Source organism: Campylobacter curvus (genome assembly GCF_013372125.1).
Classification (GTDB): domain Bacteria; phylum Campylobacterota; class Campylobacteria; order Campylobacterales; family Campylobacteraceae; genus Campylobacter_A; species Campylobacter_A curvus.
Genome location: NZ_CP053826.1, coordinates 1,551,428 through 1,609,098, shown reverse-complemented (window position 1 = coordinate 1,609,098; position 57,671 = coordinate 1,551,428). Strand labels below are relative to the sequence as shown.

Sequence of the window (57,671 nt, the reverse complement as noted above, 5' to 3'; positions counted from 1 at the left end):
CGTATAATCTCGTGAAATATGACGGAGAGCCTTATGTTTAAAATTTTTAAAATTTTGCTTTTTTGTGCGGTCGTTTTTTGTGGCTGCAACGACGAGAAAAGCACGATGAACTACGATAAAAACGCTATCCCGCTTGACATCACGAGCGTGGATATGAAATACATAAAATCTAAAAAAATGCCCGCTATCTTGGACTTTGGCGCTGATGATTGCGAGTATTGCGTAAAAATGAGACCTACTTTAGAGCGGCTGAACAAAGCGCTTCAGGGCAAGGCTATACTGCATTTTGCGGACATCGGCAAGAGGCCGGAGCTCGCGAAAAATTTGCCCGTTAAATTTATCCCGACGCAAATTTTTATAAATGCCGACGGCTCGGCGTTTGAGCCTAGTGAAATTTTAGAGCGTTCTTTAAATTTACAAAAGATCTACGCTAAAAACGACCCCTCAAAGCATCTTTACACCATCCACGAGGGCGAGCTAAAGCAAGAGGATCTGCTCGATATCCTCGCTCAAATGGGTGTCAAGGTGAGCTTGTGAGAGCGAGCGTTTCGGGCTCAAACGAGGATCTTTAATGAGAAAAATTTTAGTTTGCGCCCTTGAGCCCTCGGCAAATTTACACCTCAAAGAGATACTTGCAAATTTTGACGAGCCTTACGAGCTAGTCGGTATCTTCAGCGAAAATTTAGGCTCGCCATATATGAAAAGCAGCGAGTTTTCGGCGATGGGCTTTGTCGAGATTTTGCCTCTCATCTTTAAAGCCAAACGCGCGATGAAGCAAATGAAAGAGTTTGCCAAAGAGGTCGATGCGGTGCTGCTGATAGACAGCCCGGCCTTTAACCTGCCTCTAGCGCGCGCGATAAAGGAAGCCTGCATAAAAACGCCGATCACATATTACATCTTGCCGCAGGTTTGGGCGTGGAAGCCTAAACGCGTAGTGATCGTGCAGAGGTATTGCGATCATTTGGCTTCGATCTTGCCGTTTGACGCGAAATTTTACGACCGCGCGACATACGTGGGCCATCCGCTGCTTGATGAGATAAAGGTGAGAAAAACGGCGCTTGAGCGAAGCGGCAAGGTCGCGTTTTTGCCCGGCTCAAGAAAGTCCGAGATCACGCGGCTGATGCCTATTTACAAAGAGCTGGCAAGAGATATCGACGCTAAAAAACTACTCGTCGTGCCGCCTTTTTTGTTAGGAAAGATAGACGAGCTTTATGGCGATGTGAGCGGGTTTGAGATCGTTACCGACACGCCAAGCGCACTTATTGAAAGCGAATTTGCCTTTATCTGCTCCGGGACCGCCACGCTTGAGGCCGCGCTTATCGGCACACCTTTTGTTTTGGCCTATAAAGCCAAGGCTATCGACGTTTTTATCGCGAGGAGATTTGTAAAGGTAAAGCATGCCGGGCTTGCCAACATCATGTTTGACTTTATGCAAAAGCCCGCCTTGCACGAGGAATTTATTCAAGAGGACGCGACCGCACGGAATCTACTGAGTGCCTATGAGCGTTGCGACAGGGCGAAATTTTTAAGCGGCTGCGAGGAGCTACGGGCGTATCTAGGCCATGGCAGTGCCAAAAACGTGGTCAAAATTTTAAAAAATCAAAATTTGGAGTGAAAAATGAACGAACCGATGACGATTTACGGATATGAAAAGATAGAAGCCGAGCTAAAGGACCTGCGCCAAGTGCAGCGCCCGCAGATCGTGATAGAGATAGATATCGCCAGAAGCCACGGCGATCTGAAAGAAAACGCCGAGTATCACGCGGCAAAAGAAAAACAAGCCTTCATAGATACGCGTATCGCCGAGCTTAGCACTCTGCTAGCAAATGCCGAAGTCATCGACCCGAGTAGCTACGAGCATGATCGCGTGCGCTTTGGCTCGAGCGTGACGATAATGGACGTAGAGACCGAGATAGAGCATACTTACACGATCGTGGGCATCTCTGAAAGCAACCTTGATCGCGGACTGATCTCGATAAAATCGCCCCTTGCCAGACAGCTTTTAGGCAAAGCCGAGGGCGATGAGGTCGCGCTAAATTTACCAAACGGCAGGAGCGATGTAGAGGTCGTGGAAGTTTGCTACAAGCCTATAAATTTCGGAGACTAAGATGCGAGCTATCAACGTCGGTATAATCGGAGTCAGCGGCTATACGGGCTTTGAGCTTATCAGGCTACTTTTAGCCCATCCAAATTTCAAGATGAGCTATCTAGCTGCCAGCAGCGAAGCTAAAATAGATGAAATTTTCCCGTCGTTAAGGGGCGTTTTGGACCTTGACGTGCATAGAGCCGACGCAAAAGAGGCCGCCAAGCGCTGCGAGGTGGTGTTTTTAGCTCTGCCTCATCAAGAGGCGATGAGATACGCCAAGCAGCTTTTGAGCCTTGGCGTGAAGGTGGTCGATTTGTCGGCGGATTATCGTCTTAGCCGCGAGCTTTACGAGAAAAACTACTGCGAGCATTTGGACGTGCAGAATTTAGCCCGCGCCGTTTACGGGCTGGTGGAGCTAAACCGCGAGCGTATAAAGGGCGCAAACCTGGTCGCAAACCCGGGCTGCTACCCGACCGCTTCGATACTGGCGGTGTTGCCGTTTTTAAAATTCATAGATCTTGATTTTGGCGTCGTGATAGACGCAAAAAGCGGCGTGAGCGGAGCCGGCAAAAAGCTAAGCGCGAGCAGCCATTTTGTGAGCGTCAATGAAAACGCGAACGCTTATAATCCGATAAACCACAGGCACACCGACGAGATAAAATTTCATCTCTCAAACGCCGCTGGAAGCGATATCAGCACGCTTTTCGTGCCACATCTCTTGCCTATCACCAGAGGCATGCTAGTAAGCGCGTATGCAAGGCTAGTTGAAGATATAAAGCCGCTTGAGGTGCTCGGAGAATTTTACAAAAACGAGCGATTTATCCGCGTAAGAGATGAAGTCGTGCAGATAAAAAACGTGGCGGGAACGCATTTTTGCGATATCACGGCCTTTACTCACGAGGGCAAAATTTTCATAAATTCAGCCATCGATAATCTGCTAAGAGGCGCCAGCTCGCAAGCGATCGCAAATGCAAATTTGATGTGCGGGCTTGATGAAAATTTGGCGCTTCCTATGATCAGCCAGTTTTGTTAGGAGCGTATTTGGACGCGAAAAGGCAAAATTCGCAAGGCGAGCGTTGCATAAAAGAGGGTGCGGTATTCATCGCGGACGCTCATGAAAATTTAGCCGCAGGGCGGGACGGCTTTTTAGAGTTTTTGCACGCCCTCGATGAGGGGCGCATCATCGCTTCGCAGCTTTTTTTGATGGGCGATATGTTTGACTTTCTTTGCGGCTACGCGGACAATACGGTCAAAATTTACGCCGAGCATATCGCGCTTATAAATAAGATCGCGCAAAAGATACGGGTATTTTACATCGAGGGCAATCACGACTTTGGCCTCGCGCCTATCTTTAAAAACGTGGAAATTTTCCCTATCCAAAAGCAGCCGGCAAATTTCAAGACACAAGATGAAAATAGCGTCGCTATCGCGCATGGAGATATCTTTTTGCCGCCCATAACCAAATATGCACTGCTTTTTTTGAGGTTGAAATGGTTTTTGAAGATCATGAATTTCATGGATAGGATATTGAATTTTAAGATTTCAAATGCGATTTTAACCAAGCTTAAATCCAAAAAGCTTGACTATGAAATTTCAAATTTTTCGGCCTTTATAGCACCAAAGATGCGCCATTACGAGGCTCGTATCGTGATAGAAGGACACTATCACCAAGGCAAAATTTTTAGCATTAACAATAAATTTTATATAAATTTACCTGTTTTTGCATGCGACCGAAGTTTTTTTGTAGTAGAATACGCCAATGAAAAAATTCAATTTGCTCGAAAGAGTTTGAAAGGACATTGATGTTTGGAGACAGCGTATTAAAAACGGGCTCAAACGAGATGGAACTTGTCGATTTTCGTATCTTTAAAAAGACTGATAACAAAGTATATGAGGGAATATACGGCGTCAATGTCGCAAAGGTGCGCGAGATCATTAAGATGCCAAATCTCACTGAGCTTCCGGGCGTTCCGGAGTATATCGAGGGGATCTTCGATCTGCGCGGAGTCGTGATACCGGTTATAAACCTGGCTAGATGGATGAATATAACCGAGCCTACCGAGGGCGTCGTGATAAAACCTCGCGTGATAATCGCGGAATTCAGCGGAATTTTGATCGGCTTTATCGTGCACGAGGCAAAAAGGATCCGCAGGATCAACTGGGGTGATATCGAGCCTGCAAATTTCGCAGCTGGAGCCGGTGCACTCGATAAAGGCAAGATAACAGGCGTAACGCGTATAGAAAACGACGAAGTACTGTTGATACTCGATCTTGAAAGCATCGTCGAGGAGCTTGGAATTTACTCTCCACAGATCGATGTCGAGATAGACGAGGACAAAAAGATAAAAGGCATAGCGCTCGTGCTAGATGACAGCTCAACAGCCAGAAAACTCGTAAAAGACGCGCTTGAAAAGATGGGACTAACAGTAGTCGAAGCTAAAAACGGAGTCGAGGGCTTGGAGCGCTTGGACGAGCTTTATCAAAGATTTGGCGAAAATATCTCGCAAGAGCTTCGCGTCATACTAAGCGATATCGAGATGCCGCAAATGGACGGATATCGCTTTGCCGCAAACGTTAAAGACGATGAGAGGTTCAAAGATATCCCGATTGTCTTTAACTCGTCGCTAAGTAACGAATTTAGCGAGATGAAGAGCAAAGAGGCCGGCGGTGCGGCATATCTTACTAAATTTGATGCAAGCGTATTTTATCAAGAGGTGCTCAAAGTCATAGAAGCACACTCCAAATCTGCGAAATAGAGGTGAAACATGGATGATATGAAAGAAATAATGGAAGACTTCTTGATAGAAGCTTTCGAACTTATTGAGCAGATAGATCACGATCTCGTCGAGCTTGAGGCCAACCCTGAAGACCTTGAGCTTTTAAATAGAATTTTCCGCGTGGCTCACACGGTAAAAGGTAGCTCATCGTTTTTAAATTTCGACGTTTTGACCGAGCTTACGCACCATATGGAGGACGTGCTCAACAAAGCTAGAAAAGAAGAGCTCAAGATGACGCCTGATGTCATGGACGTGGTACTCGAGTCTGTGGATATGATGAAGGGATTATTGCATAGTATCCGCGATCATGGCAACGACACTGATGCCGGCATAGATATCAAAAATATATGCGCCCGTTTGACGCAAATTTCAGAGGGCGAAGCGCCGTCTGCTGCCGAGCCTAGCGCTCCTGCCGCGCCGTCCGAGCCAGCGCCGACACCAGAAGAGCCAGCCCAAGCGACGACTGAAGAGCATCACGATATCGACGATGCCGATCTTTCAAAGCTTAGCGACGATGAGGTCGAGGCTGAGATAGAGCGTCTTTTAAAAGTTAGAAAGGCCGAGGATCAAGCACGCCGCGCATCTAAAGCAGGAGGCACAAAACCTGCGGCAGCTGCAGAAAGCGCAGCGCCAAAACCGACTCCTGCGCCTGCGCCTAAGGCCGCACCTGCGTCAAAAGAAAAAGACGCCGATAAAAAGGTGCCTGCAGTTAGCGGCGGTGCGATAGCTCAAGAGCAAACCATCCGCGTCGAGGTCAAACGCCTAGACCACTTGATGAATCTCATCGGCGAGCTGGTCCTTGGTAAAAACAGGCTGCTTAAAATTTATGATGATGTCGAGGAGCGCTACGAGGGCGAGAAATTCTTAGAGGAGCTAAACCAAGTGGTCTCCAGCCTAAGCCTCGTGACTACCGACATCCAGCTTGCGGTCATGAAGACCAGGATGCTTCCGATCGCCAAAGTGTTTAATAAATTCCCGCGTATGATAAGGGATCTTAGCCGCGAGCTTGGCAAACAGATCGACCTTGAAATTTCAGGTGAGGAGACCGAGCTTGACAAGTCTATCGTCGAAGAGATCGGCGATCCGCTGGTGCATATCATCAGAAATTCATGCGATCACGGCATCGAAGATCCTGAGACCAGAAAGGCTGCCGGAAAGAGTGAGAAAGGTACCGTTCAGCTAAAAGCCTATAACGAGGGCAACCATATCGTTGTCGAGATCGTCGATGACGGTAAGGGGCTTGACGCTGATATGCTCAAGGCAAAATCTATCGAAAAAGGCATCATCACGGAGCGTGAGGCCGATGCGATGAGCGAGAAAGAGGCGTTTGGTCTCATCTTCAAGCCGGGCTTTTCTACGGCTGCCAAGGTCACGAACGTTTCCGGACGTGGCGTAGGCATGGATGTCGTCAAGACCAATATCGAAAAACTAAACGGTATCATCGATATCGAGAGCGAGGTCGGTAAAGGCACCGTGATGAAGCTTAAAATTCCTCTCACGCTCGCGATCATCCAATCATTGCTCGTGGGAACTCAGGAAGAATTTTACGCTATCCCGCTTGCGAGTGTTCTTGAAACGGTTCGTGTGCCGATCGATGATATCTATACGATCGACGGTAAAAACGTCCTTCGCTTGCGAGACGAGGTGCTTTCGCTCGTGCGCCTTTCGGATGTATTTGGCGTTAGCAAGGTCTTTGACGGTGGAGATCAAACCTATGTCGTCATCATCGGTGTCGCCGAGGCTAAACTTGGTATCATCGTAGATACGCTCGTAGGACAAGAAGAGATCGTCATCAAGTCAATGGGCGATTATCTACAAAACATACCTGGCATAGCAGGAGCTACGATCAGAGGCGACGGACGAGTCACTCTCATCATCGACGTTGGCGCTATGATGGAAATGGCTAAGGATATCAAAGTAAATATCAGAGCCGAGATGGACGAGGCGTCAAAGGTCAAAGAAAAACCGAGCGATTACAAAGTGCTCATCGTAGATGACTCAAAAATGGATAGAAGTATCATGCAAAAGGCTCTAGAGCCGACTGGAGTGACCGTAGTCGAGGCGACAAACGGCGTCGAAGCGCTTAACATCATAAAATCCGGCGAGCATGCTTTCGATGCGGTGCTCATAGATATCGAGATGCCAAGGATGGACGGCTACACGCTAGCAGGTGAAATTCGCAAGTATTCAAAATACCGCACGTTGCCGCTAATAGCCGTTACTTCAAGGACGTCAAAGACGGACAGACTTCGCGGCGTAGAGGTAGGCATGACCGAGTATATAACCAAACCTTATTCGGCCGAGTATCTTGAAAATGTCGTTAGAAAAAATATAAAATTAGGTTAGAGGTGAGCTATGAATGATAAATTAAGCCAAGTTCTAAGTAAGCAAAAGGAGCAAATAAGCGGCCCCGAGACGAAAAACAGCGATGATATAGTTCAGCTCGTAGGCTTTGTCGTAGGCGAAGAGGAGTATGCTATACCGATCTTAAATATCCAAGAGATAATAAAACCCATAGAATTTACACGCGTTCCTAGCGTGCCCGATTATGTCCTTGGCGTATTCAACTTGCGTGGAAACGTCATCCCTCTTATAGATCTGCGTAAGCGCTTTTCTCTAAATGTCACGAAGCAAAGTGCCAGCACGCGATATATCGTGATGAAAGACGAGGACAACATTGCGGGCTTCGTGATAGACCGCCTAACGGAGGCCATCAGGATAAACAGAAACAGGATTGATCCGCCACCAGAAACTTTAGTAAAAGATAAAGGCATGATATACGGCATCGGTAAGCGCGATCAAAATATCCTTACTATCTTGAAAGTAGAAAGCCTTTTAAAGCGTGATTTTTAGGGCTAAATTTTGATAAAGCTTTGCGTCTTTGACTTTGACTCGACGATAATGGACGGCGAGACGATAGATAGTCTCGCCGGCGCTTACGGTGTGGGTGATGAGGTATCAAAGATAACCAAAAGAGCGATGGCGGGCGAGCTTGATTTTTTCGAGAGCTTGAGTAAACGAGTCTCTTTTTTAAAAGGCATGCCCCTTGCCATGGCACGTGAAATTTGTGAAAATTTACCGCCGATGAACGGAGCGGCGCAGCTTATAGCCGAGCTAAAAAGCAAAAATATCAGAGTCGTTATTTTTAGCGGCGGTTTTCATTTGGCTACAGATGCGATGCAAAAAAAGCTAGGCTTTGACGAGAGCTTTGCAAATATCTTGCACCATAAAGATGGCGTCCTAAGCGGCCTTGTCGGGGGCGAGATGATGTTTGGCAGCTCAAAGGGCGATATGCTAAAACGCGTGCAAAATTTACTAAATTTTAGCCCGAGTGAGACGATGTGTATCGGAGACGGTGCGAACGATATCTCTATGTTTGAGCGCTCAGACCTGAAAATAGCCTTTTGCGCGAAAGAAATTTTAAAAAGAGCCGCGACTCACTGCGTCGATGTAAAAGATTTACGAGAAATTTTAAAATTTGTAAGGTAAAGATATGTATGACAAAGATGTGAAATTTTCACTTTGGTGTGATTTTATCGAACGAGAATTTATTGACGGCGAGTTTTTGAGGCTACTTGCAAACGGTGTCATAAACGGCGCGACCAGCAATCCGGCTATATTTAAAGCGGCCTTTTCGACCTCTAAAGCGTATAAAGACGTCATCCTTGCAAGTGGCAAACGACATCCGAAGGATATGTATGAAATTTTAGCTACGCAAGATATAAAAATGGCAGCTTGCAGGCTACTTAAAAATTTCGCCGACGATGACGACGGCTTTGTCAGTATCGAGGTCGATCCAAATTTAAGCGGCGATACGGCAGGCACGATAGAAGAGGGCGTGAGGCTTTATAGTCTGATAAACATGCCAAATGTGATGATAAAAATCCCTGCCACGAAAGAGGGCTTTGAGGCGATGAGTACGCTGATGGCTAGAGGCATAAGCATGAATGCGACGCTTGTTTTCTCGCCAGAGCAGGCTAAATCTTGCCTTGACGCCTTTGAAGCGGGTACTAAAATTTATGAAAAACGCTTTATGAACACGACCTTACCAAAAGGCGTGATAAGCGTGTTCGTTAGCCGCTTTGATAGGCTCCTTGATGAAAAAATGGCTCAAAACAGCCTTCCCACAGCACAAATAGGCATAATGAACGCGGCAAATATCTATCATATCATCGAGGATAGAGCCCTAAATAACGTAAGGACGCTTTTTGCAAGCACCGGAGTAAAGGGCGGTGCGCTAAGAGCCGATCACTACGTAAGAGAGCTGATGTATAAAAACTGCATAAATACCGCTCCGATCGATACTATAAGAGAATTTATAAAAGAAAAAGCCGCTCCTAAAGAAGCCCCTGGCAAAGAAAATATCGCAAGCTTTTTTGAAGTGGTAAAAAATACCGGTATCGATATGAACGGGGTCTATAAAGAGCTTTTAAACGACGGACTAAAGCAGTTTGTCGTAGCATTTGACGATATCATGAAAACACTGCAATGAACGCGCAATCTGCTGAGATCAATATAAACGAGCTTGACTTCAAGCTTCGTGATAAGCTAAATGTATATTTGCAGCGCCTCATAGACAATGGAGGTAGCGATCTGCATGTTAAGTCCGGTAGCTTCATACGCGGGCGATTTAACGGTGAGATCGTCACGATGAGCGATGAAATTTTGAGTAAAGACGATGGCCTGACGCTTGCAAAGGAGCTGCTTAGGACAAATTTTAAAGACCTGGTGGCAAACAGGAACGTCGATTTTACCTACAAGCTAAATGAAGACTACCGTTTTCGTGCGAATATGTTTTTTCAGATGGACGGAGTCTCGGCGGTTTTTAGGGTCATCCCGGCTAGAATCCCACAGATTAAAGAGCTACACCTTCCAAGGGTGATAGAAAAAATTTGCGATAACGCAAACAGAGGCATCATCTTAGTCACAGGGCCTACCGGAAGCGGCAAGACAACGACGCTTGCCAGCATGATAAACCGCATAAACAAGACCAAAAAGCGTCACATAATCACGATAGAAGATCCGATAGAATACGTCTATAACGACGAGCAAAGCATAATCAATCAGCGCTCCATCGGGCAAGACGCGCTAAATTTCTCAGACGCCCTGCGCGCCTCGTTAAGGGAGGATCCTGATATCATATTAGTAGGCGAGATGCGTGATCTTGAGACGATAGAGACTGCGATGCATGCGGCTGAGACCGGACACCTCGTGCTCTCTACGTTACATACGCTAGATGCTAAAGAGAGCGTGAATAGGATAGTTAGCATGTTTGGTAAGAGCGATCAGCACCGTGTAAAGGTGATGCTGGCTTCTGTTTTGGACGCTATCATCTCCCAGCGTTTGGTGCGAACCATAAACAATACTAGACGCCCTGCAGTCGAGGTGCTCATAAATAACGCCCGCATAAAAGAGATCATCACCGAAGGCAAGAGCGATGATATCTATACAGCGATCGCAGAGAGCAAGAACACTTACGGCATGCAAACTTTCGATCAGCATTTATTAGAGCTTTACGAAAGCGACACTATCAGTGCTGCGGAGGCTTTGGAAAAGGCTACGAAACGAAGCGACCTTGAGATCAAGATCAAAAATGTGAATTTAGCCAAAGAAGAGAGCGCTCAGGCTCAAAACAGCAAAAATCCGTTTGCCAAAAGCATACAAAGAGACGTGATCGCGCTAAAAGAGATAGATTGAAGCTTTATCTGAAATTTATAAAGTTTTAGCTACAATCAGCCTCTATTTTTTACGAAAGGACAACGATGTTAGAAGGTATCGTTAGAGAGAGTATCGGTAAGAAGTCTGCAAAGGCTTTGAGAAGAGATGGTTATCTAATCGCGAACATTTACGGTAAGGGATTAGAGAATGTTGCGGCGGCTTTTAAAGTCAACGACTTTATAAAAGAGGCTCGCAAGAAAGAGACCCTTGCGTTTGACGTAAAGGTTGGCGGCAAAGTTTATAACGTCGTCATCGTTGATTATCAAAGAGACGTCGTCACAAATGACCTTAAACACGTCGATCTAAAAGTAGCGCTTCCTGGCGTTTTATCAAAATATATGATCCCTGTAAATCCTATCGGTACGCCTGTCGGCCTTAAAAATAAGGGTGTTTTGATCCAGTCAAAAAGAAGGCTTTGCGTAAAATGCACTGCTGAAAATTTACCAAATTCATTCGACATAGATGTCAGCAAGCTTGATGTCGACGATACTATTTTGGTTCGCGATATAACAGCACCTGCCGGCGTCAGCATAGTAGATGCCGATCGTGTCGCCGTTCTTGGGGTCATAAAAGCTAAGTAAAAAGGGCTTAGATGACGCTTATAGTGGGATTGGGAAATCCCACCTCAAAATACGAAAACACACGCCATAATATAGGCTTCATGCTTATAGATGCGCTTAAAAATTCAAATTTCACCGATGTTAGCTCCTCTAAATTTCAAGGCGAGCTTTTTAAATATTCAAATTTACTCCTGCTAAAGCCGACTACTTTTATGAATTTAAGCGGCAATAGCGTCAAAGCCGTCAATGATTTTTATAAACCGCAGCGTATCATCGTTATACATGACGATATCGATCTGCCTTTTGGCGCGATGAAATTTAAAAAAGGCGGTAGTAGCGGCGGCCACAACGGCATAAGATCCATCGATGCTTTGATAGGAAACGACTACGAGCGCGTTCGTATCGGCATCGGACGAAGTGGCAACGCGGCAAATTTCGTGCTTGGCGAATTTAGCCCCGAGGAAAAAGAGCATTTAGCTGAAATTTTAGAATATGGTGCACAAGCCGTAAATGAGCTCATAAAAAGCGACATCGAAAGCGTAGCTCAAAAATTTACTATCAAAAAGGGCGTTTTGTGAAGCTAAACCTCTACGCAAGATACGTCGGCTGGGTATATCTAAAGTCGTTTTTGATAGTATTTTTCGCGCTCGAGCTCTTTTACGTAGGTATCGATCTGCTGACAAATTTAAAAGACCTGCCAAATTCCGCCAACCTTCAGCTACTTTACGTAGGCCTCACATCGCTTTCTGCGGTATCTTACGTCATGCCTATCTCGCTCGTGTTCGCCCTCATCATCTCGCACATAAACATGGTGCGATCAAACGAGCTCGTGAGCTTTTATGCGCTAGGGGTCAGCAAAAACAGGCTCATCTTGCCACCATTTTTCATCGCCCTTGCCGTCACGTTTTTGTATGTCGGGCTAAACTGCACGCCGTTTGCATACGCTTATGATTATCAAAAAAGTATCGCCAAGAATATGAGCTTTTCAAAGAGTACGACGGACTCTTTTTTGAAATTTGAGGGCAAATTCATATACATAAAAGAGCTCAGCGCCTCGCAAAAAAATGCAAAAGACGTCAGGATATTTGACATAAACGGCATCGATCTTTTATCGACCACTTTTGCGGACGGGGCTAAATTTAAAAATAACCACTGGCAGCTACAAGATGTGAATCAAACCTTACTCCCAAACGATCTACGCCTCGGACAAAAAGGGCTTAGCGTGCAAAATTTTGACGAGCTCGACGCGCTTAGCGGCTTTAAGCCAAAAAGCATCGAAAGTGCGAACGCCGCTGACGGCGCAAGATTTAGCATACCAGATACGCTTGATTTTATCTTTACGTTTAAAAACGAGGGCGTCGAGCTTGATAGCGTAAAATCAGCCTTTTACAGCCTTGCTATCGCGCCGTTTTTCGCGCCGTTTTTGATACTCGTACTTTACTATCATCTGCCTGTGACCGGACGATTTTTCAACCTCGCGTTCGCTAGCTTCATCTTTGTCGTCATCACGCTCGTGATCTGGGGGGTCTTGTTCGTTTTGACCAGATTTGCGCAAAGCTCGGTCATCTTACCTGAATTTGGCATCGTTTTGCCTGTGATTTTGCTTTTTGCATACGGCATATATCTCTTAAAAACCCATCGTTAAGCCAAATTTTGGCATTTTTTTTGTAAAATCAAGCCATTTTAACAAAGGCTGTTTTTATGGATTTTAATGAACTAGCTCGCGAATACGGCACTCCGCTTTACGTTTATGATTTTGACTACATAACAAACCGCTACAATATGCTAAAAAACGCATTTTCAGCTAGAAAATCCCTAATCTGCTATGCCGTTAAGGCAAATTCGAATTTAAGCGTTTTAAAGCTTTTGGCATCTCTTGGGGCGGGATTTGATTGTGTCAGTATCGGCGAGGTCAGGCGAGCGCTCTTAGCCGGGGCTAAAAAATATCAGATTATCCTAAGCGGCGTAGGTAAACGCGATGATGAGCTAGAAGAAGCGCTAAAAAGCGATATCTTGATGATAAATTTAGAGAGCGAGGCCGAGATGTATCGCCTCGAAGATATCGCAAAAAAGCTAAATTTAAAGGCTCGTATAAGTATCCGCGTAAATCCTGACGTAGACGCCAAAACTCATCCTTATATCTCGACAGGGCTAAATGAAAATAAATTTGGCGTCGATATAAACACTGCAAAAAAAATGTATATCCATGCAAAAAATTCCGCCGCTCTCGAGCCCGTGGGAGTGCATTTTCATATCGGCTCGCAGCTAACGAATATTGAGCCTATCATCGAGGCTGCAGGCATCGTGAGCGAGCTGATGCGCGAGCTAAAAGCACTTGAGATAGATATAAAATTCTTTGATGTGGGTGGCGGCATAGGCATTATCTATCAAAACGAGACCGACATCAGTCTATACGACTACGCACAAGGGATCTTAGCTAAGCTTGGCGGTCAGGACGTTACGATAGTCTGCGAGCCAGGACGCTTCATCGTGGGAAACGCCGGATATTTTCTAACCAGCGTTTTATACGAGAAATTCAACAAACAAAAGCGCTTCATCATCGTAGACGGAGCGATGAACGATCTCATACGTCCAAGCCTATATGGCGCCTATCACGGTATAAGCGTCGTGGGTAAAAACACTAGTGCGGGGGCTTGCGACGTGGTCGGACCTATCTGTGAGAGCGGCGATTTTTTCGCTAAAAATTTAAATTTGCCCGCTTGCGAGAGCGGCGATATCATCGTTATAAAAAGTGCCGGAGCTTATGGGTTTAGTATGAGTTCAAACTACAACTCTCGTGCGCGTGCAGCCGAAGTCGCGGTGCAGGACAAAGCTCACAGGCTGATTAGAAAGCGCGAAAATTTCGAGGATATAATCGCGCTTGAAAAAGAATTCATATAAGGGCGAAAATGCAAGAGCTTAACGACTTGCGAAAGCAAATTGACGTGATCGACGATCTTATCTTGACGAAGCTCAACGAGAGGATGGAATTCGTCAAAAAGATAGGCAAACTAAAACAAACCAGCGGCGCGCCCATTTATAGGCCAGAACGCGAGCGAGCCATCATAAGCCGCCTCATAAACGAGAGCAAGGACGGCTCACTTAATAAAGCCGCCATCGAGGCCATCTATCTTGAAATTTTTGCCGTCAGCAGAAACCTCGAATCGCCTCAAAAGATAGCTTACTTGGGGCCGGAGGGCACATATACGCATCAGGCCGCGGAGAGTAGATTTGGTGCGATGAGCTCGTATCTGCCGCTAGCTACTATCGAGGCTGTATTTACGAAGCTCGTGCAAAAAGAAGCCAAATACGGCGTCGTGCCGATCGAGAACAACACCGAAGGCGCAGTAGGCACTACGCTTGATTGTCTGAGGAAATTTGAAGGCATCAAGATAGTCGCCGAGCTTTATCTCGATATCCACCATAGCTTCGTTAGCATCAGTGAAAATTTAAAGGATATAAAGCGTATATATTCGCATCCCCAAGGCTACAATCAATGCCGTAAATTTTTAGACGATCATATGCTTTCTGATATAGAATTCGTCCCTGCCAGATCTACCGCCGAGGCTGCACATTTAGCGTATATGCAGGCTGATTCGGCTGCGATTTGCTCCAAGATAGCGGCTAAAATTCACAACGTGCCTATCCTTTACGAGACGATCGAGGACAATATGGCCAACAGGACGCGGTTTTTCATCTTAAGCGACTTTAAAAATGCAAGGAGCGAAAACTCAAAGACCTCGATCCTGGCAAAGACCGATCATAAGCCGGGCAGTCTCGTGGATCTGCTGCAAATTTTCAAAAACGAAAACATAAACATAACAAAGCTTGAGTCGCGCCCTATCAAGCAGCGAGAGTTCAAGTCTGTGTTTTATCTGGATTTTGAGGGACATATCGATGACGAGAGAGTGCGAAACGCCTTTGAGGCGATAAAAGAGTGTGGTGCTGAAGTGACTTGGCTTGGAAGTTATCTAAACGGAGATGAGTGATGAAATTTAATGAAAATTTAGCCGGACTTGTAAATTACGAGGCGGGCAAGCCTATCGAGCTTGTCGTTAGAGAATTTGGCATAGAGGCCAAAGACGTGATCAAGCTTGCCAGCAACGAAAACCCTTTTGGCACCAGCCCGCACGTAGTAGAGGCGATAAAAAGCGCAGCCTCAAATGCGTTTTTGTATCCTGATGACAGCTATTTCGAGCTAAAAGAGGCGCTTGGGGCTAAATTTGGCGTGGGCGCTAAAAATATAATAATCGGCTCGGGAAGCGACCAGATAATAGAATTTTGCCTGCACGCAAAGGCAAATCCTAAAAGTGCCGTCTTGATGGCTGGCGTGACCTTTGCGATGTATGAAATTTACGCCAAGCAAGTGGGCTCTAAAATTTACCGCACGAGGTTGCAAGAGCACGATCTGGCTGAATTCTTAGAAATTTACGAGGCGCATAAAGATGAAATTTCGGTGATATTTTTATGCCTGCCAAACAACCCTCTTGGTGAGTGTCTGGATACAAAAGAGGTGTATGAGTTTTTAAAGCGTATCGATGAGGACGTGCTTGTCGTGCTTGACTGCGCGTATAATGAATTCGCAAAATTCAAAGACGCTAAAAAAGGCATCGAACCAAGTGAAATTTTGAAATTTGAAAACGTGATCTACCTCGGGACGTTTTCAAAGGCTTACGGGCTTGGCGGCATGCGCGTAGGATACGGCATCGCCAAGGAGAGCATCATAAGCGAGCTTGGCAAGCTTAGAGCGCCTTTTAACATCACGACCCTTAGCCTAAAAGCTGCGATCGAAGCGCTAAAAGATGAGGAATTCGTCACTAAAACGCTTGAGAATAATCTCAAACAAATGGCGCGCTACGAGGCCTTTGCACGCGAAGCAGATATAGAGTTCATCCCCAGCTACACGAATTTCATAACGTTTAAATTTGACAAACAAAGCGCGAGCGAAATTTCTCAAAACATGCTAAAAAAGGGTATAATTTTGAGGGATTTAAAAAGCTATAAACTAAATGCGTTTCGTATCACGATCGGCCAGTCGTGGCAAAACGATAGGGTTTTTGAAGAATTAAAGCAAAATTTAAAGTGAAGATATGGATTTTAAGGCATTACTTCATCAAATCAGTCAGGTTTATCAAAAGCTTTCGCTAAGGCAAAAGATAGTCGCGGCGGGCTCTATCGTCGTTGTCGTCGGATTTTTGGTATTTTTGAGCATTTATAAGGATATGAAAGGCGACACATACGCCGGCTATAGTGTTTTGTTTGAAAATATCAGCCCTAACGACTCGGCGCTCATCATCGATCAACTAAACAAAGACAGCGTGAGCTACAAGCTTGCCAACGAAGGCACGATATTAGTACCAACAGGCGATGTTTATAAAGAGCGTATCGCCGTTGCCACGCTAGGTATCCCAAAAGAGAGCAAGATCGGCTTTGAAATTTTCGATAAACAAGAATTTGGCTCGACAGACGCCGAGCAGCGCGTGAAATTTCAGCGTGCGCTCGAAGGCGAGCTGGCACGCACTATCGAGAGCTTATCCTCCATACAAAAAGCTACCGTTCGTATCGCTATACCAAAAGAGAGCGTATTTACCGAGCGTCAGTCGCCTCCGACCGCTTCTATCGTGGTCGAGCTAAAGCCTGGTGTGAGTCTTAGCGCCAAGCAAATTTTTGGTATCAAAAACCTCGTAGCCGCCGCAGTCACTAACCTAAACACCGAAAATGTCAAGATCGTCAATCAAGACGGCGTCGCACTTGGCGAGGAAGACGGTGAATTTGACAGCGATATGATAGCTCAGCAGATCCGCTATAAAAGAGAATTCGAAACGAACTACGAGCAAAAGATCATAAACGTCCTAGCCCCTATCGTGGGTGGGACTGATCGCGTCGTGGCCAAGGTGAATATCGACTTTGATTTTGACAAAAAAGATAGCCAAAGCGAGACATACGATCCTAACAACGTCGTAAGAAGCGAGAGCAATATCGAAGAAAAGCGCCAAGGCAGCGCACCAAACGAGATCCAAGGCGTACCTGGTGCAGTAAGCAACATCGGCCCGGTGCAAGGGCTGAGCGACAGCAATATAAAAGAGCAATACAACAAAAGCTCGCAGCAGACTAATTATGAAATTTCAAAGAAGATAACCAACATCAAAGGCCAGTTTGCAAGCATCGTTAGAGTAAGTGCGGCCGTAGTCGTGGACGGACTTTATCAGCCTAAAAAAGACGAAGCTGGCAACCCGACCGGCGATATCGAATACGTCGCTCTCACGCAAGCGCAAAAAGACTCCATCACAAACCTCATCAAGCAAGCCATCGGCTATAGCGCGCAGCGCGGCGATGAGGTCACGCTTGATAATTTCGAGTTCAAGCTGGCCAAGGATATAAGCACCAGCCAGAGGATGGACGGCTTTATGCATAACTATATCCTGCCGTTCGTGCCGTTACTAAAATACATTTTTGCTGCCTTGCTACTTTATATCTTTTACAAAAAGGTCATCGTGCCGTTCATGCAAAAAATGCTTGAAGAGGCCAAGGATGAGGACGAGCCGCTACCACAAGACGAGCTTGAAGATATCGAGATCGACGCCGAGGATACGCTCGAGAAATTTAAGGCCGCTCGCAAGAAAGTCGAGGAGCAGCTTGGCATTAGCGGCGATTTTAATGAGGACGAGCTGCGATACGACGTGCTGCTTGAAAAGATGAAAACGGTCATACTTGAACGTAGCGAGGAGATAGCCAATTTGCTCCAAGAGATGGTCAAGAACGACAACGATTTTAACCTGCGTAAGGAAATTTGATGTCTATAAAACTAACCGATCAGCAAAAAATCGTATATGACGATCTTTCGATGCCAGAAAAGATCGCTATTTTGCTCATACAGCTCGGCGAGGAGGCCACGAGCCTTATCTTTTCGCATATGGATGTCGATGTCATCACTGAAATTTCAGGCTACATAGCGACCGCCAGAAATATAGATAAGCAAGTAGCCGCTGCCGTTTTAGAGGAATTTTACGCCCTCATGCAGTCAAATCAATACATGAGAAGCGGCGGTTTGGAGTATGCAAAGGAAATTTTATACCGCACGTTTGGTCCGGAGGCTGCACAGAAAATTTTAGACAAGCTTGCCAAAAGCATGGAAAATACCAAAAGCTTTGGCTATCTTGGCAAGATAAAGCCTCAGCAACTAGCCGATTTCATCGTCAAAGAGCACCCGCAGACGATCGCGCTCATCCTAGCCCACATGGACGCGACTAGTGCGGCCGAGACGCTTAGCTATTTTTCAGACGAGCTTAGAGGCGAGGTGATCATCAGGATGGCAAATCTAGGCGACATCAGCCCTTCAGTCATCAAGCGCGTCTCTACCGTGCTCGAAGGCAAGCTCGAGAGCCTCACCTCCTACAAGGTCGAGGTCGGCGGTCCAAGAGCGGTGGCGGAAGTGCTCAACCGACTCGGTCAAAAGGCCAGTAAAACGACTATCGAGCGCATCGAAGCGGCTGATGATAAGCTCGCTACGACGATCAAAGAGCTTATGTTTACATTTGAAGATATCATCAACCTCAACGCGACTGCTATCAGAGAGATACTCAAAAATGTCGACAAAAAGGATCTCATGGTCGCATTTAAGGGCTCAAGCGACGCTATAAAAGAGAAATTTTTAAGCAATATGTCTCAGCGCGCCGCCGAAGCCTTCAACGAGGAGATGCAATACCTCGGCGCCGTTCGTGTAAAAGATGTCGAGGAGGCGCAGCGCCGCATTGTCGAGACCGTCCAAACTCTAGCCGATCAAGGAGTCTTCCAAGTCGGCGAAGCAGATGAGATGATAGAATGAAAAGCAGCGTCATAAACGGCGAAAATTCGTCGGCACATTTTATAGAAAACTATAGGTTCAAGGTGCTTGGAAGCGATCAAAGAGCCGAGCAAATTTCAACGCAAAAAAGCGATGAAAATGGCGAAGATATCCAGCATGAAAACATCAAGCAAGAGCCTAAAATTTCACCGAATTTACAAAATCAAATGCCAAGCTCGCAGCCCCAAAGCCAAAATCACGGCGGATTTGACTCGAATTTCGTAGAGGAGCTGCTAAAAAAGACCGACGAGCTAAGCGGCAACATCATCAAACTTCAAATGCAGATCGAAAATCAAGAGAGTGAATTCAATAAACGCCTCGAAGCCGAAGTCGCACGCGCGAAAGAGGACGGTAAAAACGAGGGCCTGGCACAGGCCAATGAAGCTTACGAAGCGCAGGTAAAAGAGCTGGAGGCTCGTTTTAGCTCGTCCGTGCAAAAGCTCAGCGATCAATACGATAAATTTGACGAATTTTTAAAAAAGAGCGAGGATGAGCTTGGCGGGGCTGCGATAAATATCGCAAAAGAGGTCATATCAAAGGAAATTTCGGCAAATTCAAGCGTGATAGCTCACACCTTGGCAAGCTCGCTCGTGCGCGATCTAGGCGATGCGAAAAATATCCAGATCAAGGTAAATCCCAGCGATAGCGAGTATCTCACGGCTCAGTTTGCAAAAAACGATCACATAAAAATAAGTCCGGACGATGCTATAAGCAAAGGCGGCGTAGTCATCATCAGCGAAGGCGGAAATATCGACGCTACGATAGAGACGAGGTTGGAAAAGCTCAAGAGTTTAGTTGGTGAGTGATGACGGACTTGAACGTTAAAAATTTGGATTTAAGCGGCCTTGAGGAGCTTTGTCATAAGCTCAGGGATAAAATTTTGACCACTGTGAGCAAAAACGGCGGGCATCTTAGCTCAAACATCGGTGCAGTCGAGATCATCGTGGCTATGCACTATGTTTTTGACGCGAAAAACGATCCCTTTATATTTGACGTGAGCCACCAAAGCTACGCGCATAAACTCTTAACGGACCGCTGGGAAAGCTTTGAAAGTCTTCGTAAATTTGGCGGTATAAGCGGCTACACGAAGCCAAGCGAGAGCAAATTTGACTATTTCATCGCAGGGCATAGCTCGACCTCGATCTCTCTGGCTGTCGGAGCTGCAAAGGCTATAAATTTAAAGCACGAGCAGCGCCTGCCGGTAGCTGTCATAGGAGACGGCTCTCTTAGCGGGGGCATGGCTTACGAGGCGCTAAACGAGCTTGGAGACCGTAAATATCCGTGCGTGATAATCCTAAACGACAACGAGATGAGTATCTCAAAGCCTATCGGAGCGCTCAGTAAATACCTAAGCCAAATGATGGCGGGACAGTTTTATCAAAAATTTAAAGGCCGTGTCGAGAAATTTTTAAGCTATATGCCAGACTCCGCCGCATATATGGCGCGCAGGATGGAGGAGGGCATACGCCTCATCACGCCTGGTATGTTTTTTGAGGAGCTGGGGCTTGAGTATATAGGCCCGGTGGACGGGCATGATCTTGGCTCGCTTATCAGCACGTTTGAGACCGCAAGATCGATGAAAAAGCCGGTCATCGTGCATGTGCAGACCTTAAAGGGCAAGGGATATGAATTTGCCGAAGGGTATTATGCCAATTGGCACGGGGTCGGGCCGTTTGATCTAAAAAGCGGCGAATTTATCAAAAAGCAAAGCAACAAATCAGCCACCGCCATCTTTAGCGAGCATTTGCTTAAAATGGCAGGCGAGCACGAGGATATCGTCGGAGTGACGGCGGCGATGCCCACGGGCACGGGCATGGACGCGCTTATAGAAAGATTTCCCGATCGCTTTTGGGATGTGGCTATCGCCGAGCAGCACGCCGTGACATCGATGGCTGCGATGGCTAAGGAGGGTTTTAAGCCCTTTGTAGCGATCTACTCGACATTTATGCAGCGCGCTTACGACCAGCTCATACATGATGCTTGTATAATGAACTCAAATATGACCTTTGCGATGGACCGCGCAGGCATCGTAGGCGAGGACGGCGAGACGCACCAAGGAGCTTTTGACATAAGTTTTTTTAACGCCATACCAAATGTTGTGATGTTTGCACCAAGGTGCGAGCGGAGCATGAAAATGGCGATGGAATTCGCCTACGCTTACAAGGGCGTCAGCGCGTTTAGATATCCTAGAGGGGCGTTTATTTTAGCAAACGAGTTCGAGGCTAAAGACCTAAGGCTTGGCAAAGGCGAAATTTTAGTCAAGGGTCGCGGCGAAGTGGCGCTTATAGGCTATGGAAACGGCGTAGGTAAGGCAAATGCGGTGCGAAATTTAATAAGCCCCGGCATCGATGCGACGCTTATTGATCTTGTATTTGCAAAGCCGCTTGACAGTGAGCTTTTGTTAGAGCTGGCGGATAAATGCAAAAAATGGTATGTCATAAGTGACAGCGCTAAAAAAGGTGGTATCGGTGAAATTTTAAGTGCATTTTTGCAAGAGAATAAAATTTTAGACGTCAGCGTGAAAAGCTTTGAATATGACGACGCTTTCATCCCGCATGGCAGCACCGCCGATGTCGAGCGAAATTTAGGCATAAGCGCCGAACAAATAGCCCAAAAATTACTAGACGATAATTAATATTAATTAATAAAGTAACGTTTAAAGTTAAATTTGCTAATATTTGCCTAAAAAAAGGAAAATTGATGCAATACGTATCATTATTGAAGCAGTCCGGGCTAAAAGTCACACCGCAGCGTCTAAGCGTCCTTAGGATCTTAGATCGTCACATGCATCCCACGATCGACGAGCTTTATGACGAAATTTTAAAAGAAAATCCGTCCGTTTCCTTGGCGACCGTTTATAAAAATTTAAACACTTTAAAGGACGAAGGGCTAGTCGTCGAGGTAAATATCGTCAATCAAAAACCGCGATACGATATCTACGAATATCCTCATATCCACGTAGTTTGCGAGACTTGCGGGCATGTAGAGGATCTTAGCTACGAGGATGCCGAGCTTGGCAAATATCAAGAGGCGCTGGAGCGAAAGCTAGGCAACATAATAGATCGCTTGAACGTGGTCGCCAGCGTTAAAAGTTGCAAACACTGCGGATAGCAATTTAAGCCACAACCTGATAAAATATACAAGCCTTTTTAACAAAGCATTGATGGTTTAAAATAAGCGCTTTGCAAATCTTATTTGCTTCACGAGCGATAGCGAAGTGAAAAATCGGTGGCGATAGCGTCGTTTCGTAAGATTTGACTTTGCTAGAATATTTAAAGTTTTAAAAATCAACACTTAGTTAGAAAAGAGCCGATATAAAAATTTCAGGAGATAGCTGTGGGTTTGGAGATAGAGCGCAAATTTTTGCTTAAAAATTCGCAGATCCTTGAATTTTTAAGCACCGAGGGCGTTAGCTTTAAACGCCTCGAAATACTTCAGTTTTATACGAAAATCACCGACAACGAAGAGGTTCGCTACCGAAGCGAAGACGCGAAATTCATTAAAACGATCAAGATCGGCAAAGACCTTGTTCGTGAGGAAAACGAGTGCGAATGCGACAAAAAGGAGTTCAAAAACGCCTTTAAAAGCCACATCGGCGCGCCTATTTACAAAGACCGCTATCTTTTTAAACTAAACAACAACCCTTGCAATATCGATGTTTTTAAAGGTGCACAAGAGGGGCTTTGCACGCTTGAAGTAGAGTTTAAAGACGAGGCCGAGGCGGTTTATTTCAACCTACCGAAATTCCTGCGAAATTTCATTGAGGCCGACGTTACTTGCGATCAAAGATATAAAAACAAGTATATCGCCCTTCACGGCAACGCAGCGGAAAATTTTGACGCAAATGCCGCGTTTAGAGTGATAAAAGAGCACGATATAGAGCTAAATTTCATGCCAAATATCAAAGCCGCCGATGCGCTACGGGTATTGTTTTTTAAAATTTTAAAAATCATCGAGGATCATAAAAGCGGATATCTAAAAGGCGGTGATGACGAGGCGCTTCATCAGCTTCGCGTAAATTTGAGGAAAACGCGCTCCTTGTTAAAAAGCTTTGAAGGGGTTTTTGACGAGAGGGTGAGCGGCTTTTTTAGTGAGAAATTTAAAATTTTAGCCAACTCCACCAACAAAAAGCGCGACCTTGATGTGTTTTTGGAATTTTTAAAGACGCAAAAAAACGCGGACGAGCTCGTTTATCTCGTCTCAAAGGCAAGAGATGTCGAGCACGAAAACGTCAAAAAGCACCTAAACGACGAGTCGAATACCGATTTTTTAAGAGAGTGGGAGCTATTTTTAGCCGAGGAGAGCGACTTTTATAAAGCAAAGCTCGCAAACGCCGCTTTAGCGAGGCTCGCTGCTTATCGTATAAGGTCGCAGCTAGTGAGCATAGAGCGTAAAATTTGGGCTTTGAGCGATGAGAGCGTGAACGAAAATTTTCATAAGATCCGCATCGATTTTAAGCGTCTCAGATACGTTTTGGAGAGCTTTTCGGGCGTTTTTGAGATAGTGGGATTTAAAAAATATCAAAACCGCCTAAAGCTCATGCAAGAGCTCTTTGGCGAGCTTCAAGACCGCGACGTTTGGCTTGAGATCTTGGACAAGATCCCTCAAAGTGAGCCCTCAAGCAAGATCCAAAACAAAATTTACAAGCAAATTTATAAACTGCGCGAGGAGATCTTGAAAAAACGGGTGAAATTTATCCGTCAAACTCGCAAAATTTCACGAAATTTAAAAATTTATTATATTTAAAGGTCATAAAAACTTATGCAAAAACAAGAAAAAATCGTCGATATGTTCAACCAGATCGCACCTACTTACGACATCGCAAACCGCGTCTTGAGCCTTGGCATAGACGTCAGCTGGCGAAAATACGCGTGTAAATACATGCTGAATATTTTTAGGAACAAAAACATAAATATCATCGACGTTGCTTGCGGTACGGGCGATATGATGGGGCTTTGGTCGCAGATGTCCGCGGAATTTGGCGTGAAGATCGATGAGCTCGTGGGCGTAGATCCATCAAGCGGCATGCTAAGCAAGGCCAAAGAAAAATTCCCAAATTTTAAATTTATCGAGGCTTATGCGGATGAGACCGGGCTAAAGAGCGGGTTTGGCGAAATTTTAAGCATCAGCTACGGCATACGAAACGTCGTCGAGCGAAAGGCAGCGTTAGCGGAATTCAACCGCATTTTAAAAATGGGCGGATACGTCGTGGTCTTAGAATTTACCAAACGCTCTAAAAAAGGGCTGATCACGAGCCTAAGAGACTTTTATCTAAGCAAAATTTTGCCTCGTATCGGCGGCGCGATCTCAAAAAACAAAGAGGCCTACCTCTATCTGCCAAGCTCGATCGAAAATTTCCTGGACGCCAAAAGTTTTTGCGAGGAGCTCGAGGAGGCCGGCTTTGAGATGCAGCTTTGCAAAGGCTTTAGCATGGATATCTCGACGCTTTTTATCGCTAAAAAGGTGCGCGAGGCGTCGCTAGATACGAACAAGAGTGCGCGATGATAATACGCGAAAATTTAGCCTCAAAGGTCGTTTCATGCTAAGTGTCAGCGAGCTTAACGAACAGGCCAAAAGCCTGCTTGAGACGACATTTGACTATGTCGAGGTAAAGGGCGAAATTTCGCGCCTTACAAAGCATAGCTCGGGGCATTGGTATTTCACGCTAAAGGACGAAAAAGCGGCCGTTTCGGCGGTGATGTATAAGATGAATAACGCTAAGCTGAAATTTGACGTGACAGACGCGATGAAGGTCGTGATCTACGGCAAGGTCTCGCTCTATACGCTAAGCGGCTCGTATCAGCTCGTAGCTACGACGTTGCGTCCTGACGGCGAGGGCGAGCTCGAGCTTGCTTTTAGGCAGTTAAAGGAGCGTTTGGAGCGCGAGGGATTTTTTGAAATAAGCCATAAAAAGCCTATCCCTCGCTTGCCAAAGCGTATCGCGCTTATCACTTCCTCTACGTCCGCGGCGCTACAAGACATGCTAAAAGTCGTCTCGACGCGCTGGAAGCTCAGTAAAATTTTGATCTTTAATGCGCTCACTCAGGGCGAAAATGCGCCAAGCTCGCTTATTAGAGCGCTTAAAAAGGCCGATCTTAGCGGAGCCGACGTGATAGTCTTAGCGCGCGGCGGAGGCAGTAGAGAGGATCTGTGGTGCTTTAACGACGAGGGACTGGCTAGAGCCATATATGACGCCGCCACGCCCGTAGTAAGCGCCATAGGGCACGAGATAGACTACGTCATAAGCGACTTCGTGGCTGATCGCAGAGCTCTGACGCCAAGTGCCGCGATGCTTGACATCTTGCCTGATAGCGAGGCCTTTTTGCAGTATATCGATAAGCTCGAAGACGAGCTTAGAGGCGTTATCGGTCTTAAACTCGCAAATAAAAAAAGCCGTCTTGAAATTTTAGCCTCGAAATTTTCCACAAACGCCATCAAAGCGCGCATAAAGCTAAAATTTAGCGAGATAAAAAACAAGCAAACGGTGCTAAATAGCCTCATTTCAAGCAAAATTTTAAAGCTGAGCTCTGATCTAAAATCACTTGAAAAAGCCTATGAGATGCGCGAAATCTTCTTTGAAAGCACAAAAGATCTCATCGAGGTAAGGACGGACGGCAAAAACGTAACACTTGAGGCGTTAAAAGCGGGTGATGAGGTGTGGCTGATATCTCAAAGCACGCATAAAACGGCTAAAATTTTATAAAAGGAGTGAATATGAATAGGAAAATAAACTTTAGCGCAGGACCTAGCGCGCTGCCTTTAGAGGTGCTAAAGCACGCGCAAAGCGAGCTTACGAACTACCAAAACAAGGGCTTTTCTATAATGGAGATAAGCCACAGGAGCAAAATTTTTGAAGAGGTGCATTTTGGAGCGATGGATAAGATCCGCGCACTTTACGGCATCGGCGAAGAGTATGAAATTTTATTTTTGCAAGGCGGAGCGCATCTGCAGTTTTCGATGATACCGATGAACCTCTATCAAGGCGGCAAGGCCGAATACGCAAATACGGGCGTTTGGACGAATAAAGCCATAAAAGAGGCGCAGACTCTAGGCATCAGCCCAAGCATAGTGGCAAGCAGCGAGAGTGAGAATTTCGCTATGATCCCCGAGGTGAAATTTAGCGATGATGCCGATTTTGCCTACATTTGTAGCAACAACACCATCTACGGCACGCAGTATAAGGCCTTGCCAAAGACCAAATCTCCCCTAGTCATCGACGCTTCGAGCGATTTTTTCGCTAGGCCGCTTGATTTTTCAAACATCGGCCTACTTTACGGCGGAGCGCAGAAAAACGCCGGTCCTAGCGGAGTCACCATCGTGATAATAAGAAAAGATCTGATAGATCGCACGAGCAGCCCGAACGTACCGATATTTTTACGCTATAAAACACACGCCGAGGCCAAATCGCTTTACAACACGCCTCCGACATTCGGGATATATCTGCTAAATTTAACGATGCAGTGGCTACTTGATCAAGGTGGTCTTAGCCAGATACAAAAGAAAAATGCCAAAAAAGCGGCGCTCATTTACGATACTATCGATAGCTCAGGCGGCTTTTACAAAGGACACGCAAGGCTCGATAGTCGCTCTGACATGAACGTGAGCTTTAATATCGCCGCATCCTGCGAGCTCGAGCCCAAATTTGTCGCTCAGGCCGAAGAGGCCGGCATGCTAGGCCTGAAAGGACACCGACATCTTGGCGGTATCCGCGCGTCTATTTACAACGCCGTGAGCGAAGAAAATGTCAAAATTTTAGTGCAATTCATGAAAGAATTTGCTAGAAAAAACGGCTAAGATGGAAAATCAGGAGTATCTAAGCAAGCAAATCCTCACGTATCTTGGCAACAAACGCGCGCTACTTGGCTTCATCGAACAAGGTCTTAAGTGCGCAAAAGACGAGCTTGGCCGTGACAAGCTAAGGTGTGTGGACCTGTTTTCGGGCTCTGGCATCGTGGCTAGGTTTTTAAAGCGCCACTCTAGCTTTTTGGTGGCTAACGACCTTGAGCTTTACTCCAAGATAACAAACGAGTGCTACCTCGCAAACGTAAGCGCTAGGAAGCTAAAAGAGCTTGGCAGGTGGCATGAAATTTTGCTTGAAAATATAAAATCAAATCCGCAAAGCGGATTTGTAAGCGAGCTTTACGCACCAAAAGATCAAGACGATATAAGGCGCGAGGACAGGGTCTTTTACACCAAAGAAAACGCCCTTTATATCGACACTGCAAGGGCTCAGATAGAAAATTTACCAGAAGTGATCAGGCGCTTTTTCATCGCTCCGCTTTTATACGAGGCGAGCACTAAGGCGAACACGAGCGGCGTTTTTAAGGGCTTTTATAAAAACAAAAGCGGTATCGGACAGTTTGGCGGCGAGGGTAAAAACGCACTGGGGCGCATAATGGGGCGCATATCTTTGCCGATGCCGATATTTTCAAAATTCAACGTGCCCTTTGCGGTCTGTCAAAAAGACGCGAACGACCTGGCGGGCGAGCTAGAGCAAATGGACGTCGTGTATCTCGATCCTCCTTACAATCAGCACCCTTATAGCTCGAATTATTTCATGCTGAATTTGATAGCAAAAAATGAACGTCCGCAGAGCATCTCAAGGGTATCTGGCATCGCAAAGGGCTGGAACAAGTCCGTGTATAATAAAAAATCCGCCGCCGAGCAGAGCTTTTTCGAGCTTGTGGGCAAGCTAAAGGCAAAATTTATCATCATCTCGTTTAACTCCGAGGGCTTCATCGAGCGCGAGAGCTTCGAGCGAAACCTCACGAAATTCGGCGAGCTCAAGGTCTTGGAGCAAAGATACAACGCATTTCGTGGCAGTAGGAATTTAGGCAGCAGAAGCCTGCACGTGACGGAATTTTTATATATTTTAAAAAAGATCGGATCAAAATGAGCGATGTAAAAGAATATTATGACGAAGTACCTTATTTCTCGGCCGCTTTTAGCGATTGTTCGCCTGTTAGGATACACGCGATAGCCCGGTTTCTTGGGCTAAATCCGCCCACCCCAGCGGAGGCCAGAGTACTTGAGTTTGGCTGCTCGTATGGTGGCAACATCCTACCCTTTGCCGTTCACAACGAGCGCGCTGATGTCGTTGGCATCGATATCTCAAGCACTCAAGTAAGCACAGGAAACAAAATCGCCAAAGATATGGGGATAGGAAATTTCAGCCTCATGGAGCTTGACATCTTAAAGCTTGATGAAAACGAGGCGAAAAAGCTTGGGAAATTTGACTACATCATCACTCACGGCGTTTATAGCTGGGTAGATGATAGCGTCAAAGAGGCGCTTTTGCGCGCAGTGAAGCTACTATTGTCCGCAAACGGCGTGGCCTATATCTCTTATAACATCTATCCAGGCTGGAAGAGCCTTGATGTTTTGCGCGATTTCATGCTCTTTGCAAGCGACTCTCAAACAAGCGGGGCAAAAAAGCTTGAAATTTCAAAACGAGAGCTTGATTTCTTGCAAGATTATCTGAAATTTAACGCTCAAAGCGCTACGGACAAGGTTTATCGCGACAGCACTCAACTACTGGCTACGCAGCTAAATTTCTTGCAAAATATCATAAAAAAAGGCAATGATTATTATGTCTTACATGATTTTTTAGAGATCTGTAACGACCCGACATATTTTTATAAATTTGCCAAAAAGCTCGGGCAAAACGGACTTTACTACCTACTTGACTGCTCGCTTGATGATATATTTAGAAGTGTGCTTGGCATCTACCGCTTTGACGCACATATCGCCAGAAACTATCCAAGCCGCATACAAAAGGAGCAGATGAACGACTTTTTGCTCAACCGCTCGTTTAGAAAAAGCCTAGTGATACATAAAGAGCGCCTTAATGGCAGTGATGATCTTGATATTGAGCTTGGCATGAAAGAGCTTAGCAGGCTAAATTTCGCGCTGAATTTAAGCGATCCTGCAAACGAAGTGCAAAAGGCCCTGGTTGACGCATATCCTGATAGTCTAAATTTAGACGATCTGCTGCAATGCACGGGTCAAGACGCTCAGACTACGTTCATGCAGCTCATGGAGGTCTTTGCGACTCAAAATGTAAAAATCTCTGCAAACGCCCTAAAAAGCGTGAGATACCAGGATGGTAAGAGCAGGCTAAGGCCTCGCGTGGCGGGCTATCTTAGCTATTTTGCAAAGACCGATGAGCCTGTGATATTGCTAGCTGACGGGCTAAATTTAAAGGTCGCGCTTGATAGGCTTGAAGCGAGCGTGGCGCTTAAATTTGACGGGAAAATCAGCCTTGAGGACATCGCAAGCGAGCTTAGTGTGCCAAATGCGCTTAAATTTGTGAGTCAGCTTGAAAATAAGCTTAGCAAAGCGTATTTTTTAGAGCAAATTTAGAGGTTTGACTCCGGGAGAGCCTTTAATTTAAAAGCATCTTTTTAAGCATCAATGCGATCATCACTACATAAAGCAGCAAAAACCATTTTTTAAGCGCTTTTTTGTCCGTTTTGTGAGTCGTTTTCGTGCCAAAATAGACCCCCCCAAGCGCTCCAACTCCCAAAAATGCGCCCTCAAGATACTGCACGTGCCCGTGATACGCCATAGAGATAAACCCCGATAGCGACGCGAACATAACGAAAAATACGCCCATCGAGATGGCCTTTTTCATATCATATCCCAAAAATCCAACAAGTATAGGCGTTATGAAGACCGCTCCACCGATGCCTACGCTAATGGCGATCGCACCTACGAAAAAGCCGACTAAAAAGAGTAGGAATTTTGAATCATTTGGCGTTTGCGCCTCGTTCGTCGGCGTCAGATAGAGCCTGATGATGGAAAATATGAAAGTGGCTAAGAGTATGCTTTCTAGTAAAATTTCAGGCGCTATGCTTATGATGTAGCCGCTCGTGCTGGCTCCAAAAAGCCCGCCAAGCCCCAGATAAACGCCTCTGCCTATCTTTAAAAGACCGGCTTTATAGTTTATGAACGAGCCAAAGATCGCACCAAAGAGCATCTGCATGATACTGATGCCTACGGCTGATTTTATGTCATATCCCAGTGCTAGCATCACGGGAACCACGACCGTGCCGCCTCCGATGCCAAAAAATCCCGAGATGAACCCGACTACCACGCCAACGACGAGCAAACCGACAAAAAGCATAATCCATCCTTTAAAATGTCAAATTTTATCAAAATGAGTTTGAAACTTGTGTAAAAATCGCAGGCAAGGCGAAAATTTTTAAAATTTAAAGGCTTTTTTGCCTATAATAGGCAAAATCAAAATTTAGGACGAACATGCTTTTATACGAACCGCTGTTTTACTACGAGGCGATAAGGCGGAGATTTAAAAATAGCTATCTGGCGGAGGATAAGACGCAAACGATCGTCGGCATCGACTGTGAGTATATAGATGCAGATGATACCGATCTGAACGGGCTTAGAGGATATTTTGATACGAATCGTGACAAAAATATCGCTCCTTTTGGTGGACTTTTTGGCGTATTTGCCTACGAGGGCGTGAGGTATTTTGAGGAGATAGGCGAGCAAAAGCCGCCTTTGTATGAATTTCCAAAATTTATATATGCCGACGCAAAGGCGTATTTGCACTTTGATAAAATGAGTAAAATTTATACGTTTTATGGTGACACGGCGAGGTATTATGACTTTTTGCTCGCTTTAAAGCCGGTCGATACGCCAAAAAAGCAGAGCAAATTTAAGATAAAAACCGACCTAGAGGCAGAAAAGAAACACTTTGAAAGCATCGTAGGCATTGCAAAAGAGTATCTAAAAAGCGGCGATATATTTCAAGTCGTGCTTGGCAAACAGCTACATATCCTCACTGATATGGATAGTTTTGAATTTTATAAAAAGCTAAGCGTGGCAAACCCGAGCCCTTATATGTTTCATTTTCCTACACCTTACGGCGATGTCGTGGGCTCATCTCCTGAGCTCGTTTTCGAGATGAAAAATTCTCAAATTTTCGTAGCGCCGATCGCTGGCACGAGACCTCGCGGCGTCGATGCTAACGATGATGAGAGGCTAAAAAATGAGCTGATAAACGACGAAAAGGAGCTCGCCGAGCATAAAATGCTGATCGACCTCGCCCGCAACGACATCGGACGCGTCTCAAATGCAAAAAGCGTGGTCGTGAAAAATCCTATGCATATTCAGTATTACGAGAGCGTGATGCACATCGCAAGCGAGGTTTATGGCGTGAAAAAGCAGGAGCTTGACATGTTTGACGTGATAAGGAGCGTATTTCCTGCCGGTACGCTTAGCGGGACGCCCAAAATCCGCGCCATGCAGATCATAAGCGAGCTGGAAACCGGTGCTAGAAATATCTACGGCGGAGGTATCGGGTTTTTGCATTTTAACGGCGACGTGCAAATGGCGATCTTGATTAGAAGTGCGATCTTTGTGCCGCGTGCTGACGGAAATAGCGACGTGTTCGTAGGGGCTGGCGCAGGTATCGTGTATGACTCGCAAAGCGAGCGCGAATACGCCGAAATTTGCCATAAACGTGCGAGCGTGGTAAATGTGTTTAAAAATAATGCGAGCCAGATCGTAGGTCAAGATAAATTTTAGCGCGAATGTGAGAGATTAAAAATAATAAAAATGATTTAAAGGCGAAATATCGTGAGTCGGTATGAGCCAAAAGGAGAAATTTTGATATTACTTATCGACAACTACGACAGCTTCGTCTTCAACGTCGAGCAATACGTGCGTGAGCTGACAAACGAAGAGGTGCTGAGCGTGCGAAACGACAAGATCACACTCGAAGAGATCCGCAAAATGCGCCCTAGCAAGATAATTTTAAGCCCGGGGCCAAAGCATCCAAAGGATAGCGGCGTTTGCCTTGAAATTTTAAAAAGCGACCTTGACGTGCCTATTTTGGGTATTTGTTTGGGACATCAGGCGATAGCTCTTGTGGCAGGGGCTGCGATAAAGCGGCTAGAAAAGCCCTATCACGGCAAAACCTCAATGATCGAGGTAAGCGAGGCAGAGCCCTTGTTTTCGGGCTTGCCGACTAAATTTGAAGTCATGCGCTACCACTCGCTTTACGTGGATGAGCTCCCGTCAAATTTAAAGCCGCTTGCGATGAGCGATGATGGCGTAGTGATGGCACTTCGCGAGGCCAGCCGACCCGTTTTTGGCATCCAGTTTCACCCCGAGAGCTACTTCACGCAATACGGCAAAAAGATCATCGAAAATTTTATAAATTTAAAGAGCGCAGAGGAAAAACCTGCACCAAAAGAGCCGCGAACGGCGAATTTATCGCCGTTTATGACGAAGCTGCAAAAGGGCTTTCCACTTGAAAGCAGCGACTACGAGGTGATCTGCCGCGCGATAAACGACAAAGAGTGCGACATCGTGCAGCTGGCGGGACTTTTGGTGCTCATTAGCGAAAAGAGCCTCTACGCCGATAGTCTCGCAGCTTTCGTGCAAAATATCCTAAAATACTCGACGACTTACGTGGATCGCGGCGACATCTTCGACATCGTGGGCACAGGCGGGGATAAGCTAAAAACGATAAACATCTCAACGACTGTCGCTTTCATCGCAGCAGCCCTTGGCGTGAAGGTCGCAAAGCACGGAAACAAGGCGATCACGAGCCAAAGCGGCAGTAGCGACGTGCTAAAAATTTTAAACGTGCCGATTACCGGTAGTATCGAGGAAAACCGCGCAAGGCTACGCGAAAAAGGGCTGACGTTTTTTCACGCGCCGCTTTTTCACAAGATCACAGCCGAGGTCAAAGAGGTGCGCGAACGCCTAAAAATCGGCACTGTCTTTAATATGCTAGGACCTCTTCTAAATCCAAATTTAGGACTGAAATACCAACTTGCCGGCAACTACCTCGAAGAGGTCAATGAGCTGATGGCGCAGACCTTGCTGCGACTTGGCAGGCAGCATGCGCTCGTCGTGCATGGCATGGACGGTATGGACGAGATCGCGCTGTGCGACGAGACGCTGATACACGAGGTGAAGGACGGCAAAATTTTGGAGTATAAGATCACGCCCGAACAATTTGGCTTCAAGCGCGCATTTCACGGCGACATCGAGGGCGGCTCGCCAGAAGAAAACGCCGAAATTTTAGTGCGGATATTAAAAGGCGAGGAGAGCGGGGCGAAATTTGACATCGTGCTGCTAAATGCGATGTTTGCGCTCTATACCGCAGACATCGTCAAGACGCCAAATGACGCGAAGCCGCTCATCATAGACGCGATAAATAGCGGTAAAATTTATCGCTATTTTCAAGAGTATATCGGGGGCTAAATTTGAGACCACTTATTAAAATTTGCGGGATAAAAATGGCTAGCGAGGCGGCAAGCGTGGCGGCTTTGGCGGTCGATTTTCTAGGTGTCATCTTTGCAAAAAGCCTGCGCCAAGTGGGTATGAAAACGGCTCGCGAGATAGCGCATATAGCGCACGAAAATGGCAAGCTTTGCGTCGGGGTCTTTGCCGGACAAAGCGAGTGCGAGATAATGGAAATTTGCGAATTTGCAGGGCTTGACGCGGCGCAAATTTATGACGAGCCAAGCGAAAATTTGCACGCGAATTTAAAGGATTTAGGCGTGCAAATTTGGCGGGTGTTTAGTGTGAAAGATGAGCTGCCAAAGCTGGATTTTAGGCATTATGACCTGCCGCTTTTTGACTGTAAAGGCGAAAATTTAGGCGGAAACGGGGTCAAATTTAACTGGGAAATTTTAAGGGGCGTAAAGCCATTTAGCTTCGCGCTGGCTGGCGGTATCGGCGAAGATAACGTGCTGGAAGCGATAAAATTTAAGCCTAAAATTTTAGATATAAACTCTCGCGTGGAAGATGAAAATCTGATGAAAATTCCAAGCAAGATAGAGAGGATTTTGGGGTTGATAAATATTGCTTTGGCAGAGCATTAAATTTAAACCTGTCGCAACGCGACAGCAACTTTGAACGTGCAGTGGGGTTAGAGGGGTCAAAGGGGAGGAAGGGGAGACGCTTCGTAAGTAGAGCCCCTTCCTCCCCTTGAATAAGTGCATTTAAGGACGCAAACAGCGTCTGTGGCGTGTATCAAATCTAAAAATATAATGTATGTTTTGGTAATAGCCAAAAATAAGATAAGCTTGCGAAGCATTTAAAAGACACAAATTCAAAAAGGACAAAAAGTGAATAAAAAAGCATATTTTGGAAAATTTGGCGGGCAGTTCGTACCCGAAACCGTGATGTTTGCGTTAAACGAGCTGGAAGAGGCGTATGAAAAAATCGCCAAAACGAGCGAGTTTAAGGCGGAGCTGGACGATCTTTTAAAGCACTATGTCGGTCGCCCAAGCCCGCTATATCACGCTAAACGCCTAAGCGCGCACTATGGGCATGAAATTTATTTAAAGCGTGAGGATCTAAACCACACGGGCGCGCACAAGATCAATAATGCGCTGGGACAAGCTCTACTCGCTCAAAAAATGGGTAAAAAAAAGGTACTGGCTGAGACCGGAGCGGGGCAGCACGGCGTGGCGAGCGCGACTGCGGCGGCACTTTTGGGCTTAGAGTGCGACGTGTATATGGGCGCGACCGATGTGGCGCGTCAGCAGTTAAATGCGTTTAGGATGCAGCTACTTGGCGCAAACGTTATCAGCATCGAAGAGGGGCTAAAAACGCTCAAAGAAGCGACCACGGCGGCGATTCAGGCGTGGGTAAATGAGATAGAAAGCGCATTTTACATCATCGGCTCGGCGGTCGGCCCGCACCCGTATCCAAAGATCGTGCGCGACCTGCAAAGCGTCATCGGGCGCGAGACCAAAGAGCAGCTGGCCCAATATGACGTAAAGCCCGACTATATCGTCGCCTGCGTGGGCGGTGGCAGTAACGCGATAGGTATTTTCAGTGCGTTTTTGGACGATACGGATGTGCATTTGATCGGCGTCGAGGCGGCGGGACTGGGAGCGGACACGCCATATCACGCAGCCACGCTCACAAAGGGGCGCGAGGGTATCATCCACGGTATGAAAACCATCGTCTTGCAGGATAGCTACGGTATGATCGCCCCCGTGCATAGTATCTCGGCGGGGCTTGACTACCCGGGTGTCGGCCCGGAGCACTCGCACCTACACGACATCAAAAGGGCGCATTACGAGGGCGTGACGGATGACGAGTGTATCGAAGCTTTGAAGCTCACTAGCCGACTTGAAGGCATCATCCCGGCGATCGAGAGCTCGCACGCGCTGGCGTATCTAGCGAAGCTCTGCCCGACGCTAAGCGGCAAAAAAACGATCGTCGTAAATGTCTCCGGCAGAGGTGACAAGGACATGAACACCGTGATGAGCTACGAGAAAGGAAAAATTTATGGATAAGATCGCGCGCGCATTTGAGGGCAAAAAAGCAAACATCGGCTACATAGTCGCTGGCTACCCAAGTTTAGAGCACACGAAAGAGTTTTTGCTAAATTTAGACGCCAGCTCGCTTGATCTATTGGAGCTTGGCATACCATACTCCGACCCCTTAGCAGACGGCAAGCTCATCGCCCAGGCGAGCTTTGAGACCGCGGCAAAGGGCGTAAATACCGATACGATCTTTGAAATTTTGAACGAGGTCAAGGCGGACGTGAAAAAGCCGATCGTTTTTTTGGTGTATTACAATATCGTCTTTGCTTATGGCGTGGAGAAATTTATCAAGCGTTCCGGCGAGGTCGGCATTAGCGGCTTTATCATCCCCGATCTGCCCTTTGAAGAGTGCGAGGAGGTGCGAGCGCTGTGCGATAAATTTAAGCTTGATCTCATCCCACTCATCAGCGTGACGTCAGCCGGCAGAGCGGACAAAATTTTAAGCATGGGCTCAGGCTTCATCTACGCGCTGGGGGCTATCGGCGTGAGCGGGTCGCAAAGGGCCAGCGAGGAGCGGCTAAAAAGCCTAGTCGCTAGCTTAAAGCAAAAAAGCGATCTGCCCGTGGCCGTGGGCTTTGGCGTGAAAAATGCGCAAGACGCAAATTTAGTCAAATCCTACGCCGACGGTGCGATCATCGGCACGCAGATCGTAAGGCTCACGGCTAAATTTAGTGGAGACGAGCTCATTAGTCAGATAGGCAAGCTTTTTTGAAAACGTTTATAAATTTTAGAGCGAATTTAGTAAATGCAAAGTATAATAAAAGCTAATTTTGGATTTTAAGGAAGGACATGAAAGAGGTTATAGATGCCGCGACTAGGTATCTTTGCACGGACACTTTGGGGTTTGAGGTAAAAAGCGGTGCGAGCATCGGTAAAGGGGTCTATGGTGCTAGCATACCCGTTTATAAGGGCAAAAGCGAATACCACTTTTATCTGTTTTTCAAAAAAGATACGCTAAAGCTTTTCATGGAGGCGTTTTTTGGTCATAGCGATATCGACGGAGGCGATTTGGACGATCTTTGCAAGGAGATAGCAAATCAAATCATCGGCAAAGCCAAAAACCTGCTAAATGAGCGTGAAAACAATGCATATAAGCTCGGGACGCCGGAATTTTTAGGCGAAGTCGATGTGTTTCGCATCAAACTTGAAGAAAAATTTGTGTATAAAATGAAAAATCGAACATTTCAAATAGGCTATAACAGAGTATGAACGAAGACGGCGCGATAGAGACTTTAGAACAGCTGGGACTTTTTAAGAGTTATGACGAGCTGATGGATATCAGCGTGGACTTCATCGCCGAGCTTGGCACGACCACGATCAGCATAAACGAGCTTTTGAAATTTGAAGCGGGTTCGGTCATCGACCTTGAAAAACCGGCCGGCGAGAGCGTCGAGCTTTATATAAACAATAGAATTTTCGGTAAGGGCGAAGTGATGGTCTATGAGAAAAATTTAGCCATAAGGATCAATGAAATTTTAGACTCTAAATCAGTCATACAATACTTTAAAAAAGAGCTTTTATGAGATTTATTTTATTATTTTTGAGTACGATGCTACCGATATTTGCCTCAAATTTGCTTACCTATAACATCTATGAGCGTACGGACCGCGTAGATATAATGCTTAGTTTTGACGCACCTTATGAGGGCAATATCTTTCAAAAACGCGAGAAGAACACGACTTCGCTCATCTTAAATTCTCTAAGCTACGAGCAAAGCGTCAATAAGAATATAAATTCTAAAATCGTTCAAGAGCTAGACATCGAACCAAAGCAAAATTCACTGATCCTAAACCTAAAATCTCAAGATGCTATCATCGTAAACGCCTCTAAAACGACCGATGGATTCGGACTTCGCATACGAGTAAGCCCTAAAAATACAGCCTCACAGGTCGCAAATATGCCACAAGCCAGCGCAAAGATCGAGCCACCGACTCAAGCGCTGCAAAGCGAGCCCGAGCCTATCGTCGATGCGAGATATTTCATCGTGCTTGGCGTTTTGCTAGCGCTTTTGATATTTTTGTTCATATTTAAAAAGATCATGGTCAGCAAGAGCGAATTTAGCGGCTTTGCAAATGCAAAAAGTAGCGAGCCAAACAGCACGAAATCTATAAACTGGCTACTAAAAAATCAAAACAACGACGTAAACGTAATCTATGAAAAACCGCTCGATCGCGTGAACAAACTCATGCTTCTAAGCTACGAAAATAGGCGCTATTTGGTGCTCGTAGGTAGCTCAAACGTGATGCTTGATAGCTTTGGTGAGGACAAGATACAAAACGAGCAGGACTTCACGGCGTTTTTCGAGGAAAATAAAAAGAAACTGGGCGCATTTTTACAAGAGCGCCAAAACAGCCTCAACAACTACAAAGATAAAATGAGCATGAACTAGGCGCCGCTAATTAGACCTTGTTGAATTTAAACAAACGAAATAGCGAAAATTTCAGGCTTTGCTATCTTTTTTATCTCGTCTTTAGCCATCGCTAGATTTTTAGCTCCATAAATTTTAAGCGTATGGCCGGTAAATTCAAACCCGAGCTTAGCCGCCGCGCAGTTTATATTAAGCGCTTTTGCGAGCGAGAGCATAAAGCTTAACCATCTTATGCATTCTGGTTTTGGGAGTAAATTTTTATATCGCTCGAATTCATAAATGATCTTTTTGCCGTTAGTGCCGATTATCGCTGCGATCAGCGCCTTTTGCTCGTGTGAAAATCCGAAATTTAAGCCATTTAGGATGATGTATGCCGAGTTTTTGTGATCCCCGTAAAATCCTATGTCTTGCCCGACATTGTAAAGCTTTGAGGCCACTAGCAATGCGTTTAGATGCTCATCTTTTAGCTTGTGGATCTTGCTTAGGGACAAAAATATCTCTTTTGCATATCTTGTGACGGCTTTGTTGTCCGTGAGCATAAAGCGATCTTGCAGGCTTTTTACGCTCGGGTTAAAATTTTGCGGGAATTTCATGCTAGGGCGCAAGAAGTCGCTCAAAAATACACCCTCCCTCACACCAACGCCGCTCGTGTAGATGTTTTTGGCCTCAAGTGCGCCGCTAATCGCTAAAAATATATGCGCCCCTTCGCGTATCGTATCGTATCTGTCCTTTTTGATCGGGAATTTATTGAGCTCCAAAACGCTCGAGTCGGCGATGCTTTGGATGAAATTTTTTTGCTCGCTAAGCTTATAGCAAAAGCCGTGAAGCGTCGCTAACGGATAGCCTGAGCCGCTCATTATGGCGCCTGAGATGGCCCTTAGGCTTCCGCCGATGGCTATCAAATTTTGGCATTTGAAATTTGCAGGTATTTTTGCCGTGATTTGCGCCAGGAAGTTTGGCAGTTTGGCGGTATTTTTACTGTCAAAAAATAGCTCCTTTACACGCACCGTGCCCACGTCGAGCGATATGGTATCGACGATTTTGCCGCCGCTTATGCGGGCTAGCTCGGTCGAGCCGCCGCCGATATCTATCGTGACGCCCTCATCTAGGGGACATAGCAGATTTTTGGCTGCGATCGCTCCGTAAGTGGCCTCGGCTTTGCCGTCGATGACCCTTATGCCGATGCCCAGTTTTTTACGTATCATCGAGATGAACTGAGCGGAATTTGGCGCATCTCTAAGTGCTGAGGTGCCGACGCATAAAATTTTGGTGCATTTGTAGCTTTTTGAGATATTTTTAAATTCCGCTAGCGCTTCATACGCTTTTTGCATCGATTTTTCGGATATTTCGTTGCTACTATCATAGCCACCTTCGCCTAGGCGCACGCGCATTTTGTATTCGCCCAGTATGAAAAACGCCCAGCGAGAAGTGCGCTCAAATATCGCCATTCGCATGGAATTTGAGCCTAGATCTATTACAGCGGTGCGTTTTGCCATGAAATTTCCTAATTGATTTTTATAGGTAGTGTGAGGGTAGAGACCGCGCCGCTTTTGCCGTCCTTGCGGTTTTTGATAGCGACGCTACCGCCAAGAGCTTGCGCCGCTCCCTTTGCTAGAAATAGCCCAAGCCCGGCTCCGCCTTTATCGCCAAATCTTTTAAACGGCGCAAAAAGGTCCTTACTCTCGTCGATACCGATACCTTCGTCGATAACCTCGATGATGAAGCTGTTTTTTTCGGTCCTTGAAAGGATAGTGATATTTGAGTCCTTGGGTGAAAATTTTATAGCGTTTTGGACGAAATTTTGTATGACGTGAGTGAGTAGCGTGGTTTGGATCTTCATGTTTAAAATTTCAGGCTGCAGGGACATGATGATGTTCTTTTCTTCTGCGCGAGCCAAAATTTGAAAGTTGTTGCCAAGTTTGTTTAAAAAGCCTATGATGTCTGTATTTACGGGCTCTTCAAACTGCGCTCCCTCCTGGCGTCCGATCTCTAGCACCGAGCTTATCATGCTGTTCATATTGTTTATCGCTTCGTTGTTCGATCTTAGCGCTTCGATATATTTTTCGCTCTCTCTTGTTTTTATGAGGGTCACTTCGTTTTTGGTCTTCATGACGGCAAGCGGCGTTTTCAACTCGTGCGCAACGCCGACAAAAAGCTCTTTTTGATACTCTACGAACGTTTTGATACGCAATATGAGCTTATTTATGCTGTTGCCAAGCGGGTAAAATTCATCAGGCAGGCTTTTGATATCTATCTCTTTTAAAAATTTCTCGTCAAGCTTTGTCAGCTTCGCAGACAGCGTTCTTATAGGTAGCAGAAGCATCCTTGATAAAAATAGTGCGTAAAAAAGCACGAGCAGTATCGCCGTGGCATTTACGATGATGATGTCTACGAAAATTTGCTCGACGATCTTGCTTTGCAATGTCGTCTCTTTTTTAAGTATCATATAAGAATCATCATCGATATATGGATGCGCTAGCGTAGTAAAGCTTTGCTCTCCATTTTGAAATAGCGAGAAATAGGGCTTTTTCTGAGTAAGCTGACCTTGCTTTATTTGCACTAAGGTTTCGGTTTGATTTGGCTCTTGTATGATGAAATTTTGCAAATTTAAAGGATTGTATTTTTGAGGATTGGTTATTATTTGGTTAGCTTCGTGGCTGAGCTCTTGGATGACCGTCTCAAAGACGGTGACCCTGATGTAGTAATATAACATTACTGAAATAACTGCAATCAGCATCATCGATGCGGAGGCTAATTGCAGTATAAATCTATTTCTTAAGCTTTTTTGGGAAAGCAAAATCTATATCCGCGTCTTCTTACTGTTTCGATAGTTGAGATATTTAGCGGTTTGTCCATTTTTTGGCGGATTTGATTGATCGCTACTTCGATCACGTTTGGAGTGACTAGCTCAGGCTCTTCCCAGATGGCGTCAAGGAGTTGCTCTTTAGAGACGATCTGATCGGAGTGGCGAGCAAGGTGTGTCAAGACCTCGAACGGCTTGCCTTTTAGCTCGATGTCACGGCCAAGATATGTGATCTTTTCCTCGTCAGGATTGATTATAAGATCGTCGATTTTTATGATGTTGGTGCCGCCAAATCTTAGTCTGGCCTCTAGGCGCGCTACCAAAACATCAAAGTCAAACGGTTTTCTAATGTAGTCATCCGCTCCGGCGCGAAGCGCTTTTATCTCGCTGTCTTTGTCGTCTTTTGCAGAGATCACGACTACTGATGTGCGTGGAGATTTATGTTTTATGACGTTTATGAGATCGACTCCGTCACCGTCTGGGAGCATCCAGTCTGTCAAAACCAGGTCGTAATTTCTTATGCCGATGTAGTATTCGGCATCCTTGAAATTCTCCGAGCTATCCGTCTGGTAGCCGAATTCTTGCAGCCCCTCTGCAATCGTCTTGTTTAGCGTCACTTCGTCTTCTACTATCAAGATACGCATTTTTTTTCCTTAAACTAAAATTTGTAGGGGATTATATCATAAATTAAGCAGGACTTCAAGATACTTTAATAAATTTTTAATAAACGGATTCTATTTTCGCACCGACCGTCGCATTTTTCAGGATTTCGATTTTTAAAATTTCTAAATTTAAGGAAATCAGATCCTTAAAATTTTCTTTTAAAGCCTTTGAAGTAGCTTCAAGCGACTCTTCGACACTTTTAAATTTTCGCTCGTTGTAAAATTTTTCTATAAATTCTATCACGCTGACATAGTCGATGAATCCGCTACTGCAAAAACTGGCGTTCATACGCACTTTTTGAGGAGTAATGCGCTCAAAGTCAAGCATCCCGATGATCGTTTCAAACTCATGATCTTTGATGAGCGTCGTGATTTTTTGGCTCATATCACTTTTTGTTCCGTCCCGCTTAATAGGCGCTTGATATTTGGTAGGTGTTTATAAACTACCAAAAATGCGATGATCAAAAGCGGTGCATGGCTATGGATGCCGTTCATATCAGGATGCAAGATGAAGCTAGCGATGATGAGCGCCGCAAGCGCACCAAGCGAGGCAAGGGAGCTTATCTTTAAAATTTTACCGATCAAAAACCACGCCAGAAGGGCTATCGCGATCTCGATAGGCAAAAAGCAGGCTATCACGCCAGCACCCGTTGCTACACCTTTACCTCCTTCAAATTTCAAAAATGGCGAGAAGCAGTGTCCGACTACGCTAAGCACCGCCATACCCCAAAGCACGCTTTGGCTAACATCGAAGGCGCGAGCGATCAAGATAGGCGCTACGCCTTTTAGGACGTCAAAAACGACAGTCAAGACGGCTATTTTTTTGGCGAGTTTTGGATCGTGCTGCTTTAATACGCGTAAAACGTTTGTCGCACCGATACTGCCGCTACCCTCGGTAGTTATATCCACTTTGGCGAAAATTTTGCCAAATATCAGTCCGAACGGCACTCCGCCGAGCAAATAAGCTATCAAATAAAGCATCAAATTTTCATTCATTTTTTACCTTTATGCGTTTAAAAATCGTGATGATAGTAAAATTTCACTGACGTTTTTTAAATCATCTCCACAAAAGCACGACTTTCTCGTCATAAATATCGCTCTTTTTGGGTGAAATTTGCACCTCGTTTAGCGTGATATTTTTGATGTCGTTAGCCTCTTTTAGCGCCTGCGCTTGCTGCTCGAAAGAGCCTGTCAGCTCGTCTATTTGCGCGTTTATCTCATTTACGCTTTGCTCGCTTAGCTTCACGTCGCTTCGCTCTTTTAGCACGCGGTTTGCGCTTCTTGCGCTTGAGGCGATCTTAGTGGCATTTGAGCGTGAAAGCAGTTTGTTGCCAAAAAGCGCGCCTATGATGCTGGCACCGATATTTATCGCCACATCCAGCCCGCTTGCGGTCATATCTTTTTGCTCTTTATCAAGCTTGACTAGGGCTTTGTTCAGCTTTTCTTCGAGTTTAGCCTTTTCTTTTTCAAATTTTGCCGTAAGCTCGGCGGTTTTTTCCTCTAAAATTTCATTGCAGCGATCTTGTAAACGCACGAAAAACTGCTCTTTATCCTCTGTCGGTTTTGAGCTGATGCCCATCGCCTCGAAAATTTCAAGTTTATAATTTCTAAATACGAATTCCTTAAAATCGCGTTTTATATCGTTGAAATTTTTAGCGTTTGCCACAAAGCCGGGCAAAATTTCATAGCTGGCGTCCTCCTTGGCGTCAGTCCTTAAATTTAGCTCGGTATCTTCGCTAGCTTGCGTCCAGTCCGCGCTCTTGTCGTTTTCGTCCAGTGCGTAAATATATGAAATTTGCTTCACCGCATCGATGCCTTTTTTTGTGTCGTAAAAGCGCACTTTGGCGGTAGCCAGTAAATTTGGGGTCAAAATTTCGCTCGCTTGGGCGCTGTAAATTTGCTCGATCTCGTTTGATAGTATCGGCTTTGGCGCGCTTTTTAGATCTGCTTTTTTAGCTTTTATGGCTTGCAGGCCGTCTTTTTTCTCTCGCATCAAATTTGAAATTTGCTCGTGGCTTAAAGGACCTTTTAGATAGCTTAACGCCCAGCGCGTGCCGATGATGTTTAGACCGTCTTCGTTGATGTTTTTGAGCAAAAAGCTTCGCTTGGCTAAATTTGAGATCATATTTTCAAGCTGCGCCTTATTTGCCGCTGAGCCCGAGATACCGGTAAGGCCGTCTATCACGCGAGCCTTGTCCTGTGCGGTTTGGAGCCTGCCTATAAACCACGTGCCGATGTTGCTAAGGCCTTTGTAGTCAAGATCGACCGGGTTTTGAGTGCTCAAAACGCAGCCTATGCCAAAAGCGCGGGCTTGTTTTAAGAGCGTTAGCATCGGCGTTTTGGACGGCGGATTGCCATTTGGCGGGAAAAAGCCGAAAATTTCATCCATGTAAAGGATCGCTCTTAGCGAGCTCGTGCCCTCGGTCGTTCGCATCCAGGCGATGATCTCGTTTAGAAGAAGCGTCACGAAAAACATCCGCTCGCTATTGCTTAGGTGCGAGATGGTGAAGATATTGCATTTTGCCTTGCCGTTTTCGTCAAAGAGCATCTTTGAGATATCAAGCTTCACACCCTCGCTCCAGCCCTTGAAACTAGGGCTTGCTATGAGCGTGTTTATCTTCATAGCAAGCTTCATACGCTGATCGCCGGGATAAAAAGTATCTACGTCAAATACGCCGATCTTTTTAAATGGAGGATTGGCGATGAAGCCGATTAGCTCCTCTAGCGTGACATCGCGACCTTCTTTAAATTTCGCATCAAATATGCTAGCTACTAAAAGCTGCTCTTTTGAGCTCATATCCTCGTCGTTTATGCCGATCAAAGATAGCACCGAAGCGGCGAGCGAATTTATATAGTTGCTAAAGCTCTCCTCGTCGCTTAAATTTGGGCGGGCAAAGTCGCTAAGCAAGGCTACACCCACGCCGGCGGAGCTTTTTGGTGTGTAGATAGTAAGATCGACACTGTCTTTTAAAAGCTTCACGCGTTCTAAATTTTGATAGCTCGCCTCTATGCCCTCTCTCCAAATTTCACTCTCTTTTTTGGCGCACTCATCTACGCTTAGTCCCTTATTTGCCGCCTCGTTTTCATCGATATAAGGTCGAAAATCATCAGCGCTCATATCGGGGAAGGTGAGGGCTAAATTCGTCATATCTCCCTTAGGATCGATGATGATGGAGGGAATGTTGTCTATGCAGGCCTCTTCTAGTAAAGTGATACCAAGCCCGGTCTTACCGCTACCGGTCATGCCGATGATAGCTGCGTGAGTCGTGAGGTCTTTGTTTTTATAAAAAAACGGCTCTTTGTCTTTTAGGCCGATGTAAAAGAGCTTTAAATTTTCTTGTATGCTTTTCATTTGACGTCCTTATTGATAGAGGCTGATGCGCGCTCGCAGCTCGTCTAGCGTCTCTTGGACGCGTGCACTCGTAAATTCCTGCACTATTTGACTCTCGCCGATTATTTGCATGCAGTATCTGATGTAGCCTTTGTATGCCAGCTCGGTAATGAGGCGTAGCTTTAGATGGACGTTTTGTGGCGTAGTTTGAGGTATCATAAGCTCGAAAAACGCTTCTATGTCTTCGCCGTCTTTAAAGTCCGCTGACTCGGAGCTAAGCACGCTAAGCCCGCCGTCAGAGATATCGTAGAGGTTGCCGTGAAGCTCGGCTCTATCGTTTTTTAGTAGGACTTTTGTAAATTTGTTCGGATGGACGCGCTGGAATTTTCGCAGATTCGCGTTCATTTTGGATATGCGGGAGAAATTTGAAAGTGTCACGCTTTTATCGGCTATGCTAAAGTCCGAGATGTCCGATTTTAGATGCTTGGGGAAATATTCGTTTGGCAGGATGAAGCCGTTACCCTCTTGCTTCATAGCTAAAATCTGCATGATATCTACGCCAAAGACTACACTGTCTTCTTGCACGTCTAAAATTTGCGCCTCGTGTTTTATATTGACTCCGTCGTATAAATTTAGAAATTCAGGCTTTGCTTTGGCTGTTTTCATCCGCGAAAATGTGTTTATAGGATCTTCAAATAAAAACGAATTCGTTTGGTCCATCGCTACATAGCTCGTTTCATCCTTTGGCGAGGCGTGATTTAGGATGTCTGTTAGGCGTTCTACGGCGTAGATGAAGTAGCTTAGGTGTATGGGGTTTTGATGACAGTCGTTAAATTTTAAGATCAAATTTAAAAATATGAAATTTAAAAGATCGCTGCGTTCACACTTCCCTTTGACCGCATTTTCGAGCTCTTTATAAAGTGACTGTGCGTTTGGATCTTGCAGTAAAAGCGAGTCAAATATATTTTCAAGCGCTGCTTTTAGTTGCTCGTTTGAAACGTCCAAATTTGCCCTTTTGCAAAAATTCACGCCGTCATTTATAAAGTCGCTTTTAAAATTTGAGATGATCTCCGTGCAGCTTGTAGCAAGCTCTTGTCGTCCTTTGAATTCCATAAATTTCTCCAAATCGATTATTCATGAAATGGTATCATATTGAAATTTATATTAAAGATTTATTTGGTGAATTTGGTTTAAAAGGCGGAGAGCTCCGCCTTTTTTATTAAAGTTTGTTTTCGTTGTGTGAAAGATAGTTGGCTACGCCCTCGGTGCTTGGCTTCATGCCCTCATCACCTTTGTGCCAGCCTGCAGGGCAAACCTCGCCGTGCTCGTTCGTAAATAGCATCGTATCGACCATACGGATCATCTCGTCGATGTTTCTACCTAGCGGAAGGTCGTTGATGACTGCGTGGCGGACAGTGCCGTCTTTGTCTAGCAAAAATGAGCCGCGAAGTGCGACACCGGCGTCCTCAAGAAGCACATCAAAACCGCGAGCGATAGATTTTGTCATATCGGCAACTATCGGGAAGCGCACTTTGCCGATACCACCTTTATTTACCGGAGTTTCTTTCCATGCGAAGTGTGAGAATTGATTGTCGCATGAAACACCGATTACTTCGATACCACGAGCCTTGAATTCGTCATATCTTTTGTCAAACGCGATGATCTCGCTTGGGCAAACGAAGGTGAAGTCCATCGGGTAGAAAAATACGACCGCGCCCTTCTCACCGATATTTTTATATAGGTTGAAATCATTTACGATTTGATTGTTGCCTAAAACTGCTGCAGCTGTGAAATCAGGTGCTTTTTTTGTTACTAACATTTCTGTTCTCCTTATAATAAAATTTATTAGTTGCAAAATTATATCGCTAAAACTTTAAAATAAGATAAAAATATTATAAAATTTTGCTCTATTAAAATATTTCATTGATTTTCAGCGTTCGAAGCAAAGTCAAACCTTGTGAAGCGACGCTATCGCCGCCGATTTTTACTTCGTGCTACGCACTCGTAACGAGACTTCGCTACGAGGACAGGGAAGCGGTAGCTGACCGCGTAAATCGTGCTATATGTTCGGCTACTCGCTCCCGCACAAACGCTGTTCGCGTCCGTGCCAGGTCGCTCCTGGAGCGAACAGGGTTTGCGAAGCAAGCGTCAATGATTTATTGTAACAGAACCTAAAATTTTAGATAATCGTAGTTTGTTTTGAAATTTTGATAGCCGGATTTGGTGAGATTTTATATTTTGGCTAAATTTCAAATTTGATCGAAATTTTTGCCACCGAATTTTAATATAGCCGAGCCCCAGGTGAAGCCACCTCCAAAGGCGTCAAGCAGTAAGGTCGAGCCATTTTTGATGCGACCGCTTTCATAAGCGTCGTTTATCGCCATCGGTATCGATGCGGAGCTCGTGTTACCGTATTTTGCTATCGTCAATGCGCACTGCTCGTCTTTAAAATCAAGGCGTTGTTTGACCGCTTCTATGATACGGATATTTGCCTGATGAGGCACGAAAAAGTCTATATCGCGGCTTGTCATATTGTTTTGTTCTAAAATTTCGATGACGCTTTTTGTCAGTGTTTGAACGGCGATCTTAAAGACCTCGTTGCCGGACATATGTATGAAATTTAGCCTTTTTGCCAGCGTTTCATCGCTGGCCGGATATGCGCTGCCACAGCCAGGAGTTATCAAAAGATGCGACTGTGTCCCGTCGCTTGCGGTGTGGATATCGATTATCTCGTTTTCATCACTTGCGCTGATGATCGCCGCACCGGCGCCATCTCCAAAAAGTATGCAGGTGCTTCTATCGGTGTAATCGACTACCGAGCTAAGCTTCTCGGCCCCCACGATCAAAACATTTTTTTTCGCTCCGCTTTTAATCAATGAATTTGCAAGCTGTAAAAGATAGATGAACCCCGTGCAGGCCGCACTTATATCAAATGCCGTTATGCCGTAGTTCAGGCCTAAATTTGCGGCTATCTTACAAGCGGTGGATGGCATACAAAGATGATCCGGTGACATCGTAGCACAGATGATCGCATCTATTTGGGACTTTTCTAATCCTGCCCGTTTTATGGCTAGTTTGGCGGCTTTAGTGCCAAGACCGCTCGTTATCTCGCCTTCTGCGATATGGCGCTCTTTTATACCTGTGCGTTTTACGATCCATTCATCGCTTGTGTCGACCATCTTTTCAAGATCGAAATTCGTTAAAATTTTTTTAGGAACGTATGAAGCTATGGATATCAGCGAAGCTTTTAGCATATTTTATCTTGCAAAATGCGAGAGTTCTTCTTCGATAACTTTATTGATGTTTGAATTCGCAAAATTTATCGCTTGGAATATCGCATTTTTTATGGCCTTGGAATTGCTTTTGCCGTGACTTATGATGACACAGCCGTTTATGCCAAGTAGTGGTGCGCCGCCGTATTCATCGTAGCTGACTTGTTTTTTCAGTGTTCTAAAGACCTTTTTCATCAAAACTGAGCCAGCGATCGCAAGAGGCGATTTTTTGACCTGTTTTTTGATGATCTTGCCTATCGCATCGGCTACGCCTTCGCTAGTTTTTAAAAGGATGTTGCCTATAAATCCGTCGCAGACTATGACATCTACGCTTCCGTCAAAGACTTGATTCCCCTCGGCATTACCTACGAAGCTGTCAAGCCTTGAGACAAGCTCGAAAGCCTCTTTGCTCACCTCGTTGCCTTTGCAGGACTCTTCACCGTTTGACAAAAGACCTACGCGAGGGAGTTTGCGATTTAAAATTTCTTTAGCGTAGGCTTCGCCCATCACTGCAAACTGAAATAAATGTTCGCTCCTACAATCCACATTCGCCCCGACATCAAGAACAAGAGTCGTGGACTCTTTAGAATTTGGCATCAAGGTAGCTATAGCAGGACGTGCGACATTTTTGAGTCTGCCGACTCTTAGTGTGGCTAGGCTCATTGTCGCACCGCTATGTCCTGCGGAAACGACTGCATCTACCTCTTTGTTTTTCAAAAGCTCTATCGCTTTATAGATGCTGCTCTCTTTACGTTTTAAAGCGTCCGTAGCGCCCTCGGCCATAGAAATGACTTCAGCCGCCTCTAAAAAAGTGATATTTTTTAGATACACTTCAGGTATGAGTGGTTTTATGGCATTGCTATCTCCGACGAGGACGGCCGAAAATTTAGTATCTTTTAGCGCTTCTATCACGCCTGCGATTATAGGCTCGGGGCCGAAGTCTCCACCCATAGCGTCAATAGCAATGCGAATCATTTTTTTAATATTCACCGGTTGTTTTGTTTATGCGATGAGGCATTTTCCATGAGCCGTCTTTATCTTTTACGGGTACTGGAAGTGTAACTTTGTAGTGTGTTCTGCGTTTTGCTGCACGAGAATGACTCACTCTTCGCTTTGGTACTGCCATTTTGTTCTCCTTTTATAAATTTCTACAATTTTCACAATAAAAATAATCGCTCTTAAAAGCTTCTAATTCACTTTTAAAAACTTCGTTTAAATCGATATCTCCGTCAAAAAATTCCATCGTATCGCTAAGTTCGTTCTCTTTATCGACATAAACACCGTCGCTTAAAACAAGCTTGATGTCTTGATCGACTGGTAGCGTCATTTCACATCCGCATCTATCGCAGATATATGAAATTTCGCCTTTCATTTTGCCGAGGCATTCGACAAGCTTGGGATCAAGCCTCTTTAAAATTCCACTAAAATTTAAATTTTTATCTTTTAATTCAAAATCAATATTTTTATTTGCGACTTTCGCAAACGCTATTTTCAAAATTTGGCCCTAATCAGCAAATTTCTCTTGCTGCAAAGAAAAAATTTATCTCGTTTATAGCGTTTTCTAGGCTATCGCTTCCATGGACTGCATTTGCGTCGATACTCTCTGCAAAGTCCGCTCTGATAGTGCCAGCGGCAGCTTCTTTAGGATTTGTCGCGCCCATTAGCTCGCGGTTTTTAGCTACTGCATTTTCGCCCTCAAGCACCATGACCACGACTGGTCCGCTCGTCATGAACTCGACTAAATCGTTGAAAAACGGTCTCTCGCTATGAACGGCGTAAAACGCTTTTGCATCGCATTTGCTTAGTTTTACTTTCTTTGCAGCAGCGATCCTTAGCCCGTTGCTTTCAAATCTATCTATGATTTTTCCGACGACATTTTTCTTAACGGCATCAGGTTTGATGATAGAAAGTGTTCTTTGCATAAAATTTCCCTTAACGTTAAAGTGTTTTTAATGAAGTTGGCAATTATATCAAAAAAAGTTTAAAAATCAAATAGGCCCAAAACTTGAGCCTAAAATTTTAAGCGATGACGGCTGTCGTGCCTAAGCGTTGGTCTGCGCCGATTTGTTCACGAGATGGTTGGCCCGCTACTACGCTGTCCCATACGATACAGCCGTCGGTCGGACAGGCTGAGGCACAGGCCGGTTCGTCGTTGTAGCCGACGCACTCTACGCATTTGTTTGCATACACGTAGTATGTGTCCTCTCCTGTTGGGTTGTCACTGTCATCAACGATAGCTTCTACTGGGCATTCGTCTATGCAAGAGCCGCAGCTTATGCAAATGTCTGTGATCTTTACTGACATGGTTTCTCCTTTGAAAATTTTGTGTAGAATATCAAAAAAAGCTGAAAATGATATAAATGCACCTTCTTAATATAAAATTTTAGCTCTTAAATTTATGAAAATTTTACACCTTTTTGGCTAAAATCAAAGATTGCAAAAATTAAATTTTGCATATCAAAAAGGCTGAAAATGAATGATTTTATAAAAATAACGGGTGCGCGTGAGCACAATCTAAAAAATATAAATTTGCAAATCCCAAAAAACAAGCTCGTGGTTTTCACGGGGCTTAGCGGTAGTGGCAAGAGCACGCTTGCCTTTGACACGCTTTACGCCGAGGGGCAGCGCCGATATATTGAGAGCCTAAGCAGCTACGCGAGGCAGTTTCTCGACCGCGTCGGAAAGCCCGATGTCGATAAGATCGAGGGTCTGACACCCGCAATCGCGATAGATCAAAAAACGACGTCTAAAAACCCGCGCTCTACGGTTGGCACGATAACTGAAATTTACGACTATCTGCGCCTGCTCTACGCGCGCGTAGGTATCCAGCACTGCCACAAATGTGGCAAGCCGATCTCCAAAATGAGCGCGGCCGACATCATCAGCGAAATTTCAAAACTCCCGCAAGGTGCAAAGGTCGTGCTCTACGCCCCGCTCGTGCGAGAGAAAAAGGGCACGTGGGCGGATCTGATAGAAAATTTAAGAAACAAAGGCTTTGTGCGCGCGCAGATCGATGGCGTCATGGTGCGACTTGACGAGGAGATCGAGCTAAGCAAGACCAAAAAGCACACGATCAAAGTCGTCATCGACCGCTTAGAGGTGAGCTCCGAGAACTCCGCCCGCCTCGCCCAAGACGTGGAAAAGGCGCTTACAGAGAGCTACGGCGAGGTCGAAGTGGAGATCACAAACGCCGAAGAGCTAAATTTAAGCGAGAAATTTATACATTACAGCGAGCATATGGCGTGTTTTGACTGTAAAATTTCATTCACGCCGCTTGAACCGCTTAGTTTTAGCTTCAACTCGCCAAAGGGCGCGTGCGAGAGCTGCGATGGGCTAGGCATCAGATATAGCCTCGATCTTAGCAAGGTCATCGACGAGGAAAAAAGCATCGAAAACGGCGCGATAAAGCTGCTGTATGGCTACAATATGAGCTATTATTATAAATTCGTGCTGGCTTTTTGCGAGCAAAACGGCATCGACGTGAGCAAGCCTTATTATGAGCTAAGCGAAGATGAAAAACGGCTCGTGCTTTACGGCAACGTAAAGGAGGTCGAGTTTTTCTGGAAGCGGCACAAGATCACGCGGGCATTCGAGGGCGCGGTCAAAATCTCGCACAATCTGCTAAAAGACTACAAAGACTTTGACGAGTATATGAGCGAGAAAATTTGCTCGGCGTGCGGCGGACATCGTTTGAAGCCTCAGTCGCTCGCCGTCAAGGTCGCGGGGCGCGGGATCGGCGAAATTTTAGATATGAGTATCGAGGAAAGCACGGCGTTTTTCTCAAATAGGGCAAATTTTGAGTATTTTAGCGAGCAGGACAAGATGATCGCCGCACCGATACTAAAAGAGATAAACGAGAGGCTTTATTTTCTCTTTGATGTGGGGCTTGGCTACCTGTCTTTGGGGCGCGACGCACGCACTATTAGCGGCGGCGAAGCGCAACGTATCAGGATCGCAAGCCAGATCGGCAGCGGGCTAAGCGGCGTGATGTATGTGCTCGATGAGCCAAGTATCGGTCTGCACGAGCGCGACACGTTAAAGCTTATCAAGACGCTACGAAACCTGCAAAGCAAGGGCAACTCCGTGATCGTCGTGGAGCATGATAAAGAGACGATAAAGGAGGCTGACTTCGTCGTGGATATAGGCGAGGGAGCGGGTAAATTTGGCGGCAGCGTCATATTTGCAGGTGGCGTAAAGGAGTTGCTCTCTTCTGACACCGTGACGGCGCAGTATCTAAACGGCACGAAAACGATCGACTACCGTCAAAACCGCAAGCAAGAAAAGTGGCTGGAAATCTCAAACGTAAATATCAATAATATTAAAAATTTATCCGCGCGCTTTCCGCTGCGAAATTTAGTCGGCATCACCGGCGTGAGCGGCTCTGGTAAAAGCTCCTTGGTGCTGCAAACTCTGCTACCAGAAGCCCAAGAGCAGCTAAACCGCGCAAAGAAAGTAAAAAAGGTCGCTGGGGTAAATTTAAGCGGACTTGAAAATTTAGACAAAGTGATCTACCTCGATCAAAGCCCGATCGGACGCACTCCGCGCAGTAATCCTGCGACCTATACGGGCGTGATGGACGAGATCCGCGGACTGTTTGCGCAGACCAAGGAAGCCAAACTAAGAGGCTACAAGATCGGTAGATTTAGCTTCAACGTCAAGGGCGGACGCTGCGAAAAGTGCCAAGGAGAGGGCGAGATCACGATCGAGATGCACTTTTTGCCGGACGTAAATGTCGTGTGCGACGCATGCGGCGGCACTCGCTATAACGCGCAGACGCTAGAAATCCTATACAAAGGCAAATCGATCGCCGATGTGCTAAATATGAGCATCGACGAGGCTTTGGAATTTTTTAAAGCCGTGCCTAAAATTTATCAAAAGCTAAAAACGCTGCAAGACGTGGGGCTAGGCTACATCACTCTCGGGCAAAATGCGACCACGCTAAGTGGCGGTGAAGCCCAGCGCGTCAAACTCGCAAAGGAGCTAAGTCGCACGGACACTGGAAATACGCTATATATCCTTGACGAGCCGACCACGGGGCTACATTTTGCCGACGTTGATCGCCTCGTGCGCGTGCTACATCATTTAGTCGAGCTTGGTAACTCGGTCTTTGTCATCGAGCACAATATGGATGTCATCAAAAACTGCGACTACATCGTCGATATGGGCCCCGAAGGCGGCGCAAAGGGCGGCAAAATAATCGCTTCTGGAAATGTGAAGGACGTGGCTAAAAATTTCAAAAAGACGGGGAGCTATACCGGGGAATTTTTGGCGGGGGAACTGGTTGAGATGAAAAATTCAAAAAGTAGTTCAGTTGTATAATCTACCAAAACCCAAGATGTCGGAATTATTTGAAGAAATGGTTTGTGATCTGTTAAATTCTTTATATAATACAACGAGTTTTAGTTTGTATGGTCGCAATGGACAAATTCAAAATGGTATAGACATTATTTCTTACGAAAAGAATACTGTATGTCAATGTAAATTAAGAAATTTTGATATTAATAGCCAAAAATATAAAGCAAAATTTATTAAAGAAGTATTTGAAGATATTAATAATATTTTAAGATCAGGGAAAATGCCAAAGAATATCATTATTGCATCTACTATACAAAATGATACTATGATACAAGATTGTCTAAATAGACTAATTTTTACAAATATAGGAACAATTGAAGTTAAATTTTGGAGTTGGGAGTATATAAATAATAATATATATTTATTTAGCAATTTACTAAACAAGTATTATCCAATCAGGGATACTAACATTGAAATTGCTAATATAAAGGTATTAAATAAATCAATATATAAAAAATCTCAAAATAATAATTTCTTGTTTAAATTTCAAAATATTAAAAACAGAAACCAGCTTCCAATTTTTGATTTTAGTTTTATGAATAATACACAAAATACTATTTTGTTAAATTCAATATATGCTTTTTGTTCATTATTGCCTATAGCAAAAGCTGGATATTATGAAAAACCTGTTGGAATTTTAAAAGTTACTAAAAAATTTACACTCGATCTAAAAATTGATGATTTTAATACGGAGACTATGAATGCTATAGAAATTAAAGATCCTATTTACGCCTATCCTAAAGCACCTTTTAGAATACAAATTCAAGCTATAAAGCCAATAACTTCTTATGTAAAGATTAGATTTAAATTTGATTTTGGAAATACTACAATCATAACTCCAGATTTACTATTTAATTCTGATATTCAAATGACTTCTAGAATATTTGGTTAGTTATATTAATAGCCATGCACCCCCTAAAATTTTTCATGCTAAATTTCCTCCACTTTGGCTTAAAAGAGCTCCGAGCTTGCGTATTCGCCGGCTCGTTTTTCGCCGTACTTTTTGCGTCGCGTTACTTAAATTTGCCCATCCCGCGGTATGATTTTTTATTGATCGCCGCTGTGGTGCTGCAAATTTTGATGATCGTTTTCAGGCTTGACTCTGTAAAAAATGTTCGCCTTTACCCTAACCTAAATTTTAACTCAAATTTGCCATAATCACGCCAAAGGAAAAACGATGAAAACACTCACGATAATCGATACTTTTGGCTTCTTTTTCAGGCTTTACTACGCCATGCCAAACCTCAAAAACCGCGACGGGAGGCCAAGCGGGATGATAAGCGGCTTTGCAAATTTTATCTTAAATTTAAAGAACGAATTCCCAAGCGACTACATCATTTTTGCGCTTGAGGGCAAAGGCGAGACGCTGCGTCACAAGATCGCAGGCGATTATAAAGCAAACCGCAGCGAAGCCCCCGCCGCGCTAAAAGAACAGCTTCCCGTTTGTATAGAGATGATCGAGAAAATGGGGCTTTGCGCTATCTCGCGCGAGGGCTACGAGGCTGATGACATCATCGCCACGGCAGTGAGGCTTGCTAAGTCGCAGGATGTGTTCGTGCGCGTCGTTACGCACGATAAGGACCTTTATCAGCTCATCGAGGATGGCAAGGTCAGCATTTATAGCCCGCTTAGCAAGATCGACCACGACACGGCAAGCTGCGTGGAAAAATATGGCGTCCGCCCAGAGCAAATTCGCGATTTTCTCGCGATCGCGGGCGATAGCTCGGACAATATCCCAGGCGTCAAAGGCATCGGCGCGGTCGGGGCAAAAAAGCTGCTCGCCGAGTTTGGCAGCTTAGAGGCGATATATGAAAATTTAGCCCTCGTTAGAAACGAACGCACGCGCGAAATGCTCGCTGCCGGGCGCGAGAGCGCGTTTTTGAGCAAGCGACTCACCACGCTTTTTGACGATGCGCCTGATATGGTGGATTTTGCCCACGCGCCCTTTCCGCAGCAAAATCCTCTTTTAAAAGTCGCTGATATGCTGCGCGAATTTGATCTAAGCCGCGTGCTAAAATCGCTTCAAAACAGCGATGAAAACGCCGAATTTAAGCTAGGTTTCAATGCAAATTTACTCACTGACGAGAGCGCGATCGAAAGCCTGCTAGCAAACATCACCGAGGAGACCATCGTCGCCTTTGACACCGAGACTACGGACATCGACACGCAAAGCGCAAGGCTTGTGGGGTTTAGCTTTTGTTTTAACGACGAGGACGCCTACTACGTGCCGGTCGCTCATAGCTATCTTGGCGCGCCAAAGCAGGTAGGCACGGACTTTGCTACGTGGGCAGTGGGGCAAATTTACAAAGGCTGCGTCGTCGGGCAAAATTTAAAATATGATTTCAAGGTCGTAAAGCGAAATTTAGGGCTCGAACCGCCAGTAAATTTTAAAGATACGATGGTGCTGGCGTGGCTTGCCGACCCGTCGCAGGCTGTGGGTATGGACGCGCTGGCTAAGCGGCTGTATAACTACGATACGATCAAATTTGAAGACGTGGTGAGACGTGGTGAGACCTTTGCGTCCGTGCCGTTAGAAAACGCCGCCAAATACGCCGCTGAGGACGCGTGGATAACACTAAAATTTTACAAAAGCTTTTTAAATTTGCTCGACCCCGCGCTCATCGAGCTTGCAAACGCACACGAGTTTCCTTTTATCCTCACGCTTTTTGATATGGAGAACGAGGGCATCGCGATAAATAAGAAAAAAATGCAAAATTTGATCCTGCAAAACGACGCAAAAATCAAAATTTTAACGAGCGAAATTTATGAGCTTACGGGCGAAAATTTTAATATAAACTCCGTTAAGCAGCTTGGCGCTGTGCTATTTGAGCACTTGAAACTGCCAGTGAAAAAAAAGACCAAAACCGGTTACAGCACCGATGAGGCGGTGCTCGCTGAGCTCATAGACGCACACCCCGTGATCTCAAAGCTACTCGAATACCGCGAGCTTTACAAACTGCAAAGCACATACTGCGAACCGCTGTTAAATTTAGCAAATAAAGATGAAAATAGCAGGATATATACGAATTTTATCCAGACCGGAACGAGCACGGGCAGGCTAGCTAGCAAAAATCCAAATTTGCAAAATATCCCCGCTCGTGGCACGCTAGCAAAAGACGTACGCGAGACCTTTGAGGCGAAGGAGGGATTTAGCTTCGTCGGGCTTGATTACAGCCAGATCGAGCTTAGACTGCTCGCGCATTTTAGTCGCGACGAGGCGCTTTTAAAGGCGTTTGAAAACGACGAGGATATCCACGCGCGCACAGCGATAAGCATATTTGGTAGCGCAGATGGGCAAAACCGCGCCGTAGCAAAGAGCATAAATTTTGGTCTGATTTACGGTATGGGTTCGAGCAAGCTAGCAGGGCAGGTAAATATCTCGCGCGCCGAGGCGAAGGAGTATATAGAGCGCTATTTTAAGGCATTTCCTACGATAAAGGGCTTTTTGGAGGGTATCAAAACGGCGGCGAAAAATGAGGGCTTCGTGCGGACTTTGCTTGGTAGGAAGCGATTTTTTGACTTCACAAACGCAACGCCAATGCAGACTGCGATGTATGAGCGCGAGGCGGTAAATACGATATTTCAAGGCTCGGCGGCCGACATCATAAAGCTAGCGATGGTAAAGATCCGCCCGCTTTGCAGCGTGAGGGCAAAAATGCTGCTGCAAATCCACGACGAGCTGATCTTTGAAGTCGCAGACGAGCATGCGGCGGAGTTTGGCGAGAGCGCGCAAAAGATAATGCAAGAAATTTATAAGCTAAACGTGCCGCTAAAAACGTCGCTAAACGTAGCGAAAAACTGGGGTGAGTTGAAGTAAAAATATAATATTTTATCATATTCTTAAAATATAAGTTTAGTTTTAATTTTTAATTGATACAATCGTTATTAGCTTCATATTAAATTAGGAGTCTACATGGAATTTCTCATGAATTTGAGCGAGGGCACGCAGTTTGCCATCCAGCTTATCATCGTTTTGATTTGTCTGTTTTACGGAGCGAAAAAGGGCGGTATCGCGCTTGGTTTGCTTGGCGGTATCGGACTCATCGTTTTAGTTTTTGGCTTTGGTATCGAGCCTGGCAAGCCATCTATCGCCGTCATGCTCACGATCTTGGCCGTCGTTGTCGCGAGTGCGACACTGCAAGCGAGCGGCGGACTTGATGTGATGCTACAAATCGCCGAAAGAGTGCTACGTAAAAACCCAAAATACGTCAGTATCCTTGCACCTTTTGTAACGTGCTTTTTGACGATACTTTGCGGCACGGGACACGTCGTCTATACGATGCTGCCGATCATCTACGACATCGCGATCAAAAATAATATCCGCCCGGAGCGACCTATGGCGGCAAGCTCGATAGCCTCGCAAATGGGTATCATCGCTAGCCCCGTCTCCGTCGCAGTCGTCACACTCACGGCATTTTTAGTAAATGCAAAAAGCCCGCTTGCCGGCTTTGACGGGTATCTTGATCTTCTTAAAATCACGATCCCTTCGACATTTTGCGGTGTTTTGGCGATAGGAATTTTTAGCTGGTTTCGTGGCAAAGACCTCGACAAAGACGAAATTTTTCAAGAAAAGCTAA

General features: G+C 45.4%; 56 protein-coding genes (1 of these 56 cut by a window edge). 41 read left to right on the top strand and 15 right to left on the bottom strand.

Features of this window, described 5'->3' with window-relative positions:
• The first annotated feature begins 33 nt into the window (after positions 1–33).
• The 28 genes from CCVT_RS07920 to CCVT_RS07785 all read left to right on the top strand — a co-directional run bounded on the left by CCVT_RS07920 (position 34) and on the right by CCVT_RS07785 (position 29,346).
• Positions 34–537: a thioredoxin family protein gene (locus tag CCVT_RS07920; RefSeq protein ID WP_018136034.1), complete on the top strand. Its 504-nt coding sequence runs from the start codon at positions 34–36 to the stop codon at positions 535–537.
• A gap of 34 nt (positions 538–571) precedes the next feature.
• Positions 572–1,615, top strand: a complete 1,044-nt coding sequence (gene lpxB, locus CCVT_RS07915) for a lipid-A-disaccharide synthase (RefSeq protein WP_018136035.1) — start codon at positions 572–574, stop codon at positions 1,613–1,615.
• 3 nt (positions 1,616–1,618) lie between these two features.
• Positions 1,619–2,107 (top strand): transcription elongation factor GreA, encoded by a 489-nt coding sequence (gene greA, locus CCVT_RS07910; protein WP_018136036.1) that lies wholly within the window; start codon positions 1,619–1,621, stop codon positions 2,105–2,107.
• A gap of 1 nt (position 2,108) precedes the next feature.
• The gene (argC, locus tag CCVT_RS07905) at positions 2,109–3,119 is read left to right on the top strand and encodes an N-acetyl-gamma-glutamyl-phosphate reductase (protein WP_018136037.1); all 1,011 of its coding nucleotides are present in this window, start codon (positions 2,109–2,111) and stop codon (positions 3,117–3,119) included.
• A gap of 8 nt (positions 3,120–3,127) precedes the next feature.
• Positions 3,128–3,889 (top strand): UDP-2,3-diacylglucosamine diphosphatase, encoded by a 762-nt coding sequence (locus CCVT_RS07900; RefSeq protein WP_018136038.1) that lies wholly within the window; start codon positions 3,128–3,130, stop codon positions 3,887–3,889.
• Positions 3,889–4,842 (top strand): chemotaxis protein, encoded by a 954-nt coding sequence (locus tag CCVT_RS07895; protein WP_018136039.1) that lies wholly within the window; start codon positions 3,889–3,891, stop codon positions 4,840–4,842. The genes CCVT_RS07900 and CCVT_RS07895 overlap by 1 nt, the downstream gene beginning before the upstream one ends.
• 9 nt (positions 4,843–4,851) lie before the next feature.
• Positions 4,852–7,209: a hybrid sensor histidine kinase/response regulator gene (locus CCVT_RS07890; RefSeq protein WP_018136040.1), complete on the top strand. Its 2,358-nt coding sequence runs from the start codon at positions 4,852–4,854 to the stop codon at positions 7,207–7,209.
• Positions 7,210–7,218: 9 nt separating this feature from the next.
• Positions 7,219–7,716, top strand: a complete 498-nt coding sequence (locus CCVT_RS07885) for a chemotaxis protein CheW (protein WP_009650897.1) — start codon at positions 7,219–7,221, stop codon at positions 7,714–7,716.
• A gap of 9 nt (positions 7,717–7,725) precedes the next feature.
• The gene (gene serB, locus CCVT_RS07880) at positions 7,726–8,352 is read left to right on the top strand and encodes a phosphoserine phosphatase SerB (RefSeq protein WP_018136041.1); all 627 of its coding nucleotides are present in this window, start codon (positions 7,726–7,728) and stop codon (positions 8,350–8,352) included.
• A 4-nt stretch (positions 8,353–8,356) separates the two neighbouring features.
• Positions 8,357–9,355 (top strand): transaldolase, encoded by a 999-nt coding sequence (locus CCVT_RS07875; RefSeq protein ID WP_018136042.1) that lies wholly within the window; start codon positions 8,357–8,359, stop codon positions 9,353–9,355.
• Positions 9,352–10,560 (top strand): type IV pilus twitching motility protein PilT, encoded by a 1,209-nt coding sequence (locus tag CCVT_RS07870; protein ID WP_018136043.1) that lies wholly within the window; start codon positions 9,352–9,354, stop codon positions 10,558–10,560. Before CCVT_RS07875 ends, CCVT_RS07870 begins: the two co-directional genes overlap by 4 nt.
• Positions 10,561–10,625: 65 nt before the next feature.
• Entirely contained in the window at positions 10,626–11,162 is a 537-nt protein-coding gene (locus CCVT_RS07865) for a 50S ribosomal protein L25/general stress protein Ctc (protein ID WP_009650836.1), read from the top strand.
• A gap of 11 nt (positions 11,163–11,173) precedes the next feature.
• Complete coding sequence (gene pth, locus CCVT_RS07860) at positions 11,174–11,719, top strand: aminoacyl-tRNA hydrolase (RefSeq protein WP_018136044.1); 546 nt, start codon at positions 11,174–11,176, stop codon at positions 11,717–11,719.
• A complete protein-coding gene (locus CCVT_RS07855) occupies positions 11,716–12,786 on the top strand; it encodes an LptF/LptG family permease (RefSeq protein WP_018136045.1) in 1,071 nt (356 codons plus the stop codon). Before pth ends, CCVT_RS07855 begins: the two co-directional genes overlap by 4 nt.
• Before the next feature lie 56 nt (positions 12,787–12,842).
• Positions 12,843–14,042 carry a diaminopimelate decarboxylase gene (gene lysA / locus CCVT_RS07850; RefSeq protein WP_018136046.1) on the top strand — a complete coding sequence of 400 codons (1,200 nt, stop codon included), beginning with the start codon at positions 12,843–12,845 and terminating at the stop codon, positions 14,040–14,042.
• An 8-nt stretch (positions 14,043–14,050) separates the two neighbouring features.
• The gene (gene pheA / locus CCVT_RS07845) at positions 14,051–15,130 is read left to right on the top strand and encodes a prephenate dehydratase (RefSeq protein ID WP_018136047.1); all 1,080 of its coding nucleotides are present in this window, start codon (positions 14,051–14,053) and stop codon (positions 15,128–15,130) included.
• Entirely contained in the window at positions 15,130–16,227 is a 1,098-nt protein-coding gene (gene hisC, locus CCVT_RS07840) for a histidinol-phosphate transaminase (RefSeq protein WP_018136048.1), read from the top strand. The genes pheA and hisC overlap by 1 nt, the downstream gene beginning before the upstream one ends.
• A 4-nt stretch (positions 16,228–16,231) precedes the next feature.
• Positions 16,232–17,935 (top strand): flagellar basal-body MS-ring/collar protein FliF, encoded by a 1,704-nt coding sequence (gene fliF / locus CCVT_RS07835; protein WP_018136049.1) that lies wholly within the window; start codon positions 16,232–16,234, stop codon positions 17,933–17,935.
• On the top strand, positions 17,935–18,966 hold the full coding sequence (fliG, locus tag CCVT_RS07830; RefSeq protein ID WP_009650944.1) for a flagellar motor switch protein FliG: 1,032 nt from the start codon (positions 17,935–17,937) through the stop codon (positions 18,964–18,966). The genes fliF and fliG overlap by 1 nt, the downstream gene beginning before the upstream one ends.
• Positions 18,963–19,790, top strand: a complete 828-nt coding sequence (gene fliH, locus CCVT_RS07825; RefSeq protein ID WP_018136050.1) for a flagellar assembly protein FliH — start codon at positions 18,963–18,965, stop codon at positions 19,788–19,790. Before fliG ends, fliH begins: the two co-directional genes overlap by 4 nt.
• Complete coding sequence (gene dxs / locus CCVT_RS07820) at positions 19,790–21,619, top strand: 1-deoxy-D-xylulose-5-phosphate synthase (RefSeq protein ID WP_018136051.1); 1,830 nt, start codon at positions 19,790–19,792, stop codon at positions 21,617–21,619. Before fliH ends, dxs begins: the two co-directional genes overlap by 1 nt.
• A 65-nt stretch (positions 21,620–21,684) precedes the next feature.
• Positions 21,685–22,095: a Fur family transcriptional regulator gene (locus tag CCVT_RS07815; RefSeq protein WP_011992670.1), complete on the top strand. Its 411-nt coding sequence runs from the start codon at positions 21,685–21,687 to the stop codon at positions 22,093–22,095.
• 225 nt (positions 22,096–22,320) lie between these two features.
• Positions 22,321–23,730 (top strand): CYTH and CHAD domain-containing protein, encoded by a 1,410-nt coding sequence (locus CCVT_RS07810; protein WP_018136052.1) that lies wholly within the window; start codon positions 22,321–22,323, stop codon positions 23,728–23,730.
• 15 nt (positions 23,731–23,745) lie between these two features.
• Positions 23,746–24,489, top strand: a complete 744-nt coding sequence (ubiE, locus tag CCVT_RS07805) for a bifunctional demethylmenaquinone methyltransferase/2-methoxy-6-polyprenyl-1,4-benzoquinol methylase UbiE (protein ID WP_018136053.1) — start codon at positions 23,746–23,748, stop codon at positions 24,487–24,489.
• A gap of 34 nt (positions 24,490–24,523) precedes the next feature.
• Positions 24,524–25,687, top strand: a complete 1,164-nt coding sequence (gene xseA, locus CCVT_RS07800) for an exodeoxyribonuclease VII large subunit (protein ID WP_018136054.1) — start codon at positions 24,524–24,526, stop codon at positions 25,685–25,687.
• 11 nt (positions 25,688–25,698) lie between these two features.
• On the top strand, positions 25,699–26,778 hold the full coding sequence (gene serC / locus CCVT_RS07795) for a phosphoserine transaminase (protein ID WP_009650830.1): 1,080 nt from the start codon (positions 25,699–25,701) through the stop codon (positions 26,776–26,778).
• A 1-nt stretch (position 26,779) separates the two neighbouring features.
• Positions 26,780–27,880 carry a DNA adenine methylase gene (locus CCVT_RS07790; protein WP_026175408.1) on the top strand — a complete coding sequence of 367 codons (1,101 nt, stop codon included), beginning with the start codon at positions 26,780–26,782 and terminating at the stop codon, positions 27,878–27,880.
• Entirely contained in the window at positions 27,877–29,346 is a 1,470-nt protein-coding gene (locus CCVT_RS07785) for a class I SAM-dependent methyltransferase (protein ID WP_018136056.1), read from the top strand. Before CCVT_RS07790 ends, CCVT_RS07785 begins: the two co-directional genes overlap by 4 nt.
• Positions 29,347–29,368: 22 nt before the next feature.
• Here CCVT_RS07785 and CCVT_RS07780 read toward each other — a convergent pair whose 3' ends face one another.
• The gene (locus CCVT_RS07780) at positions 29,369–30,109 is read right to left on the bottom strand and encodes a sulfite exporter TauE/SafE family protein (RefSeq protein WP_018136057.1); all 741 of its coding nucleotides are present in this window, start codon (positions 30,107–30,109) and stop codon (positions 29,369–29,371) included.
• Between the two features lie 134 nt (positions 30,110–30,243).
• On the opposite strand from CCVT_RS07780, the gene CCVT_RS07775 reads away from it, so the two are divergent.
• The 8 genes from CCVT_RS07775 to CCVT_RS07740 all read left to right on the top strand — a co-directional run bounded on the left by CCVT_RS07775 (position 30,244) and on the right by CCVT_RS07740 (position 37,692).
• Positions 30,244–31,533, top strand: a complete 1,290-nt coding sequence (locus CCVT_RS07775; RefSeq protein WP_018136058.1) for an anthranilate synthase component I family protein — start codon at positions 30,244–30,246, stop codon at positions 31,531–31,533.
• Positions 31,534–31,614: 81 nt separating this feature from the next.
• On the top strand, positions 31,615–33,222 hold the full coding sequence (trpD, locus tag CCVT_RS07770; RefSeq protein WP_018136059.1) for an anthranilate phosphoribosyltransferase: 1,608 nt from the start codon (positions 31,615–31,617) through the stop codon (positions 33,220–33,222).
• Between the two features lie 2 nt (positions 33,223–33,224).
• The gene (locus tag CCVT_RS07765; protein WP_018136060.1) at positions 33,225–33,845 is read left to right on the top strand and encodes a phosphoribosylanthranilate isomerase; all 621 of its coding nucleotides are present in this window, start codon (positions 33,225–33,227) and stop codon (positions 33,843–33,845) included.
• 246 nt (positions 33,846–34,091) lie between these two features.
• Positions 34,092–35,273 carry a tryptophan synthase subunit beta gene (trpB, locus tag CCVT_RS07760; protein WP_026175409.1) on the top strand — a complete coding sequence of 394 codons (1,182 nt, stop codon included), beginning with the start codon at positions 34,092–34,094 and terminating at the stop codon, positions 35,271–35,273.
• Positions 35,266–36,015, top strand: coding sequence for a tryptophan synthase subunit alpha (gene trpA / locus CCVT_RS07755; RefSeq protein ID WP_018136061.1), 750 nt, complete (start codon positions 35,266–35,268; stop codon positions 36,013–36,015). Before trpB ends, trpA begins: the two co-directional genes overlap by 8 nt.
• Positions 36,016–36,092: 77 nt before the next feature.
• On the top strand, positions 36,093–36,512 hold the full coding sequence (locus tag CCVT_RS07750; RefSeq protein ID WP_018136062.1) for a chemotaxis protein CheX: 420 nt from the start codon (positions 36,093–36,095) through the stop codon (positions 36,510–36,512).
• A complete protein-coding gene (fliN, locus tag CCVT_RS07745) occupies positions 36,509–36,826 on the top strand; it encodes a flagellar motor switch protein FliN (protein WP_018136063.1) in 318 nt (105 codons plus the stop codon). The genes CCVT_RS07750 and fliN overlap by 4 nt, the downstream gene beginning before the upstream one ends.
• Positions 36,823–37,692: a hypothetical protein gene (locus tag CCVT_RS07740; RefSeq protein ID WP_018136064.1), complete on the top strand. Its 870-nt coding sequence runs from the start codon at positions 36,823–36,825 to the stop codon at positions 37,690–37,692. Before fliN ends, CCVT_RS07740 begins: the two co-directional genes overlap by 4 nt.
• A gap of 26 nt (positions 37,693–37,718) precedes the next feature.
• On the opposite strand, the gene CCVT_RS07735 is transcribed toward CCVT_RS07740, so the two are convergent.
• From CCVT_RS07735 to CCVT_RS07670, 14 genes are all read right to left on the bottom strand, one after another.
• On the bottom strand, positions 37,719–39,167 hold the full coding sequence (locus CCVT_RS07735; RefSeq protein ID WP_018136065.1) for a Ppx/GppA phosphatase family protein: 1,449 nt from the start codon (positions 39,165–39,167) through the stop codon (positions 37,719–37,721).
• An 8-nt stretch (positions 39,168–39,175) separates the two neighbouring features.
• On the bottom strand, positions 39,176–40,408 hold the full coding sequence (locus CCVT_RS07730) for a HAMP domain-containing sensor histidine kinase (protein WP_051068547.1): 1,233 nt from the start codon (positions 40,406–40,408) through the stop codon (positions 39,176–39,178).
• A gap of 38 nt (positions 40,409–40,446) precedes the next feature.
• On the bottom strand, positions 40,447–41,118 hold the full coding sequence (gene hsrA, locus CCVT_RS07725) for a homeostatic response regulator transcription factor HsrA (RefSeq protein WP_009650782.1): 672 nt from the start codon (positions 41,116–41,118) through the stop codon (positions 40,447–40,449).
• Positions 41,119–41,194: 76 nt separating this feature from the next.
• Complete coding sequence (locus tag CCVT_RS07720; protein ID WP_018136067.1) at positions 41,195–41,521, bottom strand: dihydroneopterin aldolase; 327 nt, start codon at positions 41,519–41,521, stop codon at positions 41,195–41,197.
• Positions 41,518–42,132 carry a glycerol-3-phosphate 1-O-acyltransferase PlsY gene (gene plsY / locus CCVT_RS07715; RefSeq protein WP_018136068.1) on the bottom strand — a complete coding sequence of 205 codons (615 nt, stop codon included), beginning with the start codon at positions 42,130–42,132 and terminating at the stop codon, positions 41,518–41,520. Before plsY ends, CCVT_RS07720 begins: the two co-directional genes overlap by 4 nt.
• Positions 42,133–42,193: 61 nt before the next feature.
• Positions 42,194–44,488, bottom strand: a complete 2,295-nt coding sequence (locus CCVT_RS07710) for an ATP-binding protein (RefSeq protein ID WP_018136069.1) — start codon at positions 44,486–44,488, stop codon at positions 42,194–42,196.
• Positions 44,489–44,497: 9 nt separating this feature from the next.
• Positions 44,498–45,580, bottom strand: a complete 1,083-nt coding sequence (locus CCVT_RS07705) for a PilZ domain-containing protein (RefSeq protein ID WP_018136070.1) — start codon at positions 45,578–45,580, stop codon at positions 44,498–44,500.
• Positions 45,581–45,686: 106 nt separating this feature from the next.
• Positions 45,687–46,286 (bottom strand): peroxiredoxin, encoded by a 600-nt coding sequence (locus CCVT_RS07700; protein WP_018136071.1) that lies wholly within the window; start codon positions 46,284–46,286, stop codon positions 45,687–45,689.
• A gap of 430 nt (positions 46,287–46,716) precedes the next feature.
• Entirely contained in the window at positions 46,717–47,721 is a 1,005-nt protein-coding gene (locus CCVT_RS07695) for a beta-ketoacyl-ACP synthase III (RefSeq protein WP_018136072.1), read from the bottom strand.
• Between the two features lie 3 nt (positions 47,722–47,724).
• Positions 47,725–48,714: a phosphate acyltransferase PlsX gene (gene plsX / locus CCVT_RS07690; RefSeq protein WP_026175411.1), complete on the bottom strand. Its 990-nt coding sequence runs from the start codon at positions 48,712–48,714 to the stop codon at positions 47,725–47,727.
• 4 nt (positions 48,715–48,718) lie between these two features.
• Positions 48,719–48,865: a 50S ribosomal protein L32 gene (rpmF, locus tag CCVT_RS07685; protein ID WP_002942540.1), complete on the bottom strand. Its 147-nt coding sequence runs from the start codon at positions 48,863–48,865 to the stop codon at positions 48,719–48,721.
• A gap of 12 nt (positions 48,866–48,877) precedes the next feature.
• Positions 48,878–49,234, bottom strand: a complete 357-nt coding sequence (locus CCVT_RS07680; protein WP_018136074.1) for a DUF177 domain-containing protein — start codon at positions 49,232–49,234, stop codon at positions 48,878–48,880.
• A 13-nt stretch (positions 49,235–49,247) separates the two neighbouring features.
• The gene (ndk, locus tag CCVT_RS07675) at positions 49,248–49,661 is read right to left on the bottom strand and encodes a nucleoside-diphosphate kinase (protein ID WP_009650810.1); all 414 of its coding nucleotides are present in this window, start codon (positions 49,659–49,661) and stop codon (positions 49,248–49,250) included.
• A gap of 97 nt (positions 49,662–49,758) precedes the next feature.
• Positions 49,759–50,043 carry an NADH-quinone oxidoreductase subunit I gene (locus tag CCVT_RS07670; protein ID WP_018136075.1) on the bottom strand — a complete coding sequence of 95 codons (285 nt, stop codon included), beginning with the start codon at positions 50,041–50,043 and terminating at the stop codon, positions 49,759–49,761.
• Between the two features lie 168 nt (positions 50,044–50,211).
• Here CCVT_RS07670 and uvrA point away from each other — a divergent pair, with 168 nt between their 5' ends.
• The 5 genes from uvrA to CCVT_RS07645 form a co-directional block, all read left to right on the top strand.
• Positions 50,212–53,058, top strand: coding sequence for an excinuclease ABC subunit UvrA (uvrA, locus tag CCVT_RS07665; protein ID WP_018136076.1), 2,847 nt, complete (start codon positions 50,212–50,214; stop codon positions 53,056–53,058).
• Positions 53,051–53,986: a hypothetical protein gene (locus tag CCVT_RS07660; RefSeq protein ID WP_018136077.1), complete on the top strand. Its 936-nt coding sequence runs from the start codon at positions 53,051–53,053 to the stop codon at positions 53,984–53,986. The genes uvrA and CCVT_RS07660 overlap by 8 nt, the downstream gene beginning before the upstream one ends.
• Positions 53,987–54,000: 14 nt before the next feature.
• Positions 54,001–54,252 carry a DUF817 family protein gene (locus CCVT_RS10135; protein WP_018136078.1) on the top strand — a complete coding sequence of 84 codons (252 nt, stop codon included), beginning with the start codon at positions 54,001–54,003 and terminating at the stop codon, positions 54,250–54,252.
• 19 nt (positions 54,253–54,271) lie between these two features.
• Positions 54,272–56,911 carry a DNA polymerase I gene (polA, locus tag CCVT_RS07650; protein WP_018136079.1) on the top strand — a complete coding sequence of 880 codons (2,640 nt, stop codon included), beginning with the start codon at positions 54,272–54,274 and terminating at the stop codon, positions 56,909–56,911.
• Positions 56,912–57,007: 96 nt separating this feature from the next.
• Positions 57,008–57,671, top strand: the beginning of a protein-coding gene (locus CCVT_RS07645) for an anaerobic C4-dicarboxylate transporter (RefSeq protein WP_018136080.1). 1,007 nt of this gene lie beyond the right edge of the window; 664 of the gene's 1,671 nt are visible here — the first part of the coding sequence; it begins with the start codon at positions 57,008–57,010; its stop codon lies off the right edge, out of view.

Bases quoted from the DNA above. Each gene is read 5' to 3' on its own strand.
- CCVT_RS07920 (WP_018136034.1), top strand. From the start codon at position 34: ATGTTTAAAATTTTTAAAATTTTGCTTTTTTGTGCGGTCGTTTTTTGT.
- lpxB (WP_018136035.1), top strand. From the start codon at position 572: ATGAGAAAAATTTTAGTTTGCGCCCTTGAGCCCTCGGCAAATTTACAC.
- greA (WP_018136036.1), top strand. From the start codon at position 1,619: ATGAACGAACCGATGACGATTTACGGATATGAAAAGATAGAAGCCGAG.
- argC (WP_018136037.1), top strand. From the start codon at position 2,109: ATGCGAGCTATCAACGTCGGTATAATCGGAGTCAGCGGCTATACGGGC.
- CCVT_RS07895 (WP_018136039.1), top strand. From the start codon at position 3,889: ATGTTTGGAGACAGCGTATTAAAAACGGGCTCAAACGAGATGGAACTT.
- CCVT_RS07890 (WP_018136040.1), top strand. From the start codon at position 4,852: ATGGATGATATGAAAGAAATAATGGAAGACTTCTTGATAGAAGCTTTC.
- CCVT_RS07885 (WP_009650897.1), top strand. From the start codon at position 7,219: ATGAATGATAAATTAAGCCAAGTTCTAAGTAAGCAAAAGGAGCAAATA.
- CCVT_RS07875 (WP_018136042.1), top strand. From the start codon at position 8,357: ATGTATGACAAAGATGTGAAATTTTCACTTTGGTGTGATTTTATCGAA.
- CCVT_RS07870 (WP_018136043.1), top strand. From the start codon at position 9,352: ATGAACGCGCAATCTGCTGAGATCAATATAAACGAGCTTGACTTCAAG.
- CCVT_RS07865 (WP_009650836.1), top strand. From the start codon at position 10,626: ATGTTAGAAGGTATCGTTAGAGAGAGTATCGGTAAGAAGTCTGCAAAG.
- pth (WP_018136044.1), top strand. From the start codon at position 11,174: ATGACGCTTATAGTGGGATTGGGAAATCCCACCTCAAAATACGAAAAC.
- lysA (WP_018136046.1), top strand. From the start codon at position 12,843: ATGGATTTTAATGAACTAGCTCGCGAATACGGCACTCCGCTTTACGTT.
- pheA (WP_018136047.1), top strand. From the start codon at position 14,051: ATGCAAGAGCTTAACGACTTGCGAAAGCAAATTGACGTGATCGACGAT.
- hisC (WP_018136048.1), top strand. From the start codon at position 15,130: ATGAAATTTAATGAAAATTTAGCCGGACTTGTAAATTACGAGGCGGGC.
- fliF (WP_018136049.1), top strand. From the start codon at position 16,232: ATGGATTTTAAGGCATTACTTCATCAAATCAGTCAGGTTTATCAAAAG.
- fliG (WP_009650944.1), top strand. From the start codon at position 17,935: ATGTCTATAAAACTAACCGATCAGCAAAAAATCGTATATGACGATCTT.
- fliH (WP_018136050.1), top strand. From the start codon at position 18,963: ATGAAAAGCAGCGTCATAAACGGCGAAAATTCGTCGGCACATTTTATA.
- dxs (WP_018136051.1), top strand. From the start codon at position 19,790: ATGACGGACTTGAACGTTAAAAATTTGGATTTAAGCGGCCTTGAGGAG.
- CCVT_RS07815 (WP_011992670.1), top strand. From the start codon at position 21,685: ATGCAATACGTATCATTATTGAAGCAGTCCGGGCTAAAAGTCACACCG.
- ubiE (WP_018136053.1), top strand. From the start codon at position 23,746: ATGCAAAAACAAGAAAAAATCGTCGATATGTTCAACCAGATCGCACCT.
- xseA (WP_018136054.1), top strand. From the start codon at position 24,524: ATGCTAAGTGTCAGCGAGCTTAACGAACAGGCCAAAAGCCTGCTTGAG.
- serC (WP_009650830.1), top strand. From the start codon at position 25,699: ATGAATAGGAAAATAAACTTTAGCGCAGGACCTAGCGCGCTGCCTTTA.
- CCVT_RS07790 (WP_026175408.1), top strand. From the start codon at position 26,780: ATGGAAAATCAGGAGTATCTAAGCAAGCAAATCCTCACGTATCTTGGC.
- CCVT_RS07785 (WP_018136056.1), top strand. From the start codon at position 27,877: ATGAGCGATGTAAAAGAATATTATGACGAAGTACCTTATTTCTCGGCC.
- CCVT_RS07780 (WP_018136057.1), bottom strand. From the start codon at position 30,109: ATGCTTTTTGTCGGTTTGCTCGTCGTTGGCGTGGTAGTCGGGTTCATC.
- CCVT_RS07775 (WP_018136058.1), top strand. From the start codon at position 30,244: ATGCTTTTATACGAACCGCTGTTTTACTACGAGGCGATAAGGCGGAGA.
- trpA (WP_018136061.1), top strand. From the start codon at position 35,266: ATGGATAAGATCGCGCGCGCATTTGAGGGCAAAAAAGCAAACATCGGC.
- CCVT_RS07750 (WP_018136062.1), top strand. From the start codon at position 36,093: ATGAAAGAGGTTATAGATGCCGCGACTAGGTATCTTTGCACGGACACT.
- fliN (WP_018136063.1), top strand. From the start codon at position 36,509: ATGAACGAAGACGGCGCGATAGAGACTTTAGAACAGCTGGGACTTTTT.
- CCVT_RS07740 (WP_018136064.1), top strand. From the start codon at position 36,823: ATGAGATTTATTTTATTATTTTTGAGTACGATGCTACCGATATTTGCC.
- CCVT_RS07735 (WP_018136065.1), bottom strand. From the start codon at position 39,167: ATGGCAAAACGCACCGCTGTAATAGATCTAGGCTCAAATTCCATGCGA.
- CCVT_RS07730 (WP_051068547.1), bottom strand. From the start codon at position 40,408: ATGCTGATTGCAGTTATTTCAGTAATGTTATATTACTACATCAGGGTC.
- hsrA (WP_009650782.1), bottom strand. From the start codon at position 41,118: ATGCGTATCTTGATAGTAGAAGACGAAGTGACGCTAAACAAGACGATT.
- CCVT_RS07720 (WP_018136067.1), bottom strand. From the start codon at position 41,521: ATGAGCCAAAAAATCACGACGCTCATCAAAGATCATGAGTTTGAAACG.
- plsY (WP_018136068.1), bottom strand. From the start codon at position 42,132: ATGAATGAAAATTTGATGCTTTATTTGATAGCTTATTTGCTCGGCGGA.
- CCVT_RS07710 (WP_018136069.1), bottom strand. From the start codon at position 44,488: ATGAAAAGCATACAAGAAAATTTAAAGCTCTTTTACATCGGCCTAAAA.
- CCVT_RS07705 (WP_018136070.1), bottom strand. From the start codon at position 45,580: ATGGAATTCAAAGGACGACAAGAGCTTGCTACAAGCTGCACGGAGATC.
- CCVT_RS07700 (WP_018136071.1), bottom strand. From the start codon at position 46,286: ATGTTAGTAACAAAAAAAGCACCTGATTTCACAGCTGCAGCAGTTTTA.
- CCVT_RS07695 (WP_018136072.1), bottom strand. From the start codon at position 47,721: ATGCTAAAAGCTTCGCTGATATCCATAGCTTCATACGTTCCTAAAAAA.
- plsX (WP_026175411.1), bottom strand. From the start codon at position 48,714: ATGATTCGCATTGCTATTGACGCTATGGGTGGAGACTTCGGCCCCGAG.
- rpmF (WP_002942540.1), bottom strand. From the start codon at position 48,865: ATGGCAGTACCAAAGCGAAGAGTGAGTCATTCTCGTGCAGCAAAACGC.
- ndk (WP_009650810.1), bottom strand. From the start codon at position 49,661: ATGCAAAGAACACTTTCTATCATCAAACCTGATGCCGTTAAGAAAAAT.
- CCVT_RS07670 (WP_018136075.1), bottom strand. From the start codon at position 50,043: ATGTCAGTAAAGATCACAGACATTTGCATAAGCTGCGGCTCTTGCATA.
- uvrA (WP_018136076.1), top strand. From the start codon at position 50,212: ATGAATGATTTTATAAAAATAACGGGTGCGCGTGAGCACAATCTAAAA.
- CCVT_RS10135 (WP_018136078.1), top strand. From the start codon at position 54,001: ATGCACCCCCTAAAATTTTTCATGCTAAATTTCCTCCACTTTGGCTTA.
- polA (WP_018136079.1), top strand. From the start codon at position 54,272: ATGAAAACACTCACGATAATCGATACTTTTGGCTTCTTTTTCAGGCTT.